The sequence below is a fragment of the Longimicrobiales bacterium genome, from assembly GCA_028823235.1.
Classification (GTDB): Bacteria; Gemmatimonadota; Gemmatimonadetes; order Longimicrobiales; family Gaopeijiaceae; genus UBA2589.
The window spans coordinates 1-57,671 of record JAPKBW010000009.1 but is presented as its reverse complement, the minus strand read 5'-3'; the positions used below and the strand labels follow the sequence as shown (position 1 = coordinate 57,671).

Sequence of the window (57,671 nt, the reverse complement as noted above, 5' to 3'; positions counted from 1 at the left end):
AACCCTGCGGCGTGAGTGGGTGCAGCTCGGGCAGCGATCTGGACTGACTGTCGAGTCGATTTCTCCTGCGACTGTGCGGGTGACCTTCGAAGAAGCGCAGGTCAGAATGATCCCAGTTGCTATGAGGCTCGCTGGGCGAGTGCCTGATCACCTTGGGATGGCTGCCGACATCGAGTTGAGTCCTCAGCTGGTGCGGGTACGCGGGCCGCAGAGCAGACTCGAAGGTCTCGATTCGCTCATCCTCGAACCGTTCGATTTGTCGTCGATCAGTCGGTCCGGCGTGTTTGCCGTGGCCTTAGACACATCGGGCTTTCTCGGCTCCTCAGTCGTCCCTCCGACGGCGTCGCTGGGCATTCGCGTCGAGGGCTTAATTGAAAGAGTGCTCGACGGGATCACCGTGCAGGCCGTCGCGAATCCGGTTGAGGCGGCGGTCGTCGCTGATCCGGCCACGATTCAGGTCCGGGTAATGGGCGCGCGCAGCATCGTAACCGCACTAGACCCATCGCGTCTCCGAGTCTGGGTTCCAACTGATCTTCTTCTGGGCATGATGCCGGGTGAAGAACGTTTCGTTCGAGTTCAAATTGATGGCGTGCCCGCGTTGGTGACCGCGGCCCTTGAACCCGAACGCATTACCGTTCGCCGTGTGATCGACCAAGACTGGGGCAGTCCGGAGGGAGAGGGGCCCGACGGAGGGTCGGACGACGGCAGGAGCGAGAGGTGACGATCTCTTCGCCGGGTCCACTGGTTCTGGGTCTCGAAACATCCTGTGACGAAACCTCTGCCGCAGTGCTCGACGGAGGCCACCGGATTCTCGGGCACGTCATCCTCTCCCAAGACGTCCATGCGGTGTACGGTGGCGTCGTCCCAGAACTAGCCGCGCGCGCGCATCTCCAGAAGGTGGACGCGGTCGTCGATCAGACGTTGCGGGAGGCGGGTGTTGCGCTTGAGGATATCGATGTCTTCGGGGTCACCGCTGGCCCAGGACTGATCGGAGCGTTGCTGGTGGGTGTGTGCTGGACCAAGGCCGTTGCTTATGGCCTCGATCGTCCCTGGGTGGGCGTCCACCACATGGAAGCGCATCTCTTCGCTCCGTCGCTTGAGCAGCCGGAGGCCGAACCGCCGTTCGTAGCACTCCTCGTGTCGGGGGGGCACACTCTGCTACTTCATGCGGCTGAGTGGGGGGAGTACCGCCTGCTGGGTCAGACCCGGGATGACGCTGCGGGGGAGGCCTTCGACAAGGTTGCGAAGTTGCTTGGGCTCCCCTATCCCGGCGGTCCTGCGATCGAGCGGCTCGCCCTCAAAGGTGACGGCAAGGCCCATCGTCTTCCGCGACCCATGCTCCGGGGCAATCAGGCGCCCGACGGGAACGACTATTATGACTTCTCATTCAGTGGGTTGAAGACGGCTGTCGTGGAACTGACCAAGGCGATCGAGGCGGAGGGCGGAGCCGATCACCTGGAGGCCGAGAAGGCCAACATTGCTGCGTCTTTTCAGGCCGCATCAGTGGACGTGCTCGTTGCCAAGACGATGAGGGCTGTCGAGGAGACCGGCTGTGCCCGAGTCGTGCTAGGCGGCGGCGTGAGCGCGAATCAGCACCTGAGGACGCAGATGGCAGAGAGCCTGGCCGACGTGGCTCAGTCAGACGATGAGGGGCCCTCAGGCGTATTTCATGCGTCACCCAGGCTGTCTCTGGACAACGGAGCCATGGTCGCTCGGGCCGCGCGCTACCGGTATGAACGGGGCGAAGCCTCGCCCGACGACAGTGGAGCATCTGCGACGCTGCCGTTCCCCGGGCTCACGCGCGCGAGCGGTTCCGGCGCGACCCCGGTCCCACGAACTTAAAACCCTATGTATCCCGTCTTCTTTGAACTTCCGTCTTGGGTCCCGTTCCTCGGGAGCCAGCCGATCACGTCTTTCGGCGTGTTCATGCTCCTCGCGTTCCTCACCGCCGGGTATGTTCTCCGTTCCGAACTGCGTCGTGTCGGCGAAGATCCAGAGAAGGCATGGGACTTCGTTTTCATGGCGGTGGTTGGTGGGATCTTGGGAGCGAAGGGCTACTACCTTCTCCTGAACTGGCCTCGCCTCGTAGAAAACCCTGGGGCGATGCTCATGTCGCGCGGAGGGCTGGTCTGGTACGGGGGCTTCTTGCTGGCGACGGCCCTCGTCATATGGGAGATCCGACGTCAGAAGATGTCGGTCCCGTCTGTTGCCGACCTGATGGCCCCTGCGTTGGCGTTGGCGTACGGCGTTGGCCGTATCGGCTGCTTCATGGTCGGTGATGACTGGGGACTCCCCACCGCCTCTCGGTTTGGCGTTCGGTTCCCACGGGGCACTCCGGCGACCACAGTCCAGAACATCGAGCAGATGTTCGGTGTGACCGTCGATCCGGCGCTGATCGAGGAGTATGGCCAGGTGGTTCCGGTCCACCCGACCCAGTTGTACGAGGTTGGTATAAGTACTCTGATCTTCCTCGGCCTTTGGCGCATTCGGGGTCACAGACACAAACCAGGCTGGCTTTTCCTGGTCTGGCTCGCCTGTGCCGGAATGGAGCGTTTCCTGGTCGAGTTCCTGCGCGCGAAAGACGACCGATTCTTTGGCGTCCTAACCGTCGCACAACTCATCAGCCTAGGCATCGTGGCGTTTGGCGTCGTGGGTCTGGTGAAGATGCGGGGCGAGCTGGCGTCGGAGACGGGAGAAGCCTAGTGAAGGGCGCCCGGCTTACCGTATTCCATGCCTCAGATTTTCAGGTAGGTGCACCGTTTTTGCCTGAGGCGGCGGATGCCATGCTTCGCGTATTCGAATCTGTCAGCCCCGATGTGGTGGTCGTCTCCGGAGATCTGACCCAGCGTGCCCAAAGGGGAGAGTTCCAGCTCGCCCGCCGTACACTGGACCGGTTCGGAGCAGGCACGCCCGTTGTCGTGACACCGGGGAATCATGATGTTCCGCTGTACCGATTTTGGGAGCGAATAGCCGCACCTTTCGGGCAGTGGGACGCCTTCGTGGGTGGGCGTGCGCGTGACAGCGTGACTCGCGTACCCGGAGCGACATTCGTCGCCCTGGCGTCTGCGGCTCCAAGGCGGGCGGTGGTGAACGGGCGGATCGACGAGTCACAACTCGACTTTGCGCGCCAGGCCTTTGCTGCCGCGCCCTCCCTGGATGATCTGCGCATCGTGGTGACGCATCATCATTTTGTGCCTGCTCCGGATGGCGACGGTGGCTCTCCGATGCCGCGAGCCGCAGAGATTGCCACGGCGTTTCGGGAAATGGGTGCGGATGCCGTCTTGGGCGGGCATGTGCATCAACTGCACCTGACGACGTCCGACGACCTCGACATCACTGGCGTCTCGACGGTGCGCGGCGGACGGGAGGTTGTTTTTGACAGTGATGTGCCGCTTCCGTTTCTTGTGACGGGCACCTCGACGTCGAAGAGAGGACGAGGCGTCGAGACCGGGTGGAACAGTCTCTGCGTTCACCGCTTCGGTGCTGACGAAATTGAGGTGACGCCTTTTCGGCGGGCCCCCGCTGCTGAGGATTTCGAGAAAACGAGGGTCGTACGATTCGGTCTTCGACCCCGGGGCTCACCGTCGACGAACGGAGCGAGAGAGGGGCGCGCAGTCTGATGGCACGGTTCCGCCGTCGTCGGCTTTCAAAGGGAGAGCAGGCCACGAGTGCCGCGGTCTCGCTCGCGACCGGCGCCGCCGTGGGCGTTGCGGCGTGGTATGTGACCCGCCTTCTCCTCTCCAGAGACGAGCTTCCTGACGCCCCTCTGCTGCCTGAGCCGCCGAGTGACTCGGATGGCTAAGGCGAATGCGAGTCGCCGTAAGCTGCCTCGTTCGGGTCTAGCTATCCGGCTCGACCCGTTCGGTGTATTCGTAACCCTCGTTTCGCTGACTCTCCTGTTGGCGATTCCGTCGTCGGTTGAGGCCCAGTTGCGCGGGCCCGAAGTGAAGGGCGTGACCTTCGAAGGGAACGAGACCTTTCCTGGCGATTCACTCGCGCGCGCTATTGTCACCCGCGAGACTGCTTGCCGGTCCTGGGTGTTCTACTTCCCGATTCCGTTCTGTCCGCTCGGTATCGGTTTCTCCTTGAGCCGCTCGCAGCTTCGCGATCGAGATCTTCCCAGAGATCGTGCGCGCCTCACTCTGTGGTACCGCCAGCGCGGCTTCCGAGAGGTGTTGGTCGACACCGCGGTGGTCACGCGTGCGGGTGCGAACGCGGAAGTGATGTTCCGGGTCGTGGAAGGACCTCCCGTTATCGCAGACAGCATCGAATTCGTGGGAGCTGACGACTACGACGGAGAGGGCCTCCTCGTGGATCTGCCGATTCGCCCGGGCGACCGATTGAGCACGCTCGAACTCGATGCGACCCGGGACACGCTGGCTCGTCGTCTCACGGACGACGGGCATGCTTACGCCGAGGTGTATCTGAGCGCATTTCGTCCTGCGGGGGACCGCTACAACGCAATCGTCACCTTCGAGATCGTCGTTGGCCCGCAGACCACATACGGGGACATCACGGTGGATGGGACGGATGATCTCAGTGTCGGGACGGTCCTACGAACGGCGCAGTTGACCACCGGAGATCCATACCGCCGCAGCGAGATCGAGGAAGCGACCCGAAGACTTTACGGGCTCGAGATCATACGGAACGCTTCCGTGGTGCCTGACACGGCGGCGCTTGATCGTGACCCATCTGTCGATCTCGAGATCACCCTCCAGGAGGGTGACCCCTACCGAGTTCGCGTAGGTGGAGGCTGGAACTCTGCCGAGTGCCTGAACGTGGAAGCACGGTGGACCGCTCGGAATTTCGCGGGTGGTGGTCGTTTGCTTCAGGTCCGCGGCAGGGTCGGAAACCTTCTGGCTTCGGTGGCCAGCGAGCCCCTGTGTCCGCAGAGTGGTTCGGATGAGAAGTTCACACGTCTCACTGGTCTGGCGTCTGTCGACTTTGTTCAGCCCCGGATTTTCTCGACCCGAAACTCGCTGACAGCCTCCATTTACGCAGAGCGTCAGTCACTGCCCGACGTCTTCGTGCGGCGGGCGGTCGGTGCGCAGGTCGGGCTGTCGCGGACCATTTCTCTGAAAACGCAGCTCACTGGATTCTACCGGCCGGAACTGTCCGAACTCGACGCCGACAATGTCCTTTATTGCACGGGTTTTCTCGTCTGTAACCCCGATGACATTGTGGAACTTGAGGGTGCCATCTGGCTGTCGCCGGTTGGGCTGAACCTCACCCGCGACCGCTCGGACGACATTCTGAATCCGCGCGCCGGATACCGTGTTCTGCTCGACCTCGAGCACGCAGCCCCGTGGACCGCATCGGATTTCAGGTATGACCGCATTGTAGCTGAGGCGTCGCGGTATATCCCCGTGAGTTCGAGCGTCTTTGCGATGCGAGCGCGTGGCGGTTGGGTGGGGCCCGGAGGGTTCGAAGGCCTCGCTGCCTCGGGGGGGGGGGAGGCCCCGGACATCGTACACCCCCAGAAGCGCTTCTACACGGGTGGCGCCAACTCCGTGCGTGGCTTCGCACAAAGCCGGCTGGGTCCCCGGGTCCTCTTCTCCGACCCCCAGATTCTCCTGTCGGAAACCGAAGGCCTAGGGGGCATGTGTTCGGCGGCGGACCTGATCGCAAATCCGGTCACCGGGCACATAACCTGTGTCCCCCACCCGGACGCGCTGATGAATCCGCAGCCTACCGGTGGGACCCGTCTGATCGAGTTGAACGTGGAGCTTCGGTTTCCGATCGCGGGCTCAATCGAAGGCGTACTGTTCACGGACGCGGGGCAGGCATGGGCGGCCCATGAGTCGATCTCCCTGAGCAGTATGGAATTCACGCCGGGGGTCGGCGTTCGCGTGCCAAGTCCGGTGGGCCCGCTCCGCATCGACGTGGCGTATCGATTCCGCGATGCCGAAGAGCTTAATGCGGTTACCGAGACGATCCGCCTCTACGTGGCTGGTCAGGATCAGGAAACGGCCAGACTCGTCGTCGACGGGATGACCACCAGCTATGTGAGCACGGGGCAGTTGGTGTTCCTGCCTAACCCGTTCCTGTTCGGTGTGAAAGATCGTGGACTGCAGCTTCACGTGTCGATCGGACAGGCATTCTGATGGGAGAGCTTCCGGAAGAGGCGGTGGGGGAGCCCGCGGCGGATGCTCAAGCGGCGTCTGCGGTGGCGGACTCATCCGCTCGCCGCACCGAGTGGCGCAGGCCCACCCTAGGGGTGCTCGCTCGAGCACGTCCGTGGACTCGGCGCTTCTGGCGGACCGCGGTAGGGACAGTGCTGCTCATTGTGCTGGCGATTGCGCTGCTCTCCCAGACCCGTCGCGGACAGAACTTCGCTCTCGATGCGGCTCTCTCACGAGTCGAGAGTGCGGTGGCCGGCAAACTGTCGGTCGATAGTGTCCGCAGTGGGACACTCCTGACCGGTGCGACACTGGTGGGCTTTCAGCTGGAGACCTCCGACGGACGACCTTTTGCGACAGCCGACTCTGTCGAGCTTCGGTACTCGCTCCCCGCTGCGATCTTCGGCGGTCCCCCGATCCGTTCGACCATCATCTGGGGCCTCGACCTCGAGATTTCGAGCTATACGGCCGACCAACCGGCGAACATCACGCAGTTCCTTGTCGACGGGCAGCCGCGAGATCCCGGGGCACCGGCTGCCGATGCCTTCTCGCTGGGACGCGTCGGTATCCGGGATGGCAAGGTGCGGATCATAGCTCCCGCTCCGGATCCTTCACACCCGCTCGTTGTCTCTGGACCCAATGGTGAGCCCCTCAGAGTCCTGCGTTTCGACTCGCTCGACCTCGACGTCGAAGAAGCAGTTCTGTCGTTGGACGCAGCGGAACAATTTTCTGCGCGGCTCGCGTCGTTCTCGTCGGAGATTTCGATACTCGTCGAGCCACTCCGAGTGCGTGAGGCGTTCGGGCGCTTGGCCTACAGCAAGAGTGCGGGCATCGACGTCACGGAGCTGGCTTTCCGGCTCGCAGCGGGTTCTCTGCTCGAGGGAGACATCGCGGTGGGTCCGGAGAGTGAGGGTGCACCTTGGACCTTCCGTGCGACCCTCGCGACCGATGGATGGGCAGATCTCGATGACGTAAGGTGGATCGACTCCAGGGTGCCGGAAGGTCGGTACCGCGGAGCTGCTAGGTTGCGGACCGGTGGTGGCGTGTTGATCGAAATGCATCCGATGGAGGTCGAACTCGAGGCAAGTCAGATGGTTTTCGACGGGCCGGTCCGGTTCGCCGAAGAAATTTCGATGCAGAACCTGAACGTGTCGGCCAATCCCATCACACTCGAGCGACTTGAGCCGTGGCTCCAGCGAGAACTGCCGATCGAAGGGTGGCTGAGTGGTGACGCTGTTTTCTCTGGTACGCTTGATGAGCTCGAGGCCGAGGGACGGGTCACTCTGGTCCCTACGGGCTACAGTGGTAGCCCCGTGACGGCCGATTTTGTCGGAACAATCATCCAAGGGGACAACCCGGGCGCACGTGGGCTCCGCGCGACTCTGGATCCGCTCAATTACACCATTCTCGAAGCGCTCTGGCCTGGTGTGCCATGGGGTGGGGATGGCTTCGGCACGATCGAAGTCGAAGGGCGACTCGATGATGGCCTGCACGTTGCTGCCTCGTTGAACCACCAGTCGAGTACCGGCCTCCAATCGAATTTTGATGTGCGAGGCACGGTCTGGCGCGCGCTCGAGGTCGGCGACTGGATCACATCACTCGACGTCGACTTGTTGCCCTTGTCGATCGGAGTGTTCTCTAGTCTGGCGCCGGAGCTGGACCTGAGGGGATCGGTTGCCGGTCTATTGAACCTTGATGGGCCACTGAGCGACCTCCGCATGACGGCGGACCTCATCGCAGGAAGCGGGACGATCCTGCTCGATGGCGCTATGGACGTTACCGATCTGGCGGCGAGTTATCGCCTCCGTGCCACAGGAGATGCGCTCCCTCTCGCCACGGTGACAGGGAGCGTCCCAGTGGAAACCGTATGGAGCGGACAACTCGACCTTGAGGGGCGCGGATTCTCGGTCGACTCGATGGAGCTCTCGGCCACCTTGGTGGCAATGGAATCGCAGGTCGGGCTCGTCCGTGTCGACACGTTCAACACAGGCGTTCGAGTGTCACGTGGTGTACTGATCGCCGACTCCCTTTTTGGAAATGTCGCCGGAATCGAAGTAGATGGTGGCGGCCGACTCGGCCTCGCTGAGGGTGCCTTCGGAAGTGCCCGGGTTTCCTTCGCCGGCTCATCTCTTGTTGGATTTCGCCCGCTGCTCATGGGTGTCGGCGACGATGTAACGGTGAGAGACACGCTCTCGGCTTTGGACCTCGAGCTTCTCCGGTTCGAAGGGACAGACCCCGACACGCTGCCACTGGAGCGAGACGTGGCCCTCCGAGGTGAGGTAAAGGGAGCCGCCAATATCAGTGGAGAGCTCCGGAACCTCGATATCGGAGTCATTGTTGATGTGTTCGACCTAGCCTATCAGCGAAATCGGGTCGATACCGCACGCGTTCTTTTCACCGCAACAAGCCTGCCGGCGAGAACAGGCGAGTGGCAGATTGGGGCAAGCGCAGAGGGTATCACCTGGGGGAATCGCGTATTCGAGCGCGGTGGCTTCGAGGCGGACATGTCCGAGCTTGGAGGTGGGGGCCGTGTCGAACTCGTACGCAGGCAGGGGGAGCAGTACCGAGCGGTGGGCGCCTTCGAGTTCGATTCCGTCGGTGGTGAGGTCGACCTCACAGAGGCGTCGGTGCAGGTCGATGAGCTTTTCTGGGATCTGGCCCGACCGGGCAGGGTGGCCTGGGACGGATCGACCTTGACGGTCGATAGTCTCGAGATCATCCGTACGGACGACGACCCAATGACCATGGTGGTCGACGGCACGCTGGCCCGGAGAGGCGAGAGCGACTTCCGCCTGACCATCGACGGATTGCACATGGAGAAGGCCCTGCAGGTCGCGCAGCGCGAGGATCTGGCCGTTAGTGGTCACGTTGCCCTCGATGTCGCGGTGCAGGGGCCTTCAGAAGCTCCGCTCATCGAGGCCGACTTCGCGGTCGACGGGGGGCGGTACGGCACCATGCAACTCAGTCGATTCGATGGTTCACTGACGTACGAAAACAAGAGTGTTGATTTCGACATACGGGGCTGGGACGGGGCGGCGGACGTCCTGCGGGCGAGTGGTCTCTTCCCAGTCGACCTGTCGCTAACCGACGTCGAGGAGCGGATCGTCGATGCGCCGATGGCCGTTCAGATTGTGGCTGATTCCCTCGATGCTGCGATCGCTGTGAGCTATGTGAGCTCCCTTGAGGGAGTGCTGGGAAGTGTCTCCGGAAAGGTGTCGATTCGAGGCACGCCGGTCGATCCGGAGCCCGAGGGCACGCTTACACTTTCCGATGGGGAGTGGTCGGTCGAAGCGATCGGCGTCCGCCACACCGCGGTGAATGGCGACCTGCACCTGCGGCCAGATCGCACCGTCGATGTCGCGCTCACCTCGACGGGTATAGGTAGCTCCACGGTCACTGGAACCGTGCTGCTCGCGCCTGTCCGGGACCCGGTCCTGGATCTCACGTTTTCCTTCGATCACTTCCTGGCAGTCGACCGACCCGACATCGAGGGGCTGGTTTCAGGGAGCTTTGTCCTAGGGGGTACGTACCGCCGGCCGCTCGTCAGTGGAGATATTCAGGTGGACGAGGGCACGATCTACGTGGACGAACTGCAACGTGCGGCTGGGGTCGTGAACCTGAACGACCCCTTCCTGTTCGACGGGAGCATGGCTGTCGACACCACGGCGCTCGTCTCTCGGCCCCTGCTCGCGGGATTCCAGAATCCATTCTTCGACAATCTTCGGGTCTCTGTGAACCTGTCTGTGCCGCGCGGCAGCTGGCTCAGGTCGATCGAGTCGAACGTCGAGTTGAGTGGCGACCTCCTTGTGGTATACGATCGGTCTGCTAGTGACTTCGTGCTGATCGGGAATCTCGAGGCGGTGCGGGGCTCGCATCTCGTTCTAGGGCGGGCGTTCGAGGTCGATGGTGGGGCGGTGCGCTTCATCGGGCGGCCTGGAATGAACCCAGATCTCGATATTCAGGGGACCAGTCGAATTCGAAGACCGAATGACGCCCACTTCGTAGTGAACGCCCAGGTCGGAGGATCACTGGTCCAGCCGGTTGTGACGTTGACGACTGAGGAGACCGGCCTCGCAGAAGAGGATCTGGTGTCATACCTGATCTTTGGCCAACCCAGCGGCTCGTTGGGCGGACGGAATGGAGCCGAAGTCGGACAGATTCAGCGAAGCAATGCCGTCAACTCAATCGGTGGCGGCTTGGTCACCTACGTTGGCGGTGCGTTCGCGAATCAATTCGGCACGGCGATCGCCCGCGAACTCTTCTCGCTCGACTACTTCTCTGTTCAGCAGCAGGGCGGGACGCAGTCGCTGGGCGCTGAAGGGCAGAGGGATACCCAGATCGAACTGGGTCGGTACGTCGGACCCGATGCCTTTGTCGTGATGGTGATCCGTCCCTTCGACACTGGCTCGCAGAACGCCGTGGCCGGAGTGCGCGTCGAGTGGGCATTGACCGACGATTACAATGTTGAGGGCTTTTTCGAGGATCGCTTCCTGAGGAGCGGAAGTCAGCTTCTCGGTTCCTCGAACGGGCTGCTCGAGAACGAACGGATTCTCGGTGTGTTCTTTTTCCGCGAGTGGGGGTACAACCCCGACGGAGATGATCCACCGCAACTGAATAACGAGGAGCAGGGCTAGATGCAGATCGCGAAGGTCGCAGGGATGATGACGGCCATGACGCTGATTCTGGTGGCGTTTGGCAACTACATGGGAGGATCCGGGGGAGCTGCGCTCTTCTTTGTGATCGCCATGGGCATGAATGTCTTCACGTACTGGTTCAGTGACAAAGCCGTCCTGAAGATGTACAAGGCAAAGATCATTGGGCCGGAGGACGCTCCCGGACTGTACCAGATGGTTGATCGTCTCCGGCAGCGAGCCGGACTGCCGATGCCGACCGTCGCGCTAGCGCCATCGCCTCAGGCGAACGCTTTTGCCACGGGTCGAAACGCGCAGCATGCGGTGGTCTGCGTCACGCTCGGGCTAATGAACACGCTCAATGAGAGTGAGCTGGAGGGTGTCATCGCACACGAGCTGGCCCACATCAAACACCGCCATATGTTGGTCGGTACGCTGGCTGCCGGCATGGCCGGCGCCATTGGCCTCTTCGCGAGCATTGCGAAGTGGGGAGTCATTCTTGGGACGGGCCGAGACGACGGTGACAACAATCCCTTCGTGCTTCTGCTCATGGCGATCGTGGCGCCGATCGCTGCGATGATCGTTCAGATGGCCATCAGTCGCCAGAACGAATTTCAGGCCGATGCGACTGCAGTTCGGATCGTCGGTAACCCACGCGGACTCATGAGTGCTCTCGAGCGGATCGAAGCCGTTGCTATGCGTACGCCAATGCAGGTGCAGCCAGCCGCGGCCCATCTGGCGATCATCAATCCGCTGTCGGGCGACGCCGGGCGCGGGCTGAAGTCACTGTTCCGTACCCACCCGCCGACAGAGGAGCGCATCGCCGCTCTCGCTCAGGTCCAGATCTGACCGATCGAGCACCTTGTGTGACCCACTGCAGAGGCGGGTCGGACGGCTCAGCCGCCCGGCCCGCTTTCTTCTCCGGGTATCGCGCGTTGAACGTTACTCGCTCGCTTGATTAGTATTCCGGGCTATGCCTGAATCCCGCGTCTCATCGACAAGCCCGAGAGGGCCCGCAACCGACTCCGAGTCGGCACCGCTGCGTCCGTCCGTGAATGGCGCTCGGGCGTTCCGTCCTTCCGACGAGAAGTTGATCGTCCGGGGAGCGCGCGAGCACAATCTCAAGAACATCGACGTCGAGCTTCCGCGGGAACGATTGATCGTTATCACCGGACTCTCCGGCTCCGGGAAGTCGTCGCTTGCCTTCGACACGATCTATGCCGAGGGTCAGCGCCGGTACGTCGAATCACTCTCCGCCTACGCCCGCCAGTTCCTTGGGCTCATGGAGAAGCCCGACGTCGACGCGATCGAAGGGCTGTCGCCTGCGATCTCGATCGAGCAGAAGACGGTCAGCCGAAACCCTCGCTCGACCGTCGGCACCGTCACGGAGATCTACGACTACCTGCGACTGCTCTGGGCGCGCGTTGGCACACCTCACTGTCCGACATGTGGCGACCCGGTCATCCGGCAGTCAGCGAGCCAGATCGTCGACCGATTGCTGGGCATCGGCGAGGGCATTCGCATCGAGGTCTTGGCTCCGTTGGTGCGTGGCCGAAAGGGTGAGTTCAAGGACCTCTTCGAGAAGGCTCGCAAAGAGGGTTTCGTCCGGGTCAGAGTCGATGGGAAGACGCACGACCTGACGGATCCTCCGTCGCTCAACCGCTATGAGAACCACGATATCGCCGTCGTGGTCGACCGCCTCGTGATCAAGGAAGTGGATCGCGAACGCATTGCAGATTCGGTCGAAACCGCCCTGCGTGCTGGGGAAGGGGTCATCGAGGTTCTCGAGCACGGGAAGGGCCGCACCAAGAAAGATCCGGTGCCCCACGTGTTCAGCGAGCACTACGCCTGTGACAACTGTGGAACCAGCCTCTCTGAGCTCGAGCCTCGCCAGTTCTCCTTCAACTCGCCCTATGGCGCGTGTGAGGAGTGCGGCGGCCTCGGTACCCGCAAAGAGGTCAACGCCCATCTTCTGACTGCCGACCACAGTGTCACGATTCTCGAAGGCGTTATTCTGCCTTGGGGCGACCCGTCCGGGCATCTGCGCCGGTCGGTAATAGTGGGATTGGCTGAGGCCTACGAGTTCGATCCGAACACCCCGTGGGGTAAGCTCCCAGAGGATGTCCGCCACGCGATCATCCATGGCTCTGACGGCATGAAGATCCGATTCCCCTACAAGTCGGGGGCGGGAAAATTCGGTGGTCACTACGAAGATCAATGGGAGGGCGTCCTCGCGAATGTCGAACGCCGCTATCGCGAGACGCAGTCGGAGACCGTTCGAAATCAGCTCGACGAGTTCATGTCCACGCTCCCGTGCACCGCGTGTGACGGCACAAGACTCAGGGATGCATCTCGGGCGGTCACGATCGGAGGCGCCTCGCTCGGCGACGTGGTCGACATGGCCATTGGCACAGCCACCGATTTCTTCCTCAGTCTGCCTGTCGAAGGCGAGGGTGAAAGTCCAGGCTCGGATGCGATGGCCGCGAAGTATGCACCGCTCTCAGCTGAGATCGCTGGTCCGATTCTCAAAGAGGTCGGAGAACGTCTCCGCTTCCTGCGGGATGTGGGCCTCGACTATCTGACGCTCGGGAGGGCGGCCGGATCGCTTTCCGGCGGTGAGGCGCAGCGTATTCGACTCGCGACTCAGATCGGCAGTCGTCTGGTCGGCGTGCTGTACATCCTCGACGAGCCCTCGATCGGGCTTCACCAGCGAGACAACGACCGACTGCTCGGAACGCTTCAGCACCTTCGTGACCTCGGAAACACCGTGGTTGTGGTCGAGCATGACGAAGACACGATCCGGATGGCCGACTATGTGGTCGACCTTGGCCCCGGCGCGGGTCGGCATGGCGGTGAAGTGGTTGCGGCGGGCACGATCGAAGACATCCTGAAGGCAGAGGGGTCGCTCACCGCCGCTTATCTGACGGGTGAGCGTAGGATTGAGGTTCCGACGGTGCGGCGACCCGTCGATTTGGAGCGGGCACTCACGGTTCGTGGCGCCCGTGGCCACAATCTCCAGAAGATCGATGTGGCGTTTCCTCTCGGCACATTCCTTTGTGTGACAGGGGTCTCTGGATCCGGGAAGTCGACGCTCGTAAACGGAACACTTTACCACGCGCTGGCGCGGCACTTCTACCGGAGCAAATTGGTTGCGGCCGATCACGACGGGATCGACGGTCTCGAGCACATCGACAAGGTCATCGACGTCGATCAGTCTCCGATCGGAAGGACTCCGCGATCCAATCCGGCAACGTATACAGGGCTATTCACGCCGATTCGTGACCTGTTTGCGAACCTGCCGGAGTCGCAGATGCGGGGGTATGGCCCTGGTCGCTTCTCTTTCAATGTGAAGGGTGGCCGCTGTGAGTCGTGTCAGGGCGATGGCCTCGTGAAGATCGAGATGCACTTCCTGCCGGACGTATACGTTCCTTGCGATATCTGCCGGGGTCGGCGGTACAATCGCGAGACGCTCGACGTCTACTACAAAGGCAAGAATGTGGCGGACGTTCTCGACATGACTGTCGAAGACGCGCTCGGATTCTTCGAGATGGTGCCCCGCATCAAGGAAAAACTTCAGACGCTGTTCGATGTCGGGCTGGGATATATCCACCTCGGTCAGGCTGCGACGACCCTCTCCGGAGGCGAAGCCCAGAGAGTGAAGCTGGCAACGGAACTCTCCAAGCGGTCTACGGGGAACACACTGTACATCCTCGATGAGCCTACGACCGGCCTTCATTTCGAGGATGTGCGTGTTCTGCTGGAGGTGCTGCATCGCCTCGTCGACCTCGGGAACACGGTCGTCGTGATCGAACACAATCTGCATGTTGTGAAGACGGCAGACTGGGTGATCGACCTCGGGCCGGAGGGCGGATCAGGGGGCGGAGCGGTTCTCGTCGAGGGGACGCCGGAAACCGTTGCGGGGGTTGATACGTCTCATACAGGACACCACCTAGCGCGGTTGCTTGGCTAGGGTTGGCGTTTAGTTTACGGACCCGTGAGAAACCAAACTTCTCGGGTGCTCGTAGGATTTCGGGTATTTCGACATGTCGCTGCCATGCAGCCTCACACATACGGAGACCATCATGGTTAGCCGAGAGGATCTGGAGAGCTTCCTGATTCGCATGGACCTCGAATACGAAGAGGTCGACGAGGGGATGTATCTCACTCGGGGTGAGGACGGAGGCGCTCCCGTGGTCGTACATCACGCTGACGCTCTGCTCCTGATCCGCATGAAGGTCATGGACATGCCGGAAGAGGGGTCGAACAGTCTCGCTCTCTACCGGACGCTACTCGAGCTTAATGCGAATGAGATCGTTCACGGTGCTTACGGCATCGAAGATGGCGACCTGATTTTAAGCGACACGCTGGAGCTGGAGACGCTCGACTTCCTCGAGATCCAGGCTTCGATAGAGTCGATTACGCTCGCTGCCGCCACGCACATGGAGCAGATCCGCAACCTCGCCAACGGGGCGGAGGGCTAAGCGATGGGCATCTTCACGAAGTTGTCGACGGTCATCAAATCGAACATCAACGATCTCATCTCTCGGGCGGAAAATCCCGAGAAGATGCTCAATCAGATCATTTCGGACATGCGCGAGCAGTTGGCGCGTGCCAAGCGTGATGTGGCTGCGGCCATTGCCGATGAGCGGAAGCTCAAGGCACAGCTTGAGGCCGAGGTCAAACAGCAACGCGACTGGCAGCACCGAGCGATGCTGGCGGTCAAGGAAGGACGCGATGACCTAGCGAAGCAGGCGCTGCTGCGTCAGCAGGAACACGCCGAGCGGGCGATGGCCCTCAAGCAGACCTGGGAAGCTCAGGCGGCTGAAACGGAGAACCTCAAGGGCTCGCTCCGTCAACTGAACGACAAGATCGAGGAGGCCCGCCGCAAGCGTAATCTCCTCATCGCCAAGCAGAAGAGGGCCCAGGCGCAGCGTCGGATCCACGAGACGATGTCGGGCCTGTCGGATACATCGGCGTTTGAGGCCTTCAACCGTATGGCCGACAAGATCGAAGAAGAGGAGCGGCAGAGCGTGGCTCATGCCGAGGTCAACGCCGAACTGGGCGGGGACACGCTCGAGTCCGAGTTCACTCGTCTCGAATCTGGGTCGGGTGGAGCGGGTGTCGAAGATCAGTTGCTCGCACTGAAGGCTGAGATGGGCCTGATCGCGGCACCTCAGGCCGAAGCACCCAAACAGCTCGAAGCGGGGGACGATGAGCCGGCCGCAGCCGCGCATGCGTCCCCCGTGGAAGAGGCCGATGTCGAAGTCGATTCGGAGGAAGAAGCGAACTCGATTCCGGAGGCGGAGTTGCTCTCCGAGTTCGACAAGCTCGAGGGGCGGACGGAGAACTAGGCCCGAGTAGATTCGGGGGTCCACGGGACCGCCGACCAGGAGGGGGAGAGCCTTTATGGCTCTTCCCCTTTTTTCTTGTCACCAGGGGGGCATCTTTCGGAGATGTGCGCCGGGAATCTCCCGAGCACCTGCGAACGCGCTTGGGCGCCCTATTCGGAACGCACGCGAAGATGAGCACGGTCTACCTGAACGGGTCCTTCATGCCGAAGGACGAAGCGAAGATTTCTCCGGACGACCGTGGCTTTTTGCTCGGGGACGGACTCTACGAAGTGACTCCGTTCTACGAGGGGGTGTCGTTCGGTTTCGATCGACATTTAGAACGGCTGAGGAAGGGCCTCGCATGGCTCAGAATCGACTTCGACGTCGAATCCCTGATCGACATGCATCATGGCCTCATCGAGAAGAACGGCCTCAAGGGTGTGGACCGGTCGATGGTCTACATGCAGCTCACGCGAGGGGCCGCACCGCGTACGCATTATTTCCCTGAGGGCGACGTGATCCCAACGATCTACGCCTCCGCGAAAGAGTGGAGTCGTCCGTCGGATGAAGTTTGGCAGCGTGGCTTTACGGCCGTAACGGTGCCGGATCGGCGATGGAGCCGTGTGGATATAAAGACCATTTGCCTCCTGCCGAATGCGATGGCGTTTCAGGACGCGAAGGACAGGGGGGCGGATGACGCGATTCTCGTTCGAGATGGCGTGGCGATTGAGGGTGCACATCAGAATTTCTGGGGTGTGTACGGCGGGGCGGTCGTCACTCATCCGACGACGGGGCACATCCTCCCCGGCATTACGCGTGCGATCGTGCTCGAGGAAGCACGGGCGGCTGGGATCCCCGTTGAGGAGCGTCCGATCCAGGTAGAAGACCTGCCCTGTGCTGATGAGCTCTTCTTCACCGGTACCACCGGCGAAGTGCGGCCGATTTCGCAGGTCGACGGGGTTACGATCGGCGCCGGGGGAGTGGGGCCGATCACCCAGAGGCTGTCGGACGCGTTCCTGGCCCTTGTGGACGCTGTGAAGGAGGGCGCGGCCACGGCCGCCTCCTGATGAGAGGGTCAGTGTCCCTCGTGTTGGTGGCCTGCGTCGCGTGGCATACGGCTGTCCCGGCGGTAGGACATGCCCAGGACGCTGCTCCCAATGGAGCGCTCCCGCGTGTGCTCGTGATCGCGACCGGTGGCACGATCGCCGGGCAGGCACAGGGGGGACAGCTGACCGGCGCCCAGATCGTCGAGGCTGTGCCGCAGCTGGCTGATGTGGCCCAGCTCGAGGTCGAGGAGTTCAGTCGGGTCGGGTCGTCCGCCATGACGCCGGATCACTGGCTGAGACTGTCCCGGCGGGTGAACGAGCGTCTCGCGGGAGATCGAGCGCTGGCGGGGGTCGTCGTAATGCACGGCACGGACACGATGGAGGAGACCGGCTATTTTCTCCATCTTACCGTCACGGACCAGCGGCCCGTCGTCATGGTCGGCTCCATGCGAGTTGCCTCAGCGGTCTCGGCAGACGGGCCTGCGAATCTACTGTCGGGCGTCCGTGTCGCAGTGTCTAGGGACTCGTGGGGCAAGGGAGTCCTCGTTGTCTTGAACGACGAAGTGCACTCTGCTCGGGACGTCCGTAAGACCGACAACAACCGGGTCGACACTTTCGCTTCGTCGGAGTGGGGTGCTCTCGGCGTCGTGGATGCTGATCGGCTCCTGTACCGAAGATTGATTACGACTCGGCACACGTTCCAGTCCGAGCTGCATCTGGCGGCGAGCGTGGAGGCTTTGCCTAATGTGCCGATCATCTCCGACTACGCCGGCACGACCGCCGAAACGGTCCGCGCGCTGATCGGGTCCGATGTGGCGGGGGTCGTGATCCAGGCATTCGGCGGTGGCCGAGCGAGCCCGGCTATGCGAGCGGCGGTGTCGGCGCTTGCCGAAAGTGGCGTCCTGGTCGTGTATGCCTCGCGTGTACCCGAAGGTCGGGTCATGGCCTCCGTGGCCGATCCGACGCAGGGGATCGTGGCCGCCGGCGACCTGCCACCGCACAAGGCGCGCGTATTGCTCATGCTTGCCCGGACGAGAGATCTGGATGCGGTCGAGGTCCAGCGGCTGTTCGACACGCACTGAGACCCAGTTTGCCGGATCGCTCGTGAGCCTTCGTTGGTGGAGAGACCTACGCCTTTTTCATCGACTGCCTGGATGCGCGTGGTGACATCGCGTGTCGCCTCTGCGACTAGGATGCCGCCGTCGAACTCGAAGACGGGGCCTGGGGTGCTGCCATCGGCCGGCCTGACTGAAGCGACTGACTACCGCCCGGCCGGCATCGAGTCCGCCGCTTTCGCCCAACGTCGTTGGTGTCGGAATTCGGTAGAGACCGTCGACGTATAATGTGTCCTGGGCATCGGACAGCCCCATGTCGCCGACGATCGTTCCATCATCATTCGTAGATCAGGTAGGGCGCGCGTAGCCGTTCGAAGCTGGCGAGGTCGGGAGCCCATCCGGCGGTCAGCGTCTCGAAGCCCGCCCCTGATTCGATCCCGAGTCGCAGAGCATCCGTACCGGCGAGCCGATCAAAGTGAGCAACGAACCAGCTCCATCGATCTCCCGACACACGGTACGTCTCGACCAGCATCGCCACAGCCGCCGCGGACGCGTCGTAGTCCGTCGATTCAGGCACCAGCATGACTCCGCCCACCTCCTTCCCCTCGAATTTTCCGTCACCGGCATTGGTCGGCGTGAAACGTACGCCCTCGAAATGCACGCCTTCGATCTCGTACAAGTTCAGTGCCGCGGCCAACGCATTTCCGTCGAGCCACGGCGCGCCGATCCACTGAAACGCCCGGTCGGTGCCACGGCCAACCGAGAGCGGCGTTCCTTCGAAGAGGCAGGTGCCTGGATAGGCCAGGGCACTCGCGACGGTGGGAATGTTCGGTGAAGGTGGGACCCAGGGCAGGCCGGTATCGTCGAAGATCACGTCGCGGGTCCAGCCGTCGACTGGGACGACCATGAGGTCTGCTTGGATGCCGAAAGCACCGACGTACATTCGAGCGAGCTCGCCGGGCGTCATTCCATGGCGCATGGGTACTGGATACATGCCGACGAATGTGCTGTACTCGGGGTCCAGCACCGTTCCCTGCACGACATCACCTCGAATCGGGTTAGGTCGGTCGAGGACGACGAACGGTATGCCGTGCTCCCCGGCTGCCGTCATGGCCAGCGCCATAGTTGAGACATAGGTGTAGTACCGGGCCCCAATGTCCTGCATATCGAAAAGCAGCACGTCTACACCTTCGAGCATTGCAGTCGTCGGTTTCCGCGTCTCCCCGTAGAGAGAATGGACAGGCAGGCCGGTCTGTTCGTCGAACCCGCTCTCGATCGCAGCGCCAGCCCTTTCTTTTCCCCGGATCCCATGCTCGGGTGAGTACAAAGCGACTAGGTCGATTTCTTCGTGCTCAGCCAGAAGATCGATGTTCGTCCTGCCTGCTCGGTCGATTCCCGTGTGATTCGTGACAAGGCCGATCCGAAGCCCCTGAACCAGGTGCAGCGAGTCGTCCAGCAGAACCTCGATGCCCGGTCGGATGTCGAGGGATATAGCGCTTACAGATTGTTCTGCAGCGTCACCCTGGGTGCCGGTGCACGCGGCGGCCAGGAATGTGGAAAACAGCCCAAGCAGCGCAGATTGTCGGGGGTTCCGGTAGCGGGTAGTTTCCGCGCGTCTCCCGCTTGAGCGCGTGATGCGCCGGTATTGTAAGCGTGACATGAGGCTAGCATCGGGGTCACATTGGACCCCGTCAACGCATCCCGCTGAATCGAGGCATCTACGGAAGGAATGACGCACCACACGCTTCCGCTTTTCGTTCCGTGGACCCGCGGCTTGGCCGCCGGTCTTCTCGCAGTGACCCTGGCCTCGTGCCGCGCTTTCTCTGGGTCGGGTGACCCGATTGAACCCGCTGGCAGTCCACCCTCTTTCGAAGCCGCTGACGAGACACTCGCCGCAGGCCTCTATGCCGTCTTCGACAGCCTGGTGGCAGAGGAACCCGCACCAACGCCTCTGGACAGGCGGAGTTGGGCGGAGGGCACGCTTGCTGACCTGACCATCGCGGAGAAGGCCGGTCAGCTCATCATGCCATGGGTCCTCGGTGACTTCGCGCCGGAGGGGTCCGGCAGTCACGAACGGATGCTCACGTACATCGAAGAGCAGGGGATCGGCGGGGTCATCATGTCCGTCGGGACTCCGTACGACGTCGCCGCTAAATTGAACGACCTCCAACGCCACTCGGAGATTCCGCTGCTCGTTGCCGCGGACCTCGAGACAGGCGCGGGCTTTCGCATGCGCGGAGCCATTCACATGCCCGGTGCGATCGACCTTGGTGGCGCGACGGACTTCCCCTCTCTCATGGCTGTTGGTGCCACGGGCCGCGAGGAGTTCGCTTATGAAATGGGCAAGATCACGGCGATCGAAGCCCGCGCCGTAGGAATCCACGTGCCCTTCGCACCGGTACTAGACGTCAACAACAACCCGGACAACCCGATCATCAACGTCCGATCATTCGGCGAGGACCCGGATCGGGTCGCCCGGATGGGAATCGCCTTTATAGAGGGCGTTCAGGACAATGGGGCCATTGCGACCGGAAAGCACTTTCCAGGCCATGGTGACACAGAGACGGACTCGCACGTCGCGCTCCCTGTCATTCTTCACGACCGGGCGCGCATGGACTCTGTCGAGCTTCACCCTTTCCAGGAAGCGATCGACGCGGGCATGGGGGCCATCATGACAGCACACATCGCAGTGCCCTCTTTGAACGGCGGGGGGCGAGAGCCCTCGACGTTGTCCCCTGAGGTGCTCACCACAGTGCTCCGTGACGAGATGGGTTTCGACGGGATCGTCTTCACCGATGCCATGGACATGAGGGCTATCTCCCGTCAGCACAATTCGGGCGAAGCTGCGGTGCGAGCTATCGAAGCCGGCGCTGACGTCATCTTGATGCCGGCGTCTGTCAAAGGCGCGGTGGAAGGAATCGTGGAGGCGGTGAGCTCAGGCCGGATTACCGAGCGACGTCTCGATGAATCGGTCATGCGAGTGCTGGACACGAAGGAAGACCTGAGTCTCCAGGAAGACCGACTCGTGCAGATCGAACAGATCTCTCAGCATGTGGGCGTGCCCGATCACCTAGATGTGGCGAATCGGATCGCGGAGAGCGCCCTCACACTCCTGAAGAACGATCGCGACCTGCTCCCTCTCGCTGGGACGCGCACCGCCCGGGTCCTCTCCGTGTCGTACCGTCGAAGTTCCGACGTACTCGCCGGCCGCTACTTCAATCGTGTGCTCCGCGAGACCTACCCAAGGCTCACCACGGCGGAGGTCGATGCCGATACGCAGCAGAGCATCTACCAGGGGCTCACCCGTCGCGCACGCGAACAGGGCATGGTGGTTGTCAGCACATACGTGACGTCGGTGAACGTGTCCGGCTCTTTCATGCTGCCCGAGGATCTCGTCGACTTCATCACGGAGCTGCGTCGGATCGGCGTGCCCCACACAGTGGTGTCCTTTGGTAACCCCTACCTCATTACGGATTTCCCGGACGTGCAGTCGTATCTCTTGGCCTGGAGTGGATCCGAAGCCAGTCAGAGGGCTGCGGGTCGAGCGCTTCTCGGTCAGACCCAGATCGCTGGCCGCATCCCGACGCGCATCCCACCCATGTTCGAGATCGGCGACGGACTAAGCATTCCAAGCAAGGCGCAGAACACTGGGGGGCGCTGATTCAATGGCAGTGCGGGCGGGGATTCTCTCGCTCGCGACTCTCACGATCTCCTGCTCGGGCCCGTCGACCGAAGCCGTATCGCCAGTTGGTTCGGTCGGAGTCGGGGCTGGTCCGGCGATGGGCGTACCTGTCATCGGTGCGACGCTCGACGCTGCAGGGCAGGCCTGGGTCGATGCGACGCTCGACGGATTTACGCTTCGCGAGCTCGCAGGACAGCTTGTCATCGAGTGGATTCCGGGCGGATACATCTCGCCCTCCAGTGCCGACTTCGAGCCGCTCCGCGCCTGGGTAGAGGATGATGCTATTGGTGGTGTGTCGCCGTCGATTGGGACGCCGCACGCCTACGTGGCGAAGCTGAACGAGCTTCAGTCGAGGGCTGCCGTCCCTCTGCTCGTTACGGCCGACTTCGAGAACGGTGGCCCCGGCATGCGTATCAACGGTTCTTTCGCGTTGCCCTCGATGCTCGCGCAGGGCGGGGGGACCGACTTCCCTCCGACCATGGCATTCGGCGCGATCGGGGATGATCGCTTCGCATACGAATATGGGCGGATCACGGCACGCGAGGCGCGCGCCGTCGGAGTACACCTTCTGTTCTCTCCGGTGCTTGATGTGAACTCGAACCCGGACAACCCGGTCATTGCGACCCGCTCGTTCGGGGGGGATCCGGACCTCGTTGCCCGACTCGGCGCTGCGTTCATCCGTGGTGCCCACGATGGTGGCGCTTTCGCGACTGGTAAGCATTTCCCGGGTCACGGTGACACGTCGACCGACTCTCATATTGGCATTCCCGTGGTCGAGGCCGACCGGCAGCGCCTCGACGCGCTCGAGCTGGCGCCCTTCCAGCGTGCGATCGACGATGGCGTCGACGCCATCATGACAGCTCACGTGCAGCTACCTGAGATCCTCGGGCCGGGTGGTCCACCTGCCACGCTGTCGCCAGAGGTGATGACCGACATTCTCCGCAACGACATGGGCTTCGAGGGTATCGTGTTCACGGATGCCATGACGATGCGGGGAATCACGGACATGTATGGCATCGGTGAAGCCTCGGTCCGCGCGATCGAAGCCGGCTCGGATGTCGTGCTGTCTCCGAAAGCCGTCCCCGAGGCAATCGCCGCAATCGTGGAAGCGGTCGAGAGCGGCCGCATGAGCCGAGGCCGACTCGAGGCTTCCGCCCGCCGCATTCTCGACCTCAAGGCACGCCTTGGCCTCCACGAGCACCGCTACACCGCCCTTGAAAGCGTCACAAACGTCGTGGGTTCCGGCGTGCACAACGCTTTCGCCGACACCGCAGCCAGCCGATCGATCACGCTGGTACGCGACGACGAGCGCCTCCTTCCCATGGACGCCCTGTCGACCGAGTCCACTCTCCACATTCGATACGCACCGTCTACCCGACTGTGGGCGAACCGCGCGTTTGCGACGGGGCTGGTCGATCGTGTCTTCGACCTTCGTGAAATCCGACTGGACGAACGTAGCGACTCAGTCGCCTATGTCCGGGCAACCGAAGCGCTGGAGACCGCGGACCGCGTCATCGTCAGCGCCTATGTCGCCGCTTCAGCCGGCTCCTCTGAGAACGCGCTTCGAGAGCCGCTCCGTGAGCTCATCACTCAGAGCGCGACCACGAAGCCGACCGTCGTCATTTCGTTCGGCAATCCGTACCTGCTCGCCGCTGTGCCCGACGTGTCGAGCTATCTGCTCGCGTGGGGCGATCGCGATCGGTCCCAGGCCGCGGCGGTCGCGGCGCTCTTCGGCGAGGAGGCGGTCACTGGACGACTGCCGATCCCGCTCCCTCCATTCCATGATTTCGGGCACGGACTCGATCGCGCCAAGGTTGCGGACCGTCTGGTCTCGCTGGAGCTCGAAGACCCGGTCGTGGCTGCGGGCATCGTGGCGGCACCTGGGGGTGGCCCCCGCGGCGCGACGCAGACGGTGGCTGATCCGGCCTCCGTCGGGATGTCTGCAGAGGGCCTCGCCCGCATCGATGCGATCATCTCGGCGGGCATCGCCGACTCGGCGGCATCCGGCGCCGCCGTAGCGATCGGGCGGCATGGACGGCTCGTCTCCCTCAAGGGCTTCGGCGAGCTCCAGTACGGAACCCGGCGGCCGGTCACGCCGACATCCATTTTCGACATGGCGTCGGTCTCGAAGGTCGTCGGAACGACAACTGCAACGATGATGCTCGTTAATGACGGTCTGCTTCAACTCGATGCGCCGGTCGTGCAGTACCTCCCTTGGTGGGCCCGTGGCGATCCCCGGAAGAGCAACGTCACCGTGCGACAGCTGCTTCTACATCGGACAGGTCTGATCCCGTTCCGTACCTGGTACTACGAGATGGAGGGGATAGACGCGTACAAAGCGGCCGCGGCGAACGAGCCCCTCGAAGTGGACCCGGGTGTGCGCACGGCCTACTCGGACATCGGCATCATTACGCTGGCGTGGGTGATCGAAGAGATATCTGGCCAGACGCTCGATGCATTCCTGCAGGATCGCCTCTGGACTCCGCTCGGCATGCTGGAGACGCGCTACAACCCATCGTCGACTCTGCGGCCACGCATCGCTGCGACGGAGACTGATACGCTCTATCGCAATGAGATGGTGTGGGGATCGGTGCACGACGAGAACGCAGACGCGATGGGTGGCGTTGCGGGGCACGCCGGGCTCTTCAGCACCGCAGTGGACCTGTCGGTGTTTGCCCGCATGATGCTCAACGATGGCGTTTCGCCGGCGTGTGCCCCCGATGGCGTAGAGGGAGAGCCCTGTCCTGTGCGGCGGACGGAGGATCAGCGGCTCCTCGACGCGGCGATCCTGGACGCTTTTACCACACGATACGACGAAACATCGACTCGGGCCCTCGGCTGGGATACGCCGGGTCCTCGATCGTCCGGGGGTGACTATATCTCGAACGAAGCATTCGGGCATACGGGCTATACGGGCACTTCGATCTGGATGGATCCAGCGCTGGACCTCTGGGTCATTCTCCTGACTAACCGAGTGCACCCGACTCGTGAGAATCAGAAGCATGTGCCGCTCCGTCGGGCCGTCGCTGATGCGGCGATCCAAGCGATTACAGACCAGACGGTTGAACCGAGGGTGAACCGTTGAGTGGCTTCACAACGCTCGATCTGGTTGTCCTCGTCGTCTACCTGGTGGGTATTACAGCGTGGGGTGCTTGGCTCGGTCGCGGACAGACAGGTGGGACCGATTACTTCCTGGGAAGCCGATCTCTGCCTTGGGTCGCGGTCATGTTGTCGATCGTGGCCACCGAAACGAGCACACTGACATTTCTGAGTGTTCCTGGCGTCTCGTATGCGGGAAGTCTGGTCTTCCTCCAGATGACGTTTGGCTATCTGGTCGGCCGGATTCTGGTGTCCACGCTCTTCCTTCCCGCTTACTACGTCGGATCTCTGACGACCGCGTACGCGTTGCTCGAGACCCGGTTCGGATTAGGTGCCCGACGTTTCACATCAGCGATCTTCATGGTCACGCGGTTGCTTGCCGACTCGGTACGCCTGTTTGCCACTGCGATCCCGCTCGCGCTGATCACTGGCTGGCCTTATCCGGTCTCGATTGCGGTCATCGGTCTGCTGACGGTCATCTACACCTACTTCGGTGGCATCAAGGCGGTCGTCTGGGTCGACGCCCTCCAGATGGGTCTCTACCTGTTCGGTGCGGTGGTCGCCATCGTCGCGCTTCAGGTCCTCGTGCCCAGCGGATGGTCGAATGTATTCACCAGCAGCGCGGCCGCCGGAAAGATGCAGCTGCTCGACTTCACGACTGATCCGACAGTGCCCTACACGATCTTCGCGGGCTTCTTCGGTGGTGCTGTATTCACCATGGCGTCCCACGGCACGGATCAGCTGATCGTACAAAGACTGCTGACCTGCACGGACCTGCGGTCGGCGCAGAAGGCCCTCATCGGTAGCGGCGTCGTAGTGGTCTTCCAGTTTCTGCTCTTCCTCATGGTGGGACTCGGACTGTGGACCTTCTACGGTGGCCGACAGTGGGAGTCCACCGATGAGATTTTCGCGACGTTTGTGGTGCAACAGCTACCACCCGGAGTGACCGGACTGCTGATCGCCGGGGTCTTCGCGGCGGCAATGTCCTCGCTCTCGTCGTCGATCAACTCGCTGGCTTCGGCGACCGCATACGACTACTGGGCACCGATGGTGGGTGCTCGTGACGATGAGGCGCGCATTCTGAAGGCTGGCAAAGTTTTTACCCTCGTGTGGGCAGCACTCCTTATCGGTGGGGCCATCCTGTTCATTCCGCTTTCGCGGGGGACATCAGCGGTCGAGATGGCCCTCGGGGTTGCGGCCCTCGTCTATGGAGGCTTGCTCGGTGCTTTCGCGCTCGGCGTCTTCACGAAACGACCTGGGCAGATCTCCGTGATCGTCGGTGTCGCGGTGGGCATCGGCACCGTGACGTTCTTCCGTGATGCGATGGCGTGGCCGTGGTATGTCCTCGTCGGGTCGTCCGTGACGTTCGTCGTCGGATCGCTCGTCGGCCTGGCTGAGAAACAGCCCGCGCCATGACATTCGTCATCGGGATAGATGGCGGTGGAACCAACATGAGAGCGGTCGTCGTCGACGAGGGTGGCGATGAGCTGGGGCGCTACTCGACCGACGGAGCTGTGGCAACGGCACTGGACCCGGGGCGGGCCGCCGACGCCGTGGAGAGGGCTGTGCACGGGGTGGCGGAGGTGGCTGGAATCGAGCTTCCCGCGGCTGTGCTTTTTGCGGGTCTGGCCGGCGGCGGTGGCTCGGCCGCTCGCAGCGGTGTCACCGCTGCGCTCGACGGCCGCGGGCTCGCCGAGGTGGTCGAGGTGGGCACGGATGTAGAAGCAGCGTTTGAGGACGCATTCCCAGCCGGACCGGGCCTGATGGTCATTGCTGGGACGGGTTCGGTCGCCTGGGGTCGGAATGCCGCCGGAGACGTTCACCGCGTTGGCGGATGGGGGAAACATCTTGGAGATGATGGCAGCGGCTACTCCATAGGGATGGACACGCTTCGAGCTGTCGTTCGCGCGAAGGATGGCCGCTCGGCCGAAGCGCGGGTGACCCCGGTGGTTCTCGAGGCAACGGGTTGTGCTTCCGTCGAGGAACTCGTGCCGTGGGCAGCCTCGGCCACCAAGGCGCAGGTCGCCGCACTGGCCCCACTCGTGATCGGACAATGGGACAACTGCTTGATCGCGCAGCGCGTGGTGAGCGATGCTGTCTACGAGTTGCTCGAACATGTCGAGACCATGCGTGAGGTGCTGGAGACGGAGGACACTGCGCTTTCTGTCGCGCTCTGGGGAGGTCTCGTGGATCTCGGTGGCCCCCTCCGGTCGAGGCTGCTCCAGGATCTGAATGCGAAGGGTTACACGGTCCCAAAGCTCAGCCTTGACCCACCCATGGGTGCCGCACGGATCGCGCTTTCCTGGCTGCCTTGAGTCACGGGGAGCGCGGGGAGGTCGGGGGGACAGGCGACTGCTCTTCGCGTGTGCCGCTTCAGGCGGACCGCAATCAGGGCTTGGACCCCCACGTCCACCGCTTCCGGGGCGATCGCGGCGTATGCGCCCAGGAGTACGCCTCTCTCCTCAAGCCGTCGTACCCGCTCGAGGCACCCGGACTGCGATAGTCCCACCTTTTCGGCCAGATTCTTATTCGTAATACGCGCATTATGCGACAATTCACGTAATATCTGAAGATCCTTGTCAGGTAGATCCATTGTGGCCCGTTATTGGTGAAATAAATGCGTGAAGTGTGAACATCGTGTGCATGGTCGCCACAGTCCTCGTGTCCATATGTCCCTTGCTGAGCAGTTCCTGATGACAGATCCTGACCGGAACGAACTAGACGGGGTGCGGTCCGCCTTCAACGATATCGCCGCCGACTATCTTGATCGCATTGATGACCTTCCCGCGGTGAATTACGACGCAGCCCGGGACGCGCTGGCCGGATTTCAACAAAGTCTCCCCAACGACGGCATCGGCGCGGAAGCCGCCCTGCGCGAGCTATATAAAAAAGGCTTGCCGGCGACCGGTACCACCTCGGGACCTCGTTTCTTTCATAGGGTGACCGGAGGATCGACACCGGCTGCGATGGGAGCGGACTGGCTAACGAGCCTCCTCGACAACCCTTCGGACGCGTGGGTGGGCTCTCCGCTCACTGTCGAGCTCGAGCTACTCTCGCTCGATTGGCTGAAGGATCTCTTCGGGCTACACGACGACATGGCCGGCATCATGGTGACCGGCGGGAGCATGGCGAACTTTGTCGGAATGGCTGCGGCCCGTCAGTGGTGGGGTGAACGCCACGGTGTCGACGTGTCGGAGAACGGCCTCGTGGGGCTTCCCGCCATGCCCGTTCTGACTAGCGGGTATGTGCACGCGAGTGGAGTGAAGGTTCTGTCACTTCTCGGGGTTGGGCGATCGAGCATCGAGCGCCATACCAGGGATGCCGTGGGTCGCGTGGATCTGACTTCGATGGAAGCCTCTCTCCAGGCGCTCGACGGGGCACCGGCCGTCCTGATGGCTGTGGCCGGCGAGGTGAACGCTGGAGGCTTCGATCCGGTAGAGGAGATGGCGGACCTCGCCGAGCGGTATGGTGCCTGGCTTCATGTAGATGGTGCGTTTGGCCTCTTCGCGGCCGTCTCGGACAGGACGGCTCATCTGGTGCGGGGGGTCGAGCGCGCAGACTCTGTGGCGGTTGACGGCCACAAGTGGCTTAACGTGCCCTACGACAGCGGATACGCTTTCGTCCGGGACCGGGATGTCCTCGCGAAGGCGTTCGCCTACACCGCTCGCTATCTGGCGGACCCCGCGGATCCACGCCCAGTGCTGGGTGGGTTGGGCCCTGAGAGTTCACGTCGAGCACGAGCACTCACGGTCTGGACCACCCTGCGAGCCTACGGTCGGGTCGGATACCGGCGGATGTTCGAGCGGCATCTGGACCTGGCCGGTGAGATGGTGGCCCTGGTCGACGCTGCTCCGGAGCTCGAGCGCTTGGCGGACCCGCTTCTGAGCGTGGTCTGCTTACGTTTCAATCCCGGCGGGCGGAGTGAGGCCGAGTTGAACGAGCTCAACGACCGTCTCGGTGGGCTGATCTTAGAGGACGGCCGTGTGACCGCAGGGACTACGGAGTACGGTGGTCAGATCGCCCTGCGGCCTACCGTGGTGAACTGGCGGACTCGCAGCGAGGACATCGTCGAGTTCGTCAACGTCGTGCGAGAGCTGGCGGCGACTATACGCGACTGAGGACAGACGACCGTCGGAGCTGGACCGACTCGGACAACTAGGGATTGACCGTGACGGAGTGGGTGGCGTTGGCATCGATGGTGACGCTTCCGCCGGGCGATGGAGTCGACCAGGATGATGTCCGGCTGGACGACACTGATCGTCGGCGTGTCGATCGCGTCTTCAAGGCCTAGTAGGTAGTACGGGACGGTCACGGCTCCATTAGCGACCTTGGATCTGGGATGAGGTCGCTAAGCCGATGAGGTCGAAGAGCTTCCGTGGAGGGTGCATCATCTGTTCTTTCGTCGTTCACCCACAACCTGTCTCGCTCAACAGATTGGTGCCTGAGTCTCAGTCCTCCAGGGCTCGCCCCAGTTCGCCCAGCAATGCGCGGCTGTTCGCCCCTCGCACCGCGCCGGGCGCGATGTCCAACTCCGATCCATCCGGCCGAGCGAGCACGCCTCCCGCTTCCCGGACCAGCACCAAGCCGGCCGCGAAATCCCACGGCATCAGAATCTCCTCCCAGAATGCATCGAGTGATCCCTGCGCGAGATAGCACAGGTCGAGTGCCGCGGAACCCGCTCTGCGGACGCCTGATGCAGAGCGAAGCACTCGATCGAGTTGCCCAAGATACGTAGGCATCGCGTCGAGCAGTTTAAATGGGAACCCCGTCCCGACCATAGCTTCGATGAGCGGCCGCGTTGTGGAGACTGAGATCTGGCGCCCGTTCTTGAAGGCTCCTTCTCTGTCCGATGCCCACCAGCGCTCTCCTGTGGAGCCGACGACCGCACCTGCCACAACGCGGCCCTCGACGGCGACGCCGACGGAGGAGCAGTACTGCGGGTGCTCGTGCAGAAAGTTCGCCGTGCCGTCCAGCGGGTCGACGATCCACATCGGGCGACCGTCCCAGCGAGCCAGTTGATCCTCGACTGGCTCGTCGCTCTCTTCCGCGAGCACAACATGGTCGGGGTGGTTCGCCTCAATGATCTCGAGCACGGCCGCCTGCGCGTCGAGGTCGGTCTGAGAGACGTAGTCGGCACGCGCCTTCAGGGTCGCGCCCGACAGCAACACCCGACCGGCGTCGCGGCGATGAATACGTGCGGCCGCTTCGGCGGCCTCGCGTGCAGTTCTGAGAAGTGTGTTCACAGCGTAACTTAGCAAATGACTACTCAAGAGACCTCCGGTACGAAGAAACGCATCTTCAGCGGCATGCAGCCATCTGGCGAAGCCCACCTCGGCAACTACCTCGGTGCTCTCCGGCGCTGGGTCGGAATGCAGGAAGAGTACGATTGCCTGTGGTGCATCGTTGATCAGCACGCGATTACGGCGGGCGGGAATCCTGCCGATTTGCCGGGTCATGTACTCGATCTCGCCATCTCCTATCTCGCGGTCGGACTCGACCCCGAGAAGGCGATCATTTTTGTGCAGTCTGATGTCCCGGAGCACACCGAACTGGCATGGCTCTTCAATGCCGTCACCCCCATCGGTGATCTGGAGCGCATGACGCAGTTCAAAGACAAGTCACAGCGTTTTGAATCGATCCCCGCGGGCATTCTCAACTATCCGATCCTGCAGGCTGCCGACATTCTGCTGTACAAGGCGGACGGCGTGCCGGTGGGCGAGGACCAGAAGCAGCATCTGGAGATGACACGAGATGTGGCGCGGAAGTTCAACGCGGCGTACGGGGAGACCTTCCCTGAGACTGCGCCGCTCATCGACAAGGACGTCGGCCGAATTCTCGGCCTGGATGGCGACGCGAAGATGAGCAAGTCGCTGAACAACACGGTTCCGATCCTTTCGGAGCCTGATGAAGTCTGGAATCGGGTTCGAACAGCGGTGACTGATCCACAGCGCATTCGCAAGACGGATCCGGGCCGGCCTGAGGTGTGCAACGTGTTCACCCTACACGGTTTTTTCACCGGCGAGGCTACACGCGCCGATATCGACACGAAATGCCGGGCAGGCGAGATTGGGTGTGTCGACTGCAAGCGCATTCTCTCCGAGAACATTGCCGACGCCTTTGCGCCGTTCCGCGAACGCGCCGCGGAGTATCAGGCTAACCACGATCTCGTGCGGCAGATTCTAGATGATGGTGCGAAGCGCGCCCGCGCGATCGCCCAGGAAACGATGTCTGAAGTCCGGGAGCGGATGGGACTCGACTGGCGGTCGTCCGTTGGCTGAAGATCCGATTTCATTCCCGGACTGCGGTCTGTATCTTCGCCATAGTGCCTCATAACACTCCGGGAGACATGTCATGCAGGAACTGTTCGAGGCTGAAGTCACACGCGAGGCCAGCGACATCCATATCAAGGCGGGTGATTTTATGCGCGCCCGTATTCACGGTAAGCTGCAGCCTGTGTCTGCGACCCCGATCGTATTGATGTAATCTCCGACCTGATCGAGGAAGTACAGAGCCACTCCGGGTCGCAACCCTTCGATCAGCATCTGATGGAGCTTGTCGAGTCGAAAGAGGTTGATTTCGAGTTTGCGAAATCTGCCGCGAACAACCCCGCAGACTTCGACCTGACGATGAACATGTTCGGGGAAGAGGCCGCCAGCAGTGGGGCGCAGGAAACGCAGGGACCTCAAGACGAAATGACTAAACTGATGGGAGGCTGACGGAGCCGTATGTCACATAGCACAGTGGATTTCAGCGGGACCTTTCTTCCGGTAACGACCCCCTTTGACCCCGTGACTGAGGATATCGACGTGGTCGCGTTCCGGTCGAATCTGCGGACATGGTTTGACAATCCGGTGAGCGGATTGCTCATCGCGGGGTCGACGGGTGAGTCTGTATTCCTCGACGAGGCCGAGGTGCAGACCCTCATTGCCGCCGCCGTCGAGGTCGTACCGGAGGACGCGGTCATCATCGTCGGCACGGGTTCCGAGTCGACGCGCCACACGATTCACCTGACTAAACAGGCTGCGGAGGCGGGTGCGAACGCGGTCCTTGTGAGTCCCCCGGCGTACTTCAAGGGCGCGATGTCACCGTCCGTGTTGGCTCGTCACTTCAAGGCCGTGGCGGATGCGTCTCCGGTGCCTGTGCTCATCTATCAGGTTCCACTTCGCATGAGCACACTCGACTTGCCGACCGGACTGATCGCCGAGCTTTCCCTGCACCCCAACATCGCCGGGATCAAAGACTCACGTGGGAAGCTCGACCTCGTGGGCGAGCTGGTCGACGCGACCGCTGACGACTTCCAGGTGCTTGTGGGTAGTGGCGCACTGCTCTACCCGGCGCTCGAGTTGGGCGCCACCGGAGGGATTGTTGCCGTGGGCCTGCTGGCCGCAGCCGAGGCTGCTGAGATCTCGGTTGCCTTTGCGGAGGGACGGACCGCACATGCGGGCCGTCTGCAGGAGCAGATCGCACCGGTCCATCAGCAGATCGTTGGTGGGATGGGCGTGCCGGGTGTGAAGGCAGCGACGGACCTCCTCGGCCTGCATGGAGGAGTACCAAGGCCGCCGCTTGAGTCCGCATCCGCAGAGCGGATCGAAGAGATCCAGGGCATCCTGGTGGGAGCAGGTCTCCTTACGCGGGCGGAGGTCTAGCGAGGAGCGGACGCCCGAGCTCAAGCGGAGCGCCAACGGCCGACAAAATGCGTTGACACTCCTGTGAGGCCCGCCTATTTTTTTTCAAAGGGTATACTAGTCATGGGTCCGTCCCTCCAGGGGACGGACCCGTTTCTTTTTGAGGTACGCATGCCTGCTCAGGGTTCCTGCACCGTCATCGTCGGCTGTCAGTGGGGTGATGAAGGCAAGGGCAAGATCGTCGATGTGCTCGCTGAGAACGTCGATATCGTTGCCCGCTATCAGGGCGGCGCCAACGCCGGCCACACCGTCCACGTAGACGATGCCGAGTTCATTCTTCATCAGATCCCGTCGGGGATTCTGCACGAAGGCCGCCGGTGTTTGCTCGGAAACGGAGTCGTCCTCGACGTCGGTCAGTTCTTTGCCGAGTACGACGCGATCGTGGCCCGAGGGATCGACATCGAAGGACGCGTCGGCGTGAGCTACCGCGCTCAGCTTCTCATGCCGTACCACAAGATTCTCGACAAGGCCGTCGACAAGGCTGCCGCCGTGAAGATCGGGACGACGGGCAGGGGGATTGGCCCTGCGTATGAGGACAAGGCGGGCCGCCGCGGGGTGCGCGTGGCAGACCTCCTCGACCGTGACCGCCTAGGCAGGCGGCTCGATGCCGCGATGTCGCGGGTGGTTGGACGCCTAGACGCACTTGGGGTGAGTTCCGACGAACTCGAACAGGCGATGGAAGACACGTTGGCGCTCAGCGATCGACTACTCTCCTTGGCGACAGATGTGGGTCCGGAAATCAGCGCGGCCCTCAAGGGCGGCCGAAAGGTGCTGCTCGAGGGTGCTCAGGGCACCGCGCTCGACCTGGATCACGGGACCTACCCCTTCGTGACCTCCTCGAACACGACTGCAGGAGGCGCAGCGACCGGGACAGGAATCGGGCCGACCGCGATCACCGATGTGATCGGCGTGGTGAAAGCCTATACAACGCGTGTCGGTGAGGGCCCGCTCCCGAGTGCGTTCGAGCCCGAGATGGACGCGCATGTGCGTGCGCTTGGTGGCGAGTTCGGTGCCACCACCGGTCGACCTCGTCGGTGCGGCTGGTTCGACGCAGTGCTCGCGCGCTTTGCGTCTCAGGTGAACGGGCTGACGGGGATCGCCGTCACGAAACTCGATGTCCTCGACACGCTGCCCGAGCTGCAGGTCGCTATCGGATATCGCATGCCGGACGGCAGTGTGCGGGATTTTTTCCCAGCGGACACGTCATCGCTGACGAAAATCGAACCGGTCTACGAGACGATGCCGGGTTGGGAGGCTCCGACTGGCGATGTGCGGAAACTCGAAGACCTTCCCACCAATGCCCGGGCGTATCTTGATCGAATCGAAGAGCTGACAGACGCTCCGGTCCGGTGGGTGTCGGTCGGAACCAAGCGCGATCAGATCATTCCCGTCGGGTAGGGTGCTGGGCGGTCAGAAAATTGCCATGACGCCACGCACGACCAGCCACCAGAGCGCCATGAGCATCGGCAGGAATGTCAGGCCGACGGAAAAGGTCAAGCCCATCCTGTAGAGGACCGGCCCTGTAGGGAGTATGTCGCGCCCAAACATCTTCTCGACCGCGAGTTCGACGGCCGGGCCCAGGGTGTAGCAGATGTTCGCCGCGACCCCGAACACGACAGGCACCACCCAGGGGATTCCTGGCGATGCCCCGTTCGGTGGCAGGGCCCAGAGCAGCCACGTAAGGCCAAGCGAGACGAGCCCACTCGACCCAACCGCCACGTTATAGGCGAAGCGTCGCTTCTCCCACCAACCCACGATCGCGCCCGCGGTTCTCTTTGCGGGCGCTGGGAACAGGAACTCGGTAATCGCGCTCATTATTGACCTTTTCTAACTGGGCGTCCGCTTTCCGTTCGCACGCCTCACTTTTTTGATAGTCACAATCTACTTTGTGTCGCAAAGTTGATGCCAGTCTTACCTGTCGCGGCTGGACCTTACTAGTTTTCGGGCCGAATCGTCCGCCGGAGAGACGGTGGTAGAGCGGTGAAGGGCGGTCGGGAGGCAGCCAACCCCATGTTTGACGAACTCGGAACCAAACTCGATGGCGCGCTGAAAAAGCTGCGCCAGCGCGGTGTCCTCACCGAACCGATGATTAAGGAGGGGCTGCGTGAGGTCCGACGCGTCCTCCTCGAAGCTGACGTGAACTTCCAGGTCACGCGCGATTTTCTGGGTCGAGTGCAGGAGCGTGCCTTGGGCGAGCAGGTTCTGAAGTCTGTATCGCCCGGACAGCAGATTGTGAAGATCGTGCATGACGAGCTCGCGAATCTCTTCGGGGACGGCAGCCCCACCCTGGAACGAGCCCCTTCGAGTCCAACGGTCATTCTCATGGTCGGGCTACAGGGAGCCGGAAAAACCACGACGACGGCGAAGCTCGCTAAGCGGCTCGGCCGTGAGGGCCGGACCCCGATGCTCGCCGCTTGCGATCTTCAGCGGCCCGCGGCGATCGAACAGCTCCAGACGCTCGGTGAGCAGATCGGCGCCGAAGTCTTCGCCGGAGAGTTTGGGTGCGATCCGGTTGCTGCTGCTCTGGAGGCTCGCGAGCGCGCCATCGAACTGAAGCACCAGCTGCTCATCGTAGATACGGCTGGCCGTCTCCAGATCGACGAGACGCTCATGGATGAGCTCGGCAAGATCCGGGACGCAGTGAAGCCCGCCGAAATCCTGCTCGTCGCTGATGCGATGACCGGCCAGGAGGCGGTCACGATCGCGAAAGGTTTCGACGATGCCCTGGGGATCACCGGTATCGTCATGACGAAGATGGACGGTGACGCTCGAGGCGGAGCTGCACTTTCCATTCATAGTGTGACCGGAAAACCGATCAAGTTCATCGGTGTCGGCGAAGGACTCGACGACCTCGACACTGCAGATCCACAGCGACTGGCCGGGCGCATCCTTCAGATGGGGGATGTCGTCGGGCTCGTGGAGCGCGCGCAGGTCTCTTTCGATCAAGAAGAGCAGGAGAAGCTTTCGAAGAAGGTTCTCGGCCAGGGTCGGTTCACGCTCGAGGACTTCCTCGTCGCCATGAAGCAGATCCAGAAGATGGGCCCCATGGATCAGCTCATGAAGCTGATTCCTGGTGCGAGCAAGATGAAGATCCCTGCCGCCAACATGGACGCCAAGCGATTCAAGCACGTGGAGGCCATCATCCTCTCTATGACCCTGGAAGAACGGAAAAATCCGAAAGTCCTGAACGGATCACGCCGCGCACGAATCGCGAAGGGAAGCGGACGACCGGTCTCCGAGGTCAATCGTCTCATGAAGCAGTTCAAAGAGATGCAGAAGATGATGAAGCAGATGAAGGGCATGATGGGCGGCATGGGCGGGGGTGGCATGCCGGGAATGCCCTTCGGGCGATAGGGCTCTAGCGGAGACTGCGGGTAGGGCAACGGCTAGCCGTCGCACGCTGAGGTGCTGAGGAGATGGTGACCCTTGGACGGTGTGGTCTTTATTGCCAGAGCCTGGGGTCCGAGTGGGGTTCTGCCCATTGTTGACGTGCGGTGAGGGATGGCGGGGCGCATGGGTTCCGGCCAATGTGTCGGCCTCCGTGAAATCATCGACTTATCCGTCCAGGAGCAGCATCCTGAACTCCGTATCCGGTCTCTTCGAAGACACTCCGTCTGTAGAACCCTGCCGCTCGCTCGGTCAGGCGGCCAGGCTTCTCAAGGCCGGGCTCGTGGCGCTCACGCTTTTCGTGATCACGTTCACGACCGCCGGCCGAATCTCCGGTCAGGCGGTCGACCCTGATCAGCTTCAGGGTCTCTCCTACCGTTTCATCGGTCCTGACGGAAATCGGATCATCTCCGTCATGGGTGAACCCGGCAATCCTCTCGTGATGTATGCGGGTGCTGCCTCGGGAGGTCTATTCAAGACCGAAGACGGCGGTGTTCGTTGGCGTCCGATTTTCGATGATCAGGAGGCCTCTTCCGTGTCGGCGCTGGCGATGGCCCCGTCCGACGCGAATCAGGTGTGGGTAGGGACGGGTGAGACGTTCCTGATTCGGCCCGCTCATGCCATGGGCGATGGCATCTACAAGTCGGTCGATGCTGGGGCCACGTGGGAGCGCATGGGGCTGGGCGACTCCGGACGCATCGGTCGTATCCGTGTGCATCCGACGAATCCCGACATCGTGTACGCATGCGCACTCGGTCACACGTATGGACCGCAGGCCACCCGAGGGGTCTACCGCACAGAGGACGGCGGCGAGAGCTGGGACCTCATTCTGCATGTCAGTGAGGAGTCCGGATGCATCGACCTAGCGATCGACCCCACGAACCCGCGCTTTCTTTATGCGGCGATCTGGGACATCCACATCAACACGTGGGGCCTGAACTCGGGCGGTCCTGACTCCGGCGTTTGGCGGACCATCGATGGTGGCGACGAATGGGAGCGCGTCTCCTCCGTCGGCCGCGGCCTGCCGGCGAACAACGACCAGACGATCGGGAAGATCGCCCTCGAGGTCGCGAGGAGTGACCCCGGGCGTGTCTATGTTCTGACCGAGGAGGAGTCCCCGCGACTCTATCGCTCCGACGATTATGGTCGGTCGTGGTCGCACGTTTCGACGAATCACACGATGAACGAGCGGGCGCCCTACTACACTCGCATTGCTGTCGACCCTGAGAACGCCGACAAGCTCTACTTCATCAGCGTCCGGTACAGTGTGTCGGTCGATGGCGGGAAGACGCTTGTTTCGAATCCGGGCAATGGTGGCGGCGACACTCACGATATCTGGATTGACCCAACTGACCCTGATCGAATCATGGTCGGCGATGACGTTGGCAACACCAATGTGTCCATGGACGGTCGGACGTTTCGAAACATCCGACTTCCGGTTGCGCAGATGTACCACGTCGCCGTCGACGACGAGATCCCTTACAACGTCTACGGCAACCGGCAGGACGGGTACTCGTACCGGGGCCCATCGAATTCGCGCACCGGTTCGATTCCGCTTGGCCTCTGGCAGGACGTGGGCGGGTGCGAATCAGGCTTTTCTCAGCCACGCCCTGACGATGCCAACGTGGTGTGGTCGGGCTGCTACGACGGCGGACTGGAGGTCTACGATCACCGGAACAAGCAGGTGCGCAACGTCAGGGTCTGGCCAGAAGCCGGCTATGGATGGGCGCCGGCTGACATGCGGTACCGGTGGCACTGGAACTTCCCGATCCATATCTCTCCACACGACTCGGATGTCGTCTACGTGGGGAGCCAGTACGTCCATCGGACGTCGGATGGCGGACACTCATGGCGGGAGATCAGTCCTGACCTGACGCTGAATTTGAAGGACCACCAGCAGTCCTCAGGCGGGGTCGCGATCGACAATCTCATGACGTACGACGGGTCACTGATTTTTGCGATCGCTGAGTCTCCCCATGAGCCAGGCACGATCTGGGTCGGTACCAACGACGGACAGGTACAGCTGACCAGAGACGATGGCACTACCTGGTCGAACGTGACGGAGAACATCCCGGACCTCCCCCCGTGGGGTACGGTCGGCAACATCGAAGTGTCCCGTTTCGATGAAGAGACGGCATACATCTCCGTCGACCTCCACCAGATGGGGAACTTCGACCCGTGGATCTACAAGACGTCTGACCTTGGTGAGAGTTGGACTCGCATCAGCGACGGGATCCCCCAGTCACCGCACTCCTTCGTCCACGTTGTGAGAGAAGATCCGAAACGCCCGGGCATGCTGTTCGCCGGGACGGACAACTCGCTTTGGGTGACGCTTGATGATGGAGCGAACTGGTCGAAGCTGCGGCTGAATATGCCACCCGCGCCGGTTTACTGGCTCACCATTCAGGAGCGCTTCGACGATCTCGTCGTCGCGACGTACGGACGCGGGTTCTACATCTTAGATGACATCGGCTCCCTACGAGGCCTGGACGAAGAGACCACTGCGACGAATACGCTGTTCGACGTCCGCGATGCCTATCGGTGGCAGGAGGTCCAGGGAGTAAAGACCGAGTCGAGCTTGAGCACTGGGCGCGATCCTCAGTACGGTGCGAGCATCGACTATTTCGTTGCGGGCGACGGCGACGACGGGGGCCGAGTGTCGATCCAGATCGAGGACGGTGCGGGCGAGGTCGTGCGGACGTTGAATGGGCCCGGGGGAGTAGGGCTCAACCGTGTCTACTGGGACCTGCGACACCCGGCGCCTGATCTTCCGCGGTTCTACACGAAGCCGCCTGGACGCGACTGGGTCCCACTGGAGCAGGGCGGGGACCGCGTGGTCTATGTCTGGGATATCGACCTGATTCGCGGACAGCGAGGGCCGCTCGCGGTGCCCGGCAGCTATACCGTCCGGGCCACGATCGGAGGCGAGGAGTTCACGAAGCCGCTGGTCGTCCTCAAGGACCCCTATTCGACGGGGACACTTGGCATGATCGAGGAGCAGGTGGCTTTTTCGTTGGGGATGAGAGATCAGATCACCGACATCACCTCGGTGATCGAACGAATGGAGCACACCCGAGTGCAACTAGGGGCGGCGCAGGCAGCTCTTGCCCGGGATGCTGAGGCGGCGGAGGTGTGGGCTGAACTCGAGCGACTCACGGCGGTCGCAACGGAGCTGGAGGGTGCCCTCGTCGACGTGAACCTCACCGGCGCTCGCGAAGACTCGTTCCGGAACCCGATGCGATTGTACGGTCGCTTCAGTGCGCTAGCATCTGACGTCGACTGGAAGGGATCGGATTTCGTCCCCACGACGCAGCAGCGGGAGGTGCACCAGGTACTGACCGACCGTCTGGAAGGAGCGAAGCAGGCCATCCAGAAATTTCTCGATGGAGAGCTCGCACAACTGAATAATCGGCTCCGGGCGCTCGGGCGTCCGGCCATCGTGTCGGACGACTTTGGTGCTGACCTTGAGGATGGCTTGCGAGATCGGCGCGAGAGTCCGGCATGACGATCCAGCGGCGGGATTTTCTGCGGATCTCAGGTATGGCCGCGGCGGCTCTGGGCACCTTCGGTTGCGGGCCCCGAGACACCTCTGAGTCCTCCGAGGGTGTGGTGTCCGCTGCTTGGTCCGGGTATGACGACGGCTTGATCGTTGACGCGCTCGCGGGCCCTGTCCAGTTCAATATTCCACAGGGTGTGCGACCTCTATCGGACGCCGCGCTCGAATACGTCAGGGCTTCTGGCATCACGGCAGTGAATTTGACTGTAAACGCTCGGCCGTCCGAGAGTGAGTCAGCCTACGAGGCCACGGTCGCGAAAATTGCAGGCTGGATCGGAGAAGCTGAAGCGCATCCGGACGTTCTTTCTGTGGTTCGTTCGGTCGAGGAGATCCGGGCCGTGAAGCGGCGAGGGGGCCTTGGGTTGATTTTCGGCTTTCAGGACACGGTGCCCTTCGAGGAAGACCTCGGTCGACTCAACGACTTCTATGCGGACGGCCTCCGCATCGTCCAGTTGACCTACAACGTCGAGAATCGAATCGGGGTCGGATGTCTCTCGCCGAACGATACCGGCCTGACCGCTCTGGGGATTGAAGCCGTAGCGCGGATGGATGAGCTCGGCATTCTGGTCGACCTGTCACACTGCGGAGCGCAGACGACGACCGATGGGATTCAGGCGTCGACCGGCCCGGTATCGATTACGCACTCCGGTTGTAACGCCGTGTATCGCCACCCCCGCAGCAAAGATGACGCCACCATGCGCTTGCTCGCTGACCGGGGCGGCGTGTTCGGCGTATACCTGATGCCGTTCCTGAGCGCGAGCGGTCCGCCGACGGCTGAGGACGTTCTGACTCACCTGGAGCACGCTCTCGATGTGTGTGGTGAGGACCACGTCGGCATCGGAAGTGATCAGGGAATCATGCCGCTCGACGTGAGCGGTGACTTCCCGGCGGCGTTTGACGCGGTGTCGGCGCAGCGGTCAGCGGCCGGGATCGCAGCACCTCGGGAAGACACGATTCCCTACGTTCCGGATCTCAACCACCCCCGCCGCCTGGAAACCATCGGGGAGATGATGTCGACCCGTGGGCACACGGCTGCCGTCATCGATAAGGTACTTGGCGAGAACTTCACCCGACTCTTTTCCGAGGTGTGGGCATGAACGACGAGCGTACGCTGCTGCGCCACATGGTTGCCACCATCGCGTACCGCGGGGGGAAGGCTCTTCTGGATGCACCCGAAGGATTTGGATCGTACCGGGCTGCTCCAGGCTCACGCAGAGCCGTCGAAATCCTTTCGCACATGGGCGATCTCTTCGCGTGGGGACTCGCATTGGCCGATGGGGAGCGTCGCTGGAGTGAGGATGGCTCGAACGACTGGGACCGGCAGCTCGAACGGTTCTTCGCCGGGCTCGCCGTGGTCGACGCACGCCTGGCGTCTGCCGAGCCTCTGGGCCGTCCGGCTTAGCGACTGTTTCAGGGACCCTTCGCCGACGCGCTGACGCACGTCGGTCAGATCGCTTTGCTCCGTCGTCTCGTGGGCGCGCCGGTCAAGGGCGAGAACTACTTCAAGGCCGAGGTGGAGACGGGACGCGTCGGAAAGGATCAGGCGCCCCCCGTATTGGAGTTCGATTAAGGCCGCCGCATCGCTGTACAGGTCCACTAGACCCTTTTATTCTTTGCGTCTGCTCTTTTTCCGGTCGTTCGGACTGCGAAGGGGCATACGCTGGGTAGTAACACAGCGCGAACCGTAAGACCAACCGCAGAACACAAGATGCCAGCACGTATTCGACTCCGGCGCATGGGCCGGAAGAAGAAGCCCCATTACCGGGTTGTCGTAGCCCACAGCACGTCGGCGCGAGACGGTCGTTTCGTTGAGACGCTGGGCTACTACAAGCCTCTTTCGGACCCCGCTCGCCTCGTGATCGATCTCGAACGCGTGGATCACTGGATCAGCGAGGGTGCGAGCCCGTCTGGCACGTTGAAGTCACTCATTGCCAAGGCCCGGCGTGGTGGTGACAACATCGTTGCGGTCGGCGAGGAAGGTGCGGAGGCCCGTGAGGCCAAGCGTGCGGAGAAGCTGGCTGCACGTCGCGCTGCCGAAGGGAAGGTTGAGGCCGAGAAGGCCGCTGAGGCGAAGGCTGCTGAAGATGCTGCGGCTGCTGAAGCCGCTGAAGCGGAGGCCGCTGCTGCGGCCGAAGCCGAGTCCGCTGCCGCTGCTGCTGCCGAGGCTGCCGCGGCTGAGGCTGCTCCCGAAGCTGAAGCTGCCGAGGAAGAGGCTCCTGAGGCTGCTGCTGAAGAAGCTGCTCCTGAAGCTGCTGCGGAAGAAGCTCCTGCAGCCGAAGCCGCTACCGCCGCAGCCGAGGAGGAGAAGTCCGAGTAACCTCGGACCTCTCGAACCACATGGGTCTCAATGACCCGAGTCACCTCGTCGTCGGGCAGCTGAACAAACCCCATGGCACCAAGGGCGAGTTTTTCGTCTGGCCCCTGACGGATCACCCCGAGAGCGCACTCGCTCCCGGGGTGGTTTTGTCATTGGGTGGGGAGGCTGATGATGCGCCGAACCCGGACATGCCTCCGCTTCGAGTCATGTCGATCCGCCCACACCAAAAAGGGTTCTTGGTGCACTTCGGCGGTGTCGAAGACCTTTCGCAAGCGCTGCTGCTCAAGGGGCTCTACCTGTACCGCGCCTTTGAGGACATCGAACCGCTCGCCGAGGGCGAGGTGTTCTACCATCAGTTGCTCCAGATGACGGTCTTCACGACCGACGATACCGAAGTCGGCCGAGTGACTGAGGTGTTCGAAATGGGGCCCACGGACCTTCTCGAGGTGCAAGGTGAGAACGGTGTCATCATGGTCCCGTACCGTCCCGAGATCGTGGTGGAAGTAGACCTCGAGAAAGCCCGCATTGTGATCGCCCCCCCCGATGGGTTGCTGGACCTCCAGCAATTAGGGAAAGCACGAGGGTCGTGAGCGACGCGTCCCAGCCGATGCGGATCAATCTTGTCTCGATCTTTCCGGACTTCTTTGAGGGCCCGCTCGGTTTGTCCATTCCCGCGCGTGCGGCGGAGGCCGACCTTGTCATGTACAACCCGGTCGACCTGCGGGAGTACACGCACGACAGGCATAAGACCGTCGACGCCCTCCCGTATGGGGGAGGAGCTGGCATGGTGATGAAACCCGAACCGTTCTTCGAGGCGATCGAGGACCTGGCGCCGAGTGGTCCAATCATTCTGTTGTCGGCGCGCGGCAAGCGCTTCACGCACACAGATGCCGTTCGCTTCAGCGTCGAGCCCGAGGTCACATTTCTGTGCGGCCACTACAAGGACGTCGACCAGCGTGTGGCCGACCACCTCGCGACAGAAGAACTGTCACTTGGTGACTTCGTCGTGTCCGGTGGTGAGTTCGCCGCGCTCGTCATGACCGACGCAATCGTTCGTCTGCTCCCGGGTGCGATGGGTGATCACGACGCCGCTGCCACCGACTCGTTCTACGATGCGGCCCACCTGTCCGCACCGTCGTACACCCGACCGGCTGTGTACCGCGGTCATGAGGTGCCCGAGGTCCTTCGGTCAGGTGATCATGCCCGCATCACGAAGTGGAGGACCGAAGAGTCGGAGCGCGTGACGAGAAAGCAGCGTCCCGAACTGAAGGTCGACTAACCCCGCCAACTTGGAGTGCGGAGTCGCTGGTCTGCCAGAGCCTACTGGTTCCCGTTCAGACCTTCCATTCCGCCCTCTTTCCAGTCGGGCGTCGGGCCATCTGCTAGGAAGCGAATCGCCTCAACTGCGGCTTCGACTAGTGCGGCCATGTGGGCGAAATCTATCTTGTCGACCTCGTCAGACGGCTGATGGTAGTCGCCGTGGAGATTGAACGAAGAGAGGGTGTGCGCCGGGATGCCGATTCGGGCAAACGCGATGTTGTCACTGCGAAAGAAGAAATTCTGATCGAGCCTTGGATCGGGGACGATCGGTGAACCGGCCTCCGCAAGCTGGTCACCCATGGTGGTGCGCTCGTACCCGGTCAGCCACGCACGTCCGAAGCCTCCGACCGCGTCATCCGGACGTCCGATCATTTCGATCTGGAGGTCCGCCACGGTTTGAGCTATCGGCATGACCGGATTTTCGATGTACCAGCGAGTCCCGAGAAGCCCCATCTCTTCACCGGTGCTCAACAGGATGACGACTGTCCGACGGGGCGAGGTGCCTTCCATGAGAGTTCGTGCGATCTCGAGCACCGCTACCGTGCCTGACCCGTCGTCGTCAGCTCCGTTGTAAATCGAATCCATGACCCCGGCCTCGTCGGCAACGGGATTCCCGATACCGACGTGATCGAAGTGGGCGCCCAAGACGACGGTCTCGCTTGCTACTGCCGGATCCGAGCCCCGAATGATCCCGACGACATTGCCTTCGGTCATGATCACCTGCCCTGCGGAGATCGTGTCGAAGCTGTCCGTGTCGATGGGCATGATGAGCCGTTCACGCGAGCCGTCCTGCGTATCCACCGTGACGCGAGCCATCGGAATCGTCTGCAGGAAACCATTGTCTCCGGCAGATTCGACACCGTATCGCTCTAGTTCTGCAGCGAGAAAAACCGCGGCGCGATGGATTCCCGGAGTGCCCGTTCTCCGGCCTTCCATCGAGTCGGCTGCGAGGGTCGACAGCAGGGCCTCAAGTCGAGCCGCTCTCGGCATGTCGGCGTCGGCGAGCGCGGGAGTCGTGTCTTGAGCGGTATCGCCGACACACGCGGTGACGAGCAAAGTGCTGAGGCCAAGAAGGAAGCGACGAGTCGAGGACATGATGTTTCCGGATTTCTGCGAGGTTTCGGGGTCAGCCAACATGGTGTGGATGGTTCGGTGGGCCAAGGGTTTGGGGCCGTGTGAACATGCTGAATACAGCCCGTTCAGGGGCTTCACCGTCTCTTTGGCCTGCATTATGTTAGTTGTCTCTGCCGGAACGCCTCCGGCCGTGTTGTTGGGGTTTTGGAATGACTGACATAATCAAAGAAATCGAGAAAGAGCAGCTCCGGGAGGACACCCTGGACTTCGCTCCTGGTGACACCGTGAAAGTCCTGTACCGCGTTCGCGAGGGTGCGAAAGAGCGGATCCAGGTGTTCGAGGGTGTCTGTCTTGGCCGTAAGGGCGGCGGCGTCGATGAGACGTTCACGGTCCGCAAGATCTCTAGTGGTATCGGGGTCGAGCGCATCTTCCCGCTCCATGCGCCGACGGTAGCTGGCGTCGAGGTGGTTCGCCGCGGCCGAGTTCGCCGAGCGAAGCTCTACTATCTGCGTGGTCGTCGCGGTAAGTCGGCGAGAATCAAAGAGAAGCGCTCGCAGCGCTGATCGGGTCCGGCTATGACGCCGGAAGACTCCGGATCTACGCGGCCCCAGGACCTGCTCGAGTACGAGCGGCGGTTCTGGGGCCGCGATCTTTTGGTGGCAGGTGTGGACGAAGCAGGAAGGGGTCCCCTCGCCGGACCGGTGGTGGCCGCGGCAGTTGTCCTGCCGGAAGGGCTCCATGTAGAGGGAGCTGACGACTCGAAGCAGCTGTCGAGTCGGGTACGCGAAGAGCTGTTCGATCTCATCCTCGGTGCAGCGACGAGCGTCGGTGTCGGGGCTGCGTCGGTCCGAGAGATTGATCGTCGCAACATCCTCCGGGCTACGACCGTCGCCATGGGACGAGCTCTGGATCACTTGTCCGAAGCCCCCGGCCATATCGTGATCGATGGCCTCTATGTGAAGTACCTGGGCCGTGAGCATGAGGCGATCGTGGATGGTGACGCCCTCATCCATTCGATCGGTTGTGCTTCGATTGTCGCAAAGGTGATTCGGGATCGACTCATGCAGCGGCTCGCGCGCCGCTACCCGGGCTACGGATGGGATCGAAATGCGGGGTATGGAACCGCAGAGCACCGTGCGGCCATCGACGAACTCGGCCTGACGCCTCATCATCGGCTGACATTCACGGGATTACAGTACGACCTCGGATTGTGAGGTATCGTTGTGACATCGAGACGAGAGCTGTGTAGGTTGGCGAGCCGTTTTCGGCACCACACTGATACACGCATACGGACCAAGACCATGAAGCTCCGCTTCTCCCTGACACTTGCATCGACAGCCGCCGCCTTCGCGCTTTCATTTGAGTGCGCTCAGGCGCAGGCGCCCTCGATCGCGCTGACGCCCACGGGCCCACAGCCGACGTTTATCGATGGCCAGGCTCAGATCGTAGAGGCGTTCGCGGACCCGGAGACCTGGATTCGGCACGACCTGTGGGTCGAGACGGAGTTTGATTCCGACGGTGATGGACGTCCGGACAGGGTGCACGTCGACGTGACGCGCCCGGCCCAGACGGAAGAGGGATTGCGGCTCGCGGTCGTGTACGAGTCCTCGCCGTACTACTCGGGAACTGGGACGACCGCTCCCGAATATTTTTGGAATGTTGAACACGAAATCGGTGACACCCCACCCGTGCGCGGAGATATGCCGGCCATTCAGCATCAGAGCAGGCGTCCGATCATTTCCAATTCCCACGTCGGCACGTGGGTGCCGCGCGGATTCGTGGTGATCCACTCACAGTCTCCTGGGACCGGGCTGTCTCAGGGGTGCCCGACGGTCGGTGGGATCAACGAGTCGCTCGCGCCGAAGGCGGTCATCGACTGGCTGAACGGTCGCGCTGACGGCTACACGGCTGCCGATGGCGGCGACCCAGTGGAGGCCTTCTGGGCGACGGGGAAGGTCGGGATGACCGGCACCTCGTATAACGGGACGCTGCCGCTGGCCGCCGCGACCACGGGCGTCGACGGACTGGAGGCGATCATCCCGATCGCGCCGAACACGTCGTACTACCACTACTACCGGTCGAACGGTCTGGTGCGCTCACCTGGTGGATACCTCGGTGAAGACGTGGACGTCCTCTACGACTTTATCAACTCGGGTGATCCGGAAGGCCGCGAGTACTGCAACTTGACGGTGCGAGATGGGGTGATGGCCGCTGGGCGGGATCGCGTGACCGGGGACTACAACGACTTCTGGTCGGGCCGGGACTATCTGAATGTCATCGATGGTGTGAAGGCTGCGACGCTGATGTCGCACGGATTCAATGATTGGAACGTCATGCCGGAGCACAGCTATCGGATCTCGCAGGCACTGAAAGACCGAGGCGTGTCCACTCAGATCTTCTACCATCAGGGTGGCCACGGTGGCCCGCCGCCGCACGAGCTGATGAACCGGTGGTTCACGAGGTACCTGTATGACGTGGAGAACGGAGTCGAGGACGATCCTAAGGCGTGGATTGTGCGCGAGGACGTCGAAGACAACACGCCCACGCCGTACGGCGATTATCCCAACCCGGAGGCGACCAGCGTTACGCTGCATCCCCAGGGTGACGGAAATGGTGTGGGAGTCCTGGCGCTCACTAATTCTGGCGAACGTGGAACCAGCGAGGTCGTCGACGACGTGTCGCTCACGGGTGCTGCTCTCGCCCAAGCTCCGTCTTCCAGCAGTCGTCTGCTCTATGCGACGCCTGAATTCACGCAGGACGTCCACCTCTCGGGTGTGACGACTGTGACAATCCGGGTCGCGGCTAATGCCACGGCTGCGAACCTCTCGGTGTGGCTCGTTGCGTTGCCATGGACAGCCGAAGGGCGGCTCGTCGACAACGTGGTTACGCGGGGCTGGGCGGATCCCCAGAACGCCGCATCTCTCCGCGAAAGCGTTCCGCTGGTGCCTGGAGAATTTCGGAAAGTGACGTTCGACCTGCAGCCGGACGATCAGATTGTTCCAGCCGGGAAGCGGCTCGGGCTAATGATCTTCTCCAGCGACGCGGAATTCACGCTCCACCCTGAGCCGGGGACACAGCTGAGCATCGATCTTGATGGCACGTCGATCTCGATTCCGGTCGTTGGCGGCCGAGACGCGTTGGGTCGGCTGATCAGCTAGAAGCGATTCTCGTGGTTGTGGTGTCCCTGCACAGAGTCCACGATAGGCGAGTGTTTTTGGCTGGGAAGACATTGAGGAGGGATTGTGAATCTTGAGGGAGCAGTGAATAGCAGGGTCGGAAACGTTCTGGTGTGGCTTCTGACCATCGGTGCAGGAGGGGTCATGCTTTGGTCTGGGTCCGCGAAGTTCCTACAGTCGGACATGTGGATGGCGACCTTTGCGGGTTGGGGCTATCCCGCGGTTTTCGCCTATGTGGTCGGTGCCCTTGAGATGCTCGGAGCCGCCGCAGCCTTTATTCCCAAATTTGCCACTTATGGCGCTGTTCTTGTTGTCCTTATTATGTGTGGCGCTGTTTTTACCATGGTGACGCACGGCGGGGACCCAAGTCTTGCTGGCTTGAACCTCCTGTGCTTCTCGATCATCGCCTACGCCAGGCTTGGTGCGCGCTGGACGCCAAGCTGATCGACCGCGGAGCGTGCGCCCCTGCGCACTGATGCCGTTCACCGTGTCTCAGCGAACGCGTGCGATCGGAATTCCTACTGCCCCGGGGGCTGGAGGGATCAGCGGCATCGGCACGATCGCACGTCGGGACACGCTTCAATTCGGGGTGGGGGCCATCGGTTCGGTCGTTGAAGCGTGACTCCTGCGGCAGATCGTGGATGACATGGATATGCTGTCGGTGAGCATCCCGTTGGTGCTCGTTGGAGTCGGGACTAGCGTGATGGTACTGAAGTCCGTGGCGTGCCCCTCTCCCATTTTTTGGAGTCCAGGATTCAACTGACGGAGGCGCTATATGACGCCTAACCGTCTGCCAGATTGCAATCGGAGTCGTCTGTGTCAGTGTCTGTTGTGAGCCATTCGCCGAGTTGGCGCGTCTTCTCTTTTTCGACTGTTGCCTTGGCTGTCGGCGTCGGTCTGGCTCCGTTAGAGCTGCAGGCCCAGGCGGTTCCCGCGGAGATCGCGATGTCTGCGTGGGTCGAAGATCATCGCGACGAGGCGCTCGAGCTGCTCGAGGAACTCACGAACCTCAACAGCTATACGCTGAACGTCCAAGGCGTACGCGAGGTGGCTGACGTCCTTACCCCGCGATTCAAGGCTCTCGGCTTCGACGTTCGCTGGATCGACGGCTCAGGCTTTGGCCGCGCCGGCCATCTCTTTGCTGAGCGTCGTGGGTCGGGAACGAAAATGCTGCTCATCGGTCACCTGGATACGGTCTTTCGCCCGGAGGACCCATTCCAGACGTATGAGCGTATCGATGAAGCGACGGTGAAGGGCCCGGGGGTCTCCGACATGAAGGGCGGACTGGTCGCCATGCTGCAGGCGCTGGAGGCCCTGGAGTCGGAGGGTCTGCTGGGTGGGATGAATCTCACGGTCGCGATGATCGGGGATGAAGAGCGCATCGGTTCGCCGCGCGACCTCGCGCGCGGCGACCTCGTCACGGCTGCCGAGTGGGCGGACGTCGCTCTTGGGTTCGAGGGACTGGAGATTGCCGAGACGGCCGCTGTGGCCCGTCGTGGTGGTACTGGCTGGACTCTGACAACGACCGGGACGCGCGGTCATTCGTCTCGAATCTTCACTGAAGAGCTCGGGTACGGTGCGATTTTCGAGGCAGCTCGAATCCTTGATGGTTTCCGGGAGGAACTCGCGGGGGAGGAATTCCTCACCTTCAATCCCGGAATCATTCTCGGCGGGAGCGAGGTCGAGCGTGACGCGACGGGCAACGCGGGGCAGGCATCCGGCGTGACGAATGTCGTCGCGGAGACTGCTACGGTGACCGGGGATCTGCGTACGATCTCCGCCGAGCAGGGAGAGCGAGTTATCGCTCGCATGAGAGAGATCGCTTCGCGGAATCTTCTCGGCACGAGCGCGACGCTAGAAGTTCGTGGCGTGCCCAGTGGGATGCCGCCAAGAGAGTCGAACTACCGGCTGCACGCGATCTACGATCAGGCGAGCCGCGACATGGGCATCGGCCCGATCGAGGTGATCGATCCGATGCGCCTCGGGGGTGCGGACATCACGTCGGCGGCACCGTACGTCGATGCGGCGCTTGCTGCGATCGGGGGGATGGGGGCGGCGGCCCATTCCTTCGATGAGACGCTGGATCTCAGGGCGATGGAGATCCGAACGAAGCTTGCAGCGGTCTTCCTTCTGCGACTTTCGCAGGGCGCGTACACGCCCGGCTGACCTTGTGATGGGTGCTTCAGGAAACCTGAGTGATTCTGCGGAACATCGCTGTGGCAGCGAGGCCCACGACGCCGAAGATCGCAACCGCTGCGAACACGTGCTGATGTCCCTGGAGCCCGGGTGAATTGTCGAGCAGGATCCCCATCAAAGGGCCCATGAATACGTCGGGCGTGAATCCGACAACGGACACCAATCCGATAGCACTGCCGGTGAAAGCCAGTGGTACAGACCCTTCGGCGAGCAGTGCGAAGTAGACGCCCCGGAGCGCGTAGATACCGACGCTCGTCGTGACGATCGTGGTGATCAGCATCCAGGCGACTCCCGGCACGAGGATCCCCGAGGCGATCACAAGACTTCCTCCGATCACCAGAGCGAAGCCCCAGAGGATCACTTTCGAGGAGTCCACCCGGTCGCCTAGATATCCGGCAGCGACCGCCACGACTGCTCTGATCCAGAAGGAGAGCGTTCCGATCCCCGAGGCCTGCACCTCATTGAAGTCCAGAGCGTCTCGGGCCATCAACGAGAAGTCATCTGTCGCCTTGTAGCTGACGTAGGCGCATACCACGATGATTGCTTGCAGCCAGACGGCAGGCATCCGGCAGGCCTTGCTCACGCCCAGCAGTGAGAGCTTCGGCGGAGCCTCGGTGTCCGCATCGGGTGCCATGTCCGGCACGACGATCCACACGAAGGCTGCGATCACGAGTGTCATGCCTGTGAAAACCCAGATGACTGCGCGGAACGCGGCAGCCCGCTCGGCCGCCGTAGCCGATGCGACATCGCTCGGCAGCATCGTTGCAAAGACCAGGACTGAAAAGGAAGCGATCACGGCGGCGAGGAGGCCCCGTCCTCCGTCGAGTAGCCCGTACGCCCGACCCTGTGCGGCGGTGCCGCCCCACTCCCGCGTGGCCCGGAGCATGGCAGCCCAGAAGAGGAGAATCGTGGTGAGTCCCCAAACGCCCCAGAGAGCTTTCATGACCGAGAGCGATGGGATCCCCGCGAGGACCACACCGCCGAGACCCGTCGCGATGAGCGCCGCGGTCATGAGGCGTCGGGCAGGGAAACGATCGGCGAGCGGGCCACCGGCAAAGTAGGCTGCCATGGCCACGATCCCGTAGAACGAGAACGCCGTTCCGAGCTCGAGGTTGGTGACCCCGAAGACATCGAGGAAGGTCGGTCGGAAAACACGAGCCAGAACGAACGGGAGCAGGAAAACCGCTTCGCCAGAAGCGATCAGCGCAGTGATGATCAGCGCGCGCCGAAGCGGGGTTCTCTGTTCTGATGGGCTCATGGAAACTGCGATGATGTGGCGGGAAGTACGGCCGTGAGAATGTAGCGAGGCGTTCTGGCTCCGGCTCCCACTATCTCACGATCTCTGGCTGTGCTTATCACGCGATCGTGACTAGGAATCCGATCAGCGCACCCGACACGTCCTTTCGGTCACCTCTGACGTGAAGCGTGCAGGGCTTCGGCCTCGAGCGCCGTGTCTAGGGTTGGGTGTGGCTCGGGCGTGGTCGCGCGTAGCGGAGATGAGAGAACTCACCGAAACGCGGCGTACAACGATTCGAGTGCCAGCATCACGTCAGCCTCATCGATGTAGACGTGGAATTCGCTCGTCGTCGACGCGACCTCCGCGAGGTTCACGCCCTGAAGCGCGAGGGGTTGAAGGAGCCGATAGAGGATGCCTGGTGTCGCGAGATTCTCCTCTGTCAGTGAGACCGAGAGGCTCGCGATTCCCGGACTGATCCGCTGGGGGCGGCGGCCTACCGTCTTGTAGACAGTGTCCAGCTGACTCTCGTCGATGATGAGGGTGATTTCACGTATGCCCTCTGTGAGCGTCAGGTGACGGTCCCGCTCACGGACCCGCTGCTGCAGTGTGAGGAGGCCCACATGCACCTCCGGGGTGTTGGCGAAGGTGAGGACCGCCAAGCCTCTCTGGACTGTGACTCGATCGGCCAGTCCGATTCCAAGCTTGTCATCGAGTGGAGGCAGGTCGTCGCGCAGACGTGACAGGGCCATGGTGATTGCCCCGCCCTCCACGCTCTTCTGGGTGCGTGCCTCGACCGTCGCGTGAATGTGGCGGGCCACCTGACTCAGATTCATGAGCCGTTTTGCGAGACCGACCTTGAGTACCCAGTCGTTTGCGACGATCTCCGCGACCGCGTCTGATATTTTTTTCATAAATGTGCGATACCAAACAAAATCTGTGAAGTATATGTGATTTTACTTGATTCCTTCGTGTCCGTCACGGTTGTGTCCATCATCCCGCTCCGAATGAACTGTGAATCCTGCACTGGAGCCTCCGATGTCTGTTGCCACCTCTCTTGAATGTCCCGTCTGCGCGGGCGCCCTCGACGCACCGTCCGACGCGATGTTGGGTGAGCTGATCGACTGCGACGACTGCGGTTGTGAGCTGGAAGTCACGCAACTTCTTCCCACCATTGTGCTCGCCGAGGCTCCCATGTCCGCCGAGGACTGGGGTGAGTAGTGACCGAGGCGACTGAGGGACGGGGTGCGCCCGGGTCGCCCGGCCCGTCTGTCGTCCTCGTGTGCTCGGGGCTGCGGCCTGAGGAAAAAATGCTCAGGCAGGCCTTTGTGGCTCGTGGGGTCGAGCTGACCGTGGTCGATGACCGTCGGATCGGTGGAGATCTTGCTAGCTGGCCTTCCGTGATCCCGGTGTGTGATGCAGTTCTTCTTCGCTCAAAGAGCCAGTGGAGAAACGCTGTGCTGGCCCATTGGCTCGAGAGCTGTGGTGGGCGTCCCGTGAACTCGGGCCAGGTGATCGAGACCTGTGGTGACAAGGCACGGACTACGATTGCGCTCCTCGCAGCCGAGGTGGCCACGCTCAGTGCGTCGATTGCGTTCGCACCCGAGTCCGGACTCGCGGCCGCCGCCGAGATCGGATATCCGCTCGTGGTGAAGCCAGTGATCGGGTCGTGGGGGCGCCTGATCGGGAAAGTGAATGATCGTGATGCACTCGAGCTGGCCCTCGAGCATAAGGAGGCCATCGGCGGTGCACCGCATGCGGTCACCTATCTACAAAGGTTCGTCGAGACCGGTGGCAGCGACGTCCGAGCCTTCGTGATCGGCGATCGCTGTGTTGCGGCAATCACCCGTCGCTCCACCGGCTGGCGGACGAACACAGCGCTTGGTGCTTCGGCCGAGGGGCGCGAGGTCGATGCCGACCTCGCAGCGACCTCGGTGGCAGCCGCGCACGCGGTTGGCGGTGGTATGGTCGCGGTTGACCTGTTCGAGACCAGCGACGGTTATCAAGTCAACGAGGTCAACGCGACGATGGAGTTTCGGAACTCAGTCGACTCAACCGGCGTGGACATTCCAGGTCTGATGGCCGCAGCCGTGCTCGGTATGTGCGGAGGCGTGCACGAATGACCCACGTGTCGATCCTTGGAGGCTCGGGCTATGGCGGCGGGGAATTGCTGCGGCTGCTGCTGGCCCACCCGGAAGTCACTGTGGCGGGGGTGACGTCGCGACGGCTGGCGGGGCGGCCGGTAAGCAAGGCTCATCCGAATCTACGTGGCTCGACCGATCTGACATTCTGCGCTCCGGAGGACGTCCCCCACAGTGACGTTCTCTTTCTCGGGCTGCCGCACGGGGAAGCCTCCGAGCGCTGGGATGATCTGTCGGGACGAGCGGACCGCATCGTCGACATGAGCGCGGACTTCCGCCTAGACGATATCTCTCTGTATGAGGAGCACTACGGGACTCATCCTCGACCGGACCTACTGCCCACGTTCATCTACGGTCTGCCCGAACTGAATCGGGAGGCACTTCGTGGTGCGGAGCGCGTCGCGACGGGTGGGTGCAACGCCACGGTATCCATCCTTGCACTTCTTCCACTGTTCGAGGCTGGGGTCGTCCACCGAGATCGCACCGTGCTCGACGTAAAGGTCGGGTCCAGTGAGGGTGGGGCAGTCCCAAACGCGGGCTCTCATCATCCCGTGCGGTCGGGCGTGGTCCGACCGTACAAGGCGACGGGGCATCGTCACGCCGCAGAAATCGAAGCGGCGCTCGGTCGCTCGGGATCGGCTCAGGTGCACATGAGCGTGTCCGCCATCGACATGGTGCGTGGGGCGGCGGTGCTGGCACACGTATTCCTGAATGAGGCCCTGACTCAGCGAGACGTGTGGCGCCTCTACCGTGAGCGGTATGCTGAAGAGCCCTTCGTGCGACTCGTGTCGGAGCGGTCCGGTCCTTATCGGTTCCCCGAGCCCAAGCTTCTGGCTGGCACGAATTTCTGTGACATCGGCTTCGAGCTCGACCCGCGCTCCAACCGACTCGTCGTCGTAGCGGCCATCGACAATCTGGTGCGTGGATCCGCCGGACAGGCGGTTCAGGCCATGAATCTCATGATGGGGTGGGATGAGACTGCTGGCTTGAGCTTCCCCGGCCTGCACCCGGTCTGAGTGCTGATATGTGTCGTATTTTTGCGATTAAAGCGGACGAGCCAATCGCGGTCGGTCCGTGGATTCAGTCCTTCTCCGACGCCTGCGAGTCGAGCACCGAGTATCAGGGACACGGCTGGGGCGTCGCCTGGCGGGAGCGTGGACGGTGGCAGCGGTACCGGTCAGTCGAGCCCATATGGGAATCCGCGTTCGTGTTACCACCCACCTCATTGGCCGTCATCCACGCCCGCAGTGCATTTCGTAATGAGGGCATCGTAGTCGAAAACAACATGCCGTTCATGGAGGATGAGGTCGCGTTCGCCTTCAACGGGGAGCTGCGGGGTGTCCGGCTGTCCACTCCGGGTGCGACTGGCGCCGCGCGTCTTCAGCGCCTTCTCATGCGCTTTGCCGAGGGAGCGGGCGGCGATATTGAGGCGGCGCTGCGGCGTCTCGACGGAGTCATCACCACTCGCTCGGAGTATGTGCGCGCCCTCAACCTTGTGGTGAGTGACGGACAGGATTTGTACGTCCATGGCAGGTACTCGGAAGATCCTGACTATTTTACGCTGCACCGTGCGGAATTGAGCCAGGGTCCGGGTATTCGCCTGGTCTGCTCCGAACAAATCGGCACGGCCGAGGCGTCTCCCGAGTGGGTCGGTGTCGAGAACGGCTCCACCTTCCGACTGCAGGGAGGAGCACCATGCTTCTCGTAAAGGTCGGCGGAGGTGACGTGGACCTCACGGCGATCGCTGATGACCTGGCATCACTCGAGCGACCCTTTGTGCTTCTGCATGGCGCGAACAAGCTGCGCGATAAAATGGGCACCGCCCTAGGGAAGCCGCCTCAGGTGGTGGAGTCGATCTCTGGCTTCACGAGTGTACTGTCAGACGATGACGCAATCGATGTGATGCTCGCGTCGTACGCGGGCATCAGAAACAAGCGGCTCGTCGAGTCCCTTCGCCAGCGCGGCGTGAATGCTATCGGCCTCACCGGGCTCGATGGAGGTCTCGTGGAGGGCGTCCAGAACGAGGGCATCCGGATTCGTCGCGACGGGCGGAAGTTTCTACTCCGAGATCAGTCCGGGAAGCCAAAGCGACTCAACACCTCGTTACTGCGGACGCTTCTGGATGACGGCTATGTGCCGGTACTGACCGTCCCAATTGTGGGAGCGGACGGTACCGCGCTCAACACCGAGAACGATGAAGTGCTGGCCCTTCTCGCGCGCGAGCTCAACGCGACCCATGTGGTGTCACTCATCGAGGAAGTCGGACTTCTGTCCGACCCTACAGATCCCGAATCAGTGGTCCCGGAGATAGAGGCCCGAGACCTGCCTGAGTGGGAAGGGCGGGTTTCTGGTCGTATGCGGCGGAAAATTCGGGCGCTTCGGTCGCTGTTTGATGGATGTGACGGAGCCGGGCCGGTGTACCATCTCGCCGATGGCCGAGCCCCCGCTCCCGTGTCGGCCGCACTGGCGGGCGCGGGAACGACCGTGCGGTGCTCCCAGCTTTCGCCCGATCTCGACCTTGAGCCTGCCGATGAGCCGGGTGCGAGCCGCGATGCCTCGGCCGACGCTGGGACCGGAGCGACAGAGAACAAACAATGGGTCGACCGAAATGCTGCGCACGAACTCGACGTGTATGGAAAGCGCGGACTGGCAATCATCTCGGCGAATGGTTCGACCGTCACGGATGCGGCGGGGCGGGACTACATAGACTGCGTCGGCGGAAACGGATCGCTGGTACTCGGGCATCGCCATCCTGTGCTCGAAGCTGCCGTAGCTGAGCAGCTCGGGAGTGTCTGGTGCGTGCCTGGAGCATTGGTGACTCCGGTCAGGACCCGTTTTCTAGAACGACTCCACCGGGCGCTCCCCGAAGAGCTGGATCGGACGTTCTTGTCGAACTCAGGGACCGAGTCAGTCGAGGCCGCGTTGAAGATCGCCAGGGCGCACACAGGTCGGACGGACTTTGTCTCGTGCCTGAGGGCGTTTCACGGCAGAACGATGGGCTCGCTGTCCGTGACCTTTGAGAAAAGGTATCGAGAGCCGTTTGGCCCACTGATGGGTGGGGTGCGGCGTGTCCGATACAACGATGTGGAAGCACTTGGGGCCGCGATCGATGACTCGGTAGCCGCCGTCGTTCTGGAGTTGGTGCAGGGAGAGGGCGGGGTGCACGTGGCTGACCCCGAGTTCCTGCAGGCGGCGCGTGAGGCGTGTGACTCCCGTGGCCCACTGCTCGTCTTCGATGAGGTGCAGACGGGCTTCGGCCGGACGGGCCGGCTCTTCGCGTTCGAGCACTCCGGCGTGGTACCGGATGTCCTCTGCCTAGCGAAGAGCATTGCTGGCGGTCTACCGCTGGGCGCGACGGTCGTACGGAAGGGGATCGGTCTGGAGCTCGGGCAGCACGGCTCGACGTTCGGTGGGAATCCACTCTCGTGCGCGGCGGCTGCGGCCACGCTCGACGTGCTTAGTGCCCCGGATGTCATCGGAGGAGCTAATCGAGTCGGTGAAGCGATCTGTGGTCCCACGATCGAACGTCAACTGAAGGTCGTGAAAGAGGTGCGAAGAGTCGGCGCGATGATCGGCATCCAACTCCGAGTCCCAGCCAAGCCGTACGTGCACGCGCTCATGGAGAAGGGAGTGTTGGCGCTCACAGCAGGGCGCACGGTACTCAGGTTGCTGCCGCCGATTGTGATGTCCGACGACGACGCGGCAGGTGTCGGAGAGCTGCTCGCGGAAGTGCTCTCGACCTGACCACCGAAGGATTGCTTAGCGTTTCCGGTTACGGCACTCCCCGACCTGGAAGCACTGCTAGACGAGCGACGGGTCGTCACACGAGATCTCGAGGTCGAGACGTATCAGATCATTCCGTGGGTATTTCACGACAAGAAGGGGAGGCGAATCAGGAGCTGCCGATCGGAGTGGGAGAGGGCTCGTGAGAAGGCCGCGAAGGCCTGTGGCCCCCTCGCTCACGGTGATCTTGCCGATCGCCTTGTGCCCCACCTTCGACGCACGGCTGCTCGGAACCTCGAAAGGGCTAGCGTTCCACGCTCGGTTGCTATGAGATTAACGGACCACAAGACCGAGGCCGTGTATCGGCGCTATGCGATCGTCGCGAAATCGGACCTTGAGGAGTGTGTCGCGAAGTTGGCGAAGCTCCACGGCGAGAGGGTGACCTCCAGTGCAGAAATGCCACCTAAGGGCCAAATGCGGATGACTCGCGTGTGTTTCGCCCTTTCTCGCGACTCGCGAGCAGTGCAGTAACACGAATATCAATAAGCAGTTAGGACAGTACGACCCGGTAGCTCAGCTGGAAGAGCAACTGACTTTTAATCAGTAGGTCCTGGGTTCGAGCCCCAGCCGGGTCACTTGGATAAGATTAAGCCTCACAGGCACTTACAAGCTTGTGGGGCTTTTTCTATGGGACCCATACCCTCTGCTGAGTCTCCCATAAGTCTCCCACCGGGCTTCTTTTTAGGGGTTTTCTCAGGGTCAAAACAGACCTGATATGCCCCCCCTCATTGGTGGCCACGGGGCGGTACTGGTGCAGGACCGCACACATCGCCTCCACTGCAACACCGTTCCCCGAAAAATTCTGGTAGCTCGGGCGGGTCCCTTTTGCCGACAGGCGCG

At 62.2% G+C, this 57,671-nt stretch carries 47 protein-coding genes and 1 tRNA gene (1 of these 48 running past the window's edge); 42 read left to right on the top strand and 6 right to left on the bottom strand.

Annotation, left to right across the window (positions count from 1 at the left end; all coding sequences use genetic code 11):
• The 13 genes from OSA81_07020 to OSA81_06960 form a co-directional block, all read left to right on the top strand.
• Positions 1-721, top strand: the 3' portion of a protein-coding gene (locus tag OSA81_07020; protein MDE0898750.1) for a CdaR family protein. Its footprint begins 296 nt before the window's first position; only the last 721 of its 1,017 coding nucleotides appear in the window; its start codon lies beyond the left edge, outside the window; it ends in the stop codon at positions 719-721.
• A complete protein-coding gene (gene tsaD, locus OSA81_07015; GenBank protein MDE0898749.1) occupies positions 718-1,842 on the top strand; it encodes a tRNA (adenosine(37)-N6)-threonylcarbamoyltransferase complex transferase subunit TsaD in 1,125 nt (374 codons plus the stop codon). The genes OSA81_07020 and tsaD overlap by 4 nt, the downstream gene beginning before the upstream one ends.
• A gap of 6 nt (positions 1,843-1,848) precedes the next feature.
• A complete protein-coding gene (locus OSA81_07010) occupies positions 1,849-2,703 on the top strand; it encodes a prolipoprotein diacylglyceryl transferase (protein MDE0898748.1) in 855 nt (284 codons plus the stop codon).
• Positions 2,703-3,620 (top strand): metallophosphoesterase, encoded by a 918-nt coding sequence (locus OSA81_07005; protein MDE0898747.1) that lies wholly within the window; start codon positions 2,703-2,705, stop codon positions 3,618-3,620. Before OSA81_07010 ends, OSA81_07005 begins: the two co-directional genes overlap by 1 nt.
• A complete protein-coding gene (locus OSA81_07000) occupies positions 3,620-3,802 on the top strand; it encodes a hypothetical protein (GenBank protein ID MDE0898746.1) in 183 nt (60 codons plus the stop codon). The genes OSA81_07005 and OSA81_07000 overlap by 1 nt, the downstream gene beginning before the upstream one ends.
• A complete protein-coding gene (locus OSA81_06995) occupies positions 3,795-6,104 on the top strand; it encodes a BamA/TamA family outer membrane protein (GenBank protein ID MDE0898745.1) in 2,310 nt (769 codons plus the stop codon). The genes OSA81_07000 and OSA81_06995 overlap by 8 nt, the downstream gene beginning before the upstream one ends.
• Positions 6,104-10,753 carry a translocation/assembly module TamB gene (locus OSA81_06990; GenBank protein ID MDE0898744.1) on the top strand — a complete coding sequence of 1,550 codons (4,650 nt, stop codon included), beginning with the start codon at positions 6,104-6,106 and terminating at the stop codon, positions 10,751-10,753. Before OSA81_06995 ends, OSA81_06990 begins: the two co-directional genes overlap by 1 nt.
• Entirely contained in the window at positions 10,754-11,599 is an 846-nt protein-coding gene (locus tag OSA81_06985; protein ID MDE0898743.1) for a zinc metalloprotease HtpX, read from the top strand.
• Positions 11,600-11,723: 124 nt separating this feature from the next.
• The gene (gene uvrA / locus OSA81_06980; GenBank protein ID MDE0898742.1) at positions 11,724-14,720 is read left to right on the top strand and encodes an excinuclease ABC subunit UvrA; all 2,997 of its coding nucleotides are present in this window, start codon (positions 11,724-11,726) and stop codon (positions 14,718-14,720) included.
• Between the two features lie 112 nt (positions 14,721-14,832).
• The gene (locus OSA81_06975) at positions 14,833-15,231 is read left to right on the top strand and encodes a YbjN domain-containing protein (protein ID MDE0898741.1); all 399 of its coding nucleotides are present in this window, start codon (positions 14,833-14,835) and stop codon (positions 15,229-15,231) included.
• A 3-nt stretch (positions 15,232-15,234) separates the two neighbouring features.
• The gene (locus OSA81_06970) at positions 15,235-16,101 is read left to right on the top strand and encodes a PspA/IM30 family protein (GenBank protein MDE0898740.1); all 867 of its coding nucleotides are present in this window, start codon (positions 15,235-15,237) and stop codon (positions 16,099-16,101) included.
• 170 nt (positions 16,102-16,271) lie between these two features.
• Complete coding sequence (locus OSA81_06965) at positions 16,272-17,147, top strand: D-amino acid aminotransferase (GenBank protein ID MDE0898739.1); 876 nt, start codon at positions 16,272-16,274, stop codon at positions 17,145-17,147.
• Positions 17,148-17,158: 11 nt separating this feature from the next.
• Entirely contained in the window at positions 17,159-18,208 is a 1,050-nt protein-coding gene (locus tag OSA81_06960; protein MDE0898738.1) for an asparaginase, read from the top strand.
• Positions 18,209-18,518: 310 nt separating this feature from the next.
• Here OSA81_06960 and OSA81_06955 read toward each other — a convergent pair whose 3' ends face one another.
• Complete coding sequence (locus tag OSA81_06955; GenBank protein ID MDE0898737.1) at positions 18,519-19,841, bottom strand: DUF1343 domain-containing protein; 1,323 nt, start codon at positions 19,839-19,841, stop codon at positions 18,519-18,521.
• Positions 19,842-19,910: 69 nt separating this feature from the next.
• Here OSA81_06955 and OSA81_06950 point away from each other — a divergent pair, with 69 nt between their 5' ends.
• The 6 genes from OSA81_06950 to OSA81_06925 all read left to right on the top strand — a co-directional run bounded on the left by OSA81_06950 (position 19,911) and on the right by OSA81_06925 (position 29,253).
• Positions 19,911-21,842: a glycoside hydrolase family 3 protein gene (locus tag OSA81_06950; GenBank protein MDE0898736.1), complete on the top strand. Its 1,932-nt coding sequence runs from the start codon at positions 19,911-19,913 to the stop codon at positions 21,840-21,842.
• A 4-nt stretch (positions 21,843-21,846) separates the two neighbouring features.
• Positions 21,847-24,948, top strand: coding sequence for a serine hydrolase (locus OSA81_06945; protein ID MDE0898735.1), 3,102 nt, complete (start codon positions 21,847-21,849; stop codon positions 24,946-24,948).
• Positions 24,945-26,378 (top strand): sodium:solute symporter, encoded by a 1,434-nt coding sequence (locus OSA81_06940; protein ID MDE0898734.1) that lies wholly within the window; start codon positions 24,945-24,947, stop codon positions 26,376-26,378. Before OSA81_06945 ends, OSA81_06940 begins: the two co-directional genes overlap by 4 nt.
• On the top strand, positions 26,375-27,277 hold the full coding sequence (locus OSA81_06935; GenBank protein MDE0898733.1) for a hypothetical protein: 903 nt from the start codon (positions 26,375-26,377) through the stop codon (positions 27,275-27,277). Before OSA81_06940 ends, OSA81_06935 begins: the two co-directional genes overlap by 4 nt.
• 378 nt (positions 27,278-27,655) lie before the next feature.
• Positions 27,656-29,080 carry a pyridoxal-dependent decarboxylase gene (locus OSA81_06930; protein ID MDE0898732.1) on the top strand — a complete coding sequence of 475 codons (1,425 nt, stop codon included), beginning with the start codon at positions 27,656-27,658 and terminating at the stop codon, positions 29,078-29,080.
• A 50-nt stretch (positions 29,081-29,130) separates the two neighbouring features.
• Positions 29,131-29,253: a hypothetical protein gene (locus OSA81_06925; protein ID MDE0898731.1), complete on the top strand. Its 123-nt coding sequence runs from the start codon at positions 29,131-29,133 to the stop codon at positions 29,251-29,253.
• Positions 29,254-29,410: 157 nt separating this feature from the next.
• On the opposite strand, the gene OSA81_06920 is transcribed toward OSA81_06925, so the two are convergent.
• A complete protein-coding gene (locus OSA81_06920; protein MDE0898730.1) occupies positions 29,411-30,232 on the bottom strand; it encodes an inositol monophosphatase family protein in 822 nt (273 codons plus the stop codon).
• Here OSA81_06920 and trpS point away from each other — a divergent pair.
• The 5 genes from trpS to OSA81_06895 all read left to right on the top strand — a co-directional run bounded on the left by trpS (position 30,221) and on the right by OSA81_06895 (position 34,045).
• The gene (trpS, locus tag OSA81_06915) at positions 30,221-31,240 is read left to right on the top strand and encodes a tryptophan--tRNA ligase (GenBank protein ID MDE0898729.1); all 1,020 of its coding nucleotides are present in this window, start codon (positions 30,221-30,223) and stop codon (positions 31,238-31,240) included. The genes OSA81_06920 and trpS overlap by 12 nt on opposite strands.
• A 73-nt stretch (positions 31,241-31,313) precedes the next feature.
• Positions 31,314-31,445, top strand: a complete 132-nt coding sequence (locus tag OSA81_06910) for a hypothetical protein (protein ID MDE0898728.1) — start codon at positions 31,314-31,316, stop codon at positions 31,443-31,445.
• 62 nt (positions 31,446-31,507) lie between these two features.
• Positions 31,508-31,678 carry a hypothetical protein gene (locus tag OSA81_06905; GenBank protein ID MDE0898727.1) on the top strand — a complete coding sequence of 57 codons (171 nt, stop codon included), beginning with the start codon at positions 31,508-31,510 and terminating at the stop codon, positions 31,676-31,678.
• A 9-nt stretch (positions 31,679-31,687) separates the two neighbouring features.
• On the top strand, positions 31,688-32,608 hold the full coding sequence (locus OSA81_06900; GenBank protein ID MDE0898726.1) for a dihydrodipicolinate synthase family protein: 921 nt from the start codon (positions 31,688-31,690) through the stop codon (positions 32,606-32,608).
• A gap of 150 nt (positions 32,609-32,758) precedes the next feature.
• Positions 32,759-34,045: an adenylosuccinate synthase gene (locus tag OSA81_06895; GenBank protein MDE0898725.1), complete on the top strand. Its 1,287-nt coding sequence runs from the start codon at positions 32,759-32,761 to the stop codon at positions 34,043-34,045.
• A 12-nt stretch (positions 34,046-34,057) separates the two neighbouring features.
• On the opposite strand, the gene OSA81_06890 is transcribed toward OSA81_06895, so the two are convergent.
• On the bottom strand, positions 34,058-34,462 hold the full coding sequence (locus tag OSA81_06890) for a hypothetical protein (protein MDE0898724.1): 405 nt from the start codon (positions 34,460-34,462) through the stop codon (positions 34,058-34,060).
• 195 nt (positions 34,463-34,657) lie between these two features.
• On the opposite strand from OSA81_06890, the gene ffh reads away from it, so the two are divergent.
• The 7 genes from ffh to trmD all read left to right on the top strand — a co-directional run bounded on the left by ffh (position 34,658) and on the right by trmD (position 43,186).
• A complete protein-coding gene (gene ffh / locus OSA81_06885; GenBank protein ID MDE0898723.1) occupies positions 34,658-36,001 on the top strand; it encodes a signal recognition particle protein in 1,344 nt (447 codons plus the stop codon).
• Between the two features lie 187 nt (positions 36,002-36,188).
• Positions 36,189-39,539: a hypothetical protein gene (locus tag OSA81_06880; protein ID MDE0898722.1), complete on the top strand. Its 3,351-nt coding sequence runs from the start codon at positions 36,189-36,191 to the stop codon at positions 39,537-39,539.
• Positions 39,536-40,687: a membrane dipeptidase gene (locus OSA81_06875; GenBank protein ID MDE0898721.1), complete on the top strand. Its 1,152-nt coding sequence runs from the start codon at positions 39,536-39,538 to the stop codon at positions 40,685-40,687. Before OSA81_06880 ends, OSA81_06875 begins: the two co-directional genes overlap by 4 nt.
• Positions 40,684-40,992 carry a hypothetical protein gene (locus OSA81_06870; GenBank protein ID MDE0898720.1) on the top strand — a complete coding sequence of 103 codons (309 nt, stop codon included), beginning with the start codon at positions 40,684-40,686 and terminating at the stop codon, positions 40,990-40,992. Before OSA81_06875 ends, OSA81_06870 begins: the two co-directional genes overlap by 4 nt.
• 306 nt (positions 40,993-41,298) lie before the next feature.
• Complete coding sequence (rpsP, locus tag OSA81_06865) at positions 41,299-41,907, top strand: 30S ribosomal protein S16 (GenBank protein ID MDE0898719.1); 609 nt, start codon at positions 41,299-41,301, stop codon at positions 41,905-41,907.
• A gap of 20 nt (positions 41,908-41,927) precedes the next feature.
• A complete protein-coding gene (gene rimM, locus OSA81_06860; protein MDE0898718.1) occupies positions 41,928-42,497 on the top strand; it encodes a ribosome maturation factor RimM in 570 nt (189 codons plus the stop codon).
• Positions 42,494-43,186 (top strand): tRNA (guanosine(37)-N1)-methyltransferase TrmD, encoded by a 693-nt coding sequence (gene trmD / locus OSA81_06855; protein MDE0898717.1) that lies wholly within the window; start codon positions 42,494-42,496, stop codon positions 43,184-43,186. The genes rimM and trmD overlap by 4 nt, the downstream gene beginning before the upstream one ends.
• A 41-nt stretch (positions 43,187-43,227) precedes the next feature.
• Here trmD and OSA81_06850 read toward each other — a convergent pair whose 3' ends face one another.
• Positions 43,228-44,322, bottom strand: a complete 1,095-nt coding sequence (locus OSA81_06850) for a M20/M25/M40 family metallo-hydrolase (protein ID MDE0898716.1) — start codon at positions 44,320-44,322, stop codon at positions 43,228-43,230.
• A 188-nt stretch (positions 44,323-44,510) separates the two neighbouring features.
• On the opposite strand from OSA81_06850, the gene rplS reads away from it, so the two are divergent.
• The 5 genes from rplS (at position 44,511) to OSA81_06825 (ending at position 49,643) form a co-directional block, all read left to right on the top strand.
• Positions 44,511-44,864 carry a 50S ribosomal protein L19 gene (gene rplS / locus OSA81_06845; GenBank protein MDE0898715.1) on the top strand — a complete coding sequence of 118 codons (354 nt, stop codon included), beginning with the start codon at positions 44,511-44,513 and terminating at the stop codon, positions 44,862-44,864.
• Positions 44,865-44,876: 12 nt separating this feature from the next.
• Positions 44,877-45,515, top strand: coding sequence for a ribonuclease HII (locus OSA81_06840; protein MDE0898714.1), 639 nt, complete (start codon positions 44,877-44,879; stop codon positions 45,513-45,515).
• Between the two features lie 87 nt (positions 45,516-45,602).
• Positions 45,603-47,459, top strand: coding sequence for a Xaa-Pro dipeptidyl-peptidase (locus OSA81_06835; protein ID MDE0898713.1), 1,857 nt, complete (start codon positions 45,603-45,605; stop codon positions 47,457-47,459).
• A gap of 84 nt (positions 47,460-47,543) precedes the next feature.
• Positions 47,544-47,921: a DoxX family protein gene (locus tag OSA81_06830; GenBank protein MDE0898712.1), complete on the top strand. Its 378-nt coding sequence runs from the start codon at positions 47,544-47,546 to the stop codon at positions 47,919-47,921.
• 372 nt (positions 47,922-48,293) lie between these two features.
• Positions 48,294-49,643, top strand: coding sequence for a M20/M25/M40 family metallo-hydrolase (locus tag OSA81_06825; GenBank protein ID MDE0898711.1), 1,350 nt, complete (start codon positions 48,294-48,296; stop codon positions 49,641-49,643).
• Between the two features lie 16 nt (positions 49,644-49,659).
• Here OSA81_06825 and OSA81_06820 read toward each other — a convergent pair whose 3' ends face one another.
• Together OSA81_06820 and OSA81_06815 are read right to left on the bottom strand one after the other, a co-directional pair.
• Positions 49,660-50,931, bottom strand: a complete 1,272-nt coding sequence (locus tag OSA81_06820; protein MDE0898710.1) for an MFS transporter — start codon at positions 50,929-50,931, stop codon at positions 49,660-49,662.
• Positions 50,932-51,179: 248 nt separating this feature from the next.
• On the bottom strand, positions 51,180-51,821 hold the full coding sequence (locus OSA81_06815; protein MDE0898709.1) for a hypothetical protein: 642 nt from the start codon (positions 51,819-51,821) through the stop codon (positions 51,180-51,182).
• Between the two features lie 124 nt (positions 51,822-51,945).
• Here OSA81_06815 and OSA81_06810 point away from each other — a divergent pair, with 124 nt between their 5' ends.
• The 6 genes from OSA81_06810 (at position 51,946) to OSA81_06785 (ending at position 57,406) form a co-directional block, all read left to right on the top strand.
• Positions 51,946-52,128, top strand: coding sequence for a hypothetical protein (locus OSA81_06810; protein ID MDE0898708.1), 183 nt, complete (start codon positions 51,946-51,948; stop codon positions 52,126-52,128).
• Positions 52,128-53,030 carry a RimK family alpha-L-glutamate ligase gene (locus tag OSA81_06805; protein ID MDE0898707.1) on the top strand — a complete coding sequence of 301 codons (903 nt, stop codon included), beginning with the start codon at positions 52,128-52,130 and terminating at the stop codon, positions 53,028-53,030. The genes OSA81_06810 and OSA81_06805 overlap by 1 nt, the downstream gene beginning before the upstream one ends.
• Positions 53,027-54,064, top strand: coding sequence for an N-acetyl-gamma-glutamyl-phosphate reductase (argC, locus tag OSA81_06800; GenBank protein ID MDE0898706.1), 1,038 nt, complete (start codon positions 53,027-53,029; stop codon positions 54,062-54,064). The genes OSA81_06805 and argC overlap by 4 nt, the downstream gene beginning before the upstream one ends.
• An 8-nt stretch (positions 54,065-54,072) precedes the next feature.
• Positions 54,073-54,756, top strand: coding sequence for a class II glutamine amidotransferase (locus OSA81_06795; GenBank protein MDE0898705.1), 684 nt, complete (start codon positions 54,073-54,075; stop codon positions 54,754-54,756).
• Positions 54,744-56,792 (top strand): aminotransferase class III-fold pyridoxal phosphate-dependent enzyme, encoded by a 2,049-nt coding sequence (locus OSA81_06790; GenBank protein ID MDE0898704.1) that lies wholly within the window; start codon positions 54,744-54,746, stop codon positions 56,790-56,792. Before OSA81_06795 ends, OSA81_06790 begins: the two co-directional genes overlap by 13 nt.
• A gap of 541 nt (positions 56,793-57,333) precedes the next feature.
• Positions 57,334-57,406: transfer RNA gene (locus tag OSA81_06785), tRNA-Lys, on the top strand.
• The last annotated feature ends 265 nt before the right edge of the window (positions 57,407-57,671 follow it).

What these genes read in the sequence shown, in the direction of transcription:
- OSA81_07010 (MDE0898748.1), top strand. Translation starts at nt 1,849, where the DNA reads ATGTATCCCGTCTTCTTTGAACTTCCGTCTTGGGTCCCGTTCCTCGGG.
- OSA81_07000 (MDE0898746.1), top strand. Translation starts at nt 3,620, where the DNA reads ATGGCACGGTTCCGCCGTCGTCGGCTTTCAAAGGGAGAGCAGGCCACG.
- OSA81_06995 (MDE0898745.1), top strand. Translation starts at nt 3,795, where the DNA reads ATGGCTAAGGCGAATGCGAGTCGCCGTAAGCTGCCTCGTTCGGGTCTA.
- OSA81_06990 (MDE0898744.1), top strand. Translation starts at nt 6,104, where the DNA reads ATGGGAGAGCTTCCGGAAGAGGCGGTGGGGGAGCCCGCGGCGGATGCT.
- OSA81_06985 (MDE0898743.1), top strand. Translation starts at nt 10,754, where the DNA reads ATGCAGATCGCGAAGGTCGCAGGGATGATGACGGCCATGACGCTGATT.
- uvrA (MDE0898742.1), top strand. Translation starts at nt 11,724, where the DNA reads ATGCCTGAATCCCGCGTCTCATCGACAAGCCCGAGAGGGCCCGCAACC.
- OSA81_06975 (MDE0898741.1), top strand. Translation starts at nt 14,833, where the DNA reads ATGGTTAGCCGAGAGGATCTGGAGAGCTTCCTGATTCGCATGGACCTC.
- OSA81_06970 (MDE0898740.1), top strand. Translation starts at nt 15,235, where the DNA reads ATGGGCATCTTCACGAAGTTGTCGACGGTCATCAAATCGAACATCAAC.
- OSA81_06965 (MDE0898739.1), top strand. Translation starts at nt 16,272, where the DNA reads ATGAGCACGGTCTACCTGAACGGGTCCTTCATGCCGAAGGACGAAGCG.
- OSA81_06955 (MDE0898737.1), bottom strand. Translation starts at nt 19,841, where the DNA reads ATGTCACGCTTACAATACCGGCGCATCACGCGCTCAAGCGGGAGACGC.
- OSA81_06950 (MDE0898736.1), top strand. Translation starts at nt 19,911, where the DNA reads ATGACGCACCACACGCTTCCGCTTTTCGTTCCGTGGACCCGCGGCTTG.
- OSA81_06945 (MDE0898735.1), top strand. Translation starts at nt 21,847, where the DNA reads ATGGCAGTGCGGGCGGGGATTCTCTCGCTCGCGACTCTCACGATCTCC.
- OSA81_06935 (MDE0898733.1), top strand. Translation starts at nt 26,375, where the DNA reads ATGACATTCGTCATCGGGATAGATGGCGGTGGAACCAACATGAGAGCG.
- OSA81_06930 (MDE0898732.1), top strand. Translation starts at nt 27,656, where the DNA reads ATGACAGATCCTGACCGGAACGAACTAGACGGGGTGCGGTCCGCCTTC.
- trpS (MDE0898729.1), top strand. Translation starts at nt 30,221, where the DNA reads ATGACTACTCAAGAGACCTCCGGTACGAAGAAACGCATCTTCAGCGGC.
- OSA81_06910 (MDE0898728.1), top strand. Translation starts at nt 31,314, where the DNA reads ATGCAGGAACTGTTCGAGGCTGAAGTCACACGCGAGGCCAGCGACATC.
- OSA81_06905 (MDE0898727.1), top strand. Translation starts at nt 31,508, where the DNA reads ATGGAGCTTGTCGAGTCGAAAGAGGTTGATTTCGAGTTTGCGAAATCT.
- OSA81_06900 (MDE0898726.1), top strand. Translation starts at nt 31,688, where the DNA reads ATGTCACATAGCACAGTGGATTTCAGCGGGACCTTTCTTCCGGTAACG.
- OSA81_06895 (MDE0898725.1), top strand. Translation starts at nt 32,759, where the DNA reads ATGCCTGCTCAGGGTTCCTGCACCGTCATCGTCGGCTGTCAGTGGGGT.
- OSA81_06890 (MDE0898724.1), bottom strand. Translation starts at nt 34,462, where the DNA reads ATGAGCGCGATTACCGAGTTCCTGTTCCCAGCGCCCGCAAAGAGAACC.
- ffh (MDE0898723.1), top strand. Translation starts at nt 34,658, where the DNA reads ATGTTTGACGAACTCGGAACCAAACTCGATGGCGCGCTGAAAAAGCTG.
- OSA81_06875 (MDE0898721.1), top strand. Translation starts at nt 39,536, where the DNA reads ATGACGATCCAGCGGCGGGATTTTCTGCGGATCTCAGGTATGGCCGCG.
- OSA81_06870 (MDE0898720.1), top strand. Translation starts at nt 40,684, where the DNA reads ATGAACGACGAGCGTACGCTGCTGCGCCACATGGTTGCCACCATCGCG.
- rpsP (MDE0898719.1), top strand. Translation starts at nt 41,299, where the DNA reads ATGCCAGCACGTATTCGACTCCGGCGCATGGGCCGGAAGAAGAAGCCC.
- rimM (MDE0898718.1), top strand. Translation starts at nt 41,928, where the DNA reads ATGGGTCTCAATGACCCGAGTCACCTCGTCGTCGGGCAGCTGAACAAA.
- OSA81_06850 (MDE0898716.1), bottom strand. Translation starts at nt 44,322, where the DNA reads ATGTCCTCGACTCGTCGCTTCCTTCTTGGCCTCAGCACTTTGCTCGTC.
- rplS (MDE0898715.1), top strand. Translation starts at nt 44,511, where the DNA reads ATGACTGACATAATCAAAGAAATCGAGAAAGAGCAGCTCCGGGAGGAC.
- OSA81_06840 (MDE0898714.1), top strand. Translation starts at nt 44,877, where the DNA reads ATGACGCCGGAAGACTCCGGATCTACGCGGCCCCAGGACCTGCTCGAG.
- OSA81_06835 (MDE0898713.1), top strand. Translation starts at nt 45,603, where the DNA reads ATGAAGCTCCGCTTCTCCCTGACACTTGCATCGACAGCCGCCGCCTTC.
- OSA81_06820 (MDE0898710.1), bottom strand. Translation starts at nt 50,931, where the DNA reads ATGAGCCCATCAGAACAGAGAACCCCGCTTCGGCGCGCGCTGATCATC.
- OSA81_06815 (MDE0898709.1), bottom strand. Translation starts at nt 51,821, where the DNA reads ATGAAAAAAATATCAGACGCGGTCGCGGAGATCGTCGCAAACGACTGG.
- OSA81_06810 (MDE0898708.1), top strand. Translation starts at nt 51,946, where the DNA reads ATGTCTGTTGCCACCTCTCTTGAATGTCCCGTCTGCGCGGGCGCCCTC.
- argC (MDE0898706.1), top strand. Translation starts at nt 53,027, where the DNA reads ATGACCCACGTGTCGATCCTTGGAGGCTCGGGCTATGGCGGCGGGGAA.
- OSA81_06795 (MDE0898705.1), top strand. Translation starts at nt 54,073, where the DNA reads ATGTGTCGTATTTTTGCGATTAAAGCGGACGAGCCAATCGCGGTCGGT.
- OSA81_06790 (MDE0898704.1), top strand. Translation starts at nt 54,744, where the DNA reads ATGCTTCTCGTAAAGGTCGGCGGAGGTGACGTGGACCTCACGGCGATC.